Below are 57,671 nucleotides of genomic sequence, written 5' to 3' on the forward strand. Positions count from 1 at the left end.
CCGTGCCAATCATGCGTCGTCGAGAGTTCGGAGATGCGCGGGTAGAACGGGGTCTCCTGCAACGGCTTGCGGAAATGGTCGCGAGGAAAGGATTTGTGCATCTGATCAGCGCTTGTCATCACGCGGCCCTCTGTTTGAGGATTCGCTTTGCTGCATTGAGGCCGGCGAGGCCCCTGATCCCGCCGCCGGGATGGCTGCCGGCGCCGCAGAGCCACAGGCCCTTCAGCGGAGTCTCGTATTGCGCCGTCTCGGGTACCGGCCGGAGCATGAACATCTGGTCCACCGCGAGTTCGCCGTGATGCCAGTGACCGCCCGGCAGGCAGTAGCGAGCCTCGAGATCCGCCGGGGTAAGGACTTCGGTGCTGACGATCTGCCGGCGCAGGCCGGCGGAAACGGTATCCAGCGTCGCGAGAACGCTTTCCAGGAAGCCAGCACGCTGCTCCTCATTCCATCCGCCCTTCAAGGCATAGGGCGCATAGATGGCGTTGATGGACAGGACGTGATGCCCCGCCGGAGCAAAGCTCTGATCGGTCACGGTCGGGACGACGATCTCCAGCGCCGGATTGGGCGAGAAGCGGCCGTATTTGGAGGCATCGAAAGCCTTTTCGAGCGCGTTGATGCCCGGAGCGACAAGAAACCGGCCGGCCATGCCCTTGCCGTCCACGCCGTTGAAGCGCGGCATGCCGTTCAGCGCGATGTGGACGCGCGCCACATTGCCTCTCGCGCGGAAATTCCGGACGCGGCGGACGAACTCGGTGTCGAGATGTCTCGGACCGACGAGGTCGAGCAGGGTCTGACGGGGATCGGTGCCTGATACTACGAGTTTCGCGGCGATCTTCTCGCCGGAGCCCGTCAGCACGCCGGCGACACGGTGGTCCTCGATCAGGATCTTGTGGACCTTGACATTGGTCTCAACCGTGACGCCGGCGGCTGTGGCGGCCGCATGAAAAGCCTTGGCGACCGCTCCCATTCCACCCTTGGGAAGCGCGACGGCGCCCTGGACGCCCCCTACCTGGCCGGCGAGACGATAGAGCAGCGTCAGGAGCGTGTTCGGCGAGCGGGGCCCGAAATGGTTGCCCAGCACCGCGTCGAAGGCGAGCGCGCCTTTCAAGCGATCGTCCTCGATCTCTTCTTCGAGCACGTCGGCGATATTCATCAAGATCATGCGCAGCAGTTCGCGCATGCTCTCGCGACCCAGCCGTCGGATCGAAAGCCCCAGTTTTCCGAGCGTAATCCAGTCCGCGAGTTCACCGTTCTTCAGGCGTGGCGGCGTTTCGGACAGCATGCGTCCGAGCGTGTCGGCCAGCTTGAGAAGCTTGGCGCGCAGCTTCCGCCATGCGGCGAGATCGGCCTTCGACAAGTCGCCGTCAATCGTATCGCCGAAGCCGCCCCGCATCACCAGATTGCGGCCGTCCGGCGAGAGGAGTGTGGTCGGCAGTATGGCCGGGGAAAGCTCCAGGCCATGACGTCCTAGATCGAGCGCGGCGATGACGGCGGGGTCGATCTGGTTGACGATATGCGCGACCGGGGAGACCTTGTAGCCCGGCGCGAACTCCGCCGTTCGCGCCGCGCCGCCGATCTCGGGGCCGGCCTCGAGCACCAGGACCCGGTGCTTCGACTTGGCCAGCAGGGCGGCGCATGCGAGGCTGTTGTGGCCGGCGCCGATTACGATGATATCAAAGGATCGCATAGGCATCGCTCACCACAGTTGTGTTCCGCTTCAGGTCGATGAGAATTTCTTTCGCCGCATTGCGGCCGGGGGCGCCCATGACGCCGCCGCCGGGATGGGTCGACGATCCGCACATATAGAGGCCGGAGATCGGCGCCCTGTACTGGGCATAGCCGGGGATCGGGCGATTGAAGAGAATCTGGTCGAAGGTCAGTTCGCCCTGGAAGATGTTGCCTTCGGTCAGGCCGACCTCGGCCTCGATCTCGCGCGGGGTGCGAACCTCCATATGCAGGATCTTCGAGCGGAAATCGTCGGAATAGTCGGCAATCTGGCTGACCACGGTCTCGGCGAAGGCGTCGCGATCGGCGTCGGTCCAGTCCCGGCCCTCGACCTTGGGCGGGCAATATTGCACGAAGCAGCTCATGAAATGCTTTCCCGGCGGCGCCATTGTCGGATCGACGGTGGTGGGAATCACCAGGTCGATGAAGGGATCGGCCGACCATTTGCCGGCCTTCCAGTCGTCACAGGCCTGCTCCATGCGTTCGACCGTATCGGTGAAATGCAGGTCGCCCTTGATGCAGGGCGATCCCTTCGGCAGGGCGCGGAATGTCGGCAGGCCGTCAAGCGCGATGTTGAGCTTGCCCGACGAGCCGCGGATCTTGTAGTTGCGCACCTTCTTCAGGAACGTGTCCGGCAGTTCCTTCTCGTCGACATGCTTGAGGAAGGTCCGCTTGGCGTCCATGTTCGAGACGACGATCCGGGACCGGACCTCCTCGCCGTTTTCCAGAACCACGCCGACCGCGCGGCCGCCGCGCACCAGGAACTTGTCGAGGCCGGCGTTCAGCCGGATCTCGCCGCCATAGGACTGGAGCGATTGCGCCAGCGCCCGCGTGATCGCGCCCATGCCGCCCCGGGCATAGCCCCAGGCACCGATCGTGCCGTCGACTTCGCCCATGTAGTGATGGAGCAGGACATAGGCCGTTCCAGGTGACATCGGCCCCAGCGCCGTGCCGATGATGCCTGAAATCGACAGCTTCGCCTTCAGCACTTCCGTCTCGAAATATTCGTCGAGGAAATCCGAGATCGACATGGTCCAGAAACGCATCATGTCGCACATTTCGCGTTCGGTCAGGTCGTGCAACTTCTTGCCGATATAGAGCAGTTCGGAAACGTCGCGCGGGCGGAACGAAGTCGGGTCTGGCGGCGTGCGCATCAGCATCGGCTGGATGAAACGGCACTGGCGGATCAAGTCGGCCGCATAGCGTTCGTAGGCCTCGGCGTCCTTCAGCGAAAAGCGTTCGAGTTCGCGCCGATGCGCGTCGTGGTTCCGGTAGCTCGCGAGCGCGTCGCCGTCCTGGGTCAGGACCGCACCGCCTTCGAAAGGAAGGATCTGCAGGCCGTGACGCGGCAGGTTGAGGTCGCGAATGATTTCCGGGCGTAGCAGGCTGCACACATAGGAGCAGTTGGAATAGACAAACCCCGGATAATGCGAACGGCTTGTAGCCGCGCCCCCGACCCAGTCGTTCTTCTCGATGACGAGAACCGATAACCCCGCCTTGGCGAGATAACACGCGTTAACGAGGCCGTTGTGACCGGCTCCCACGATGATTGCATCATAACTCTTGCTCATATTGCCCTCACTCCCAGAGCGGCCTGTGTCTTTTCGAATCCGTGCAGCAGACGGATCAGATTTGCTCCCAGCGAGGGGTAGACATAGCCTCCCTCCTGGACGAGCACGGTGGGCAGGCCGGCCCTGCCGACCATCTCGCCGATCCGGGAAAATCCGCCGCCGGTAACCTTCAGCCCGCCGAACGGGTCTTCTTCCGACGCATCGAGGCCCATGGCCAAAATCAGGGCGGATGCCGAGAAGCGATCGATTACGCCTATCGCGATCTCGAGCGCGCGCAGGAATGCGTCGTCGCCCGAGCCGCGTTCGAGCGGAATATTGATGTTGGCGCCTTCTCCCTCGCCATGGCCGACTTCGGACGCATAGCCCGAAAAGAAAGGATAGAAGCGCTGCGGATCGGCATGGATGGAGATCGTCATAACATCGCCGCGCTCATAGAAGATCTCCTGCGTGCCGTCCCCGTGATGCAGGTCGATATCTAGGATGGCGACGCGATCGTATCGGCTTCGAAGGATCGCGGCTGCAATCGCCGAATTGTTAAGGTAGCAGAATCCAGATGCGGTATTGCTCGATGCGTGGTGCCCCGGCGGCCGGCAAAGGGCATAGACATACCGCTCGCCTTCGAGAACGAGATGGGCCGCAGTGGCTGCGACATTGGCGCTCTCGCCGGCCGCCTCGAATGTATGCGCCGAGATCGGGCAGGCGGCATTGGTCAGGTGAAAGCCCGCTTGGCCTTCAACCGCCTGCGGATAGGCGCCGCGCCCGCGCCCGACCGCATGCACATTCGGGATGATCTCGACCGCGTTGGGATCCACATATTGCCACCTGTCCCAACTGGTCTCGAGAAATTTTAAATAGTCGGCGTCGTGGACAGCCTCCCGCGCGCCGGGGCCGTAATCCTTCGGCGGGACGACTTCACAACCCGCAGCTCTGGCCGCCTTGAGCAGGATATCGGCGCGTTCGGGCACTTCCGGATTCGGGACATCGAAGCGGCTGTTCAGAAAGTGGCGCGGCTGGTGCAGCCGATGTTTGTCGGAATAGACGGTCTTCATGAAATTGCCTGTGAGGCCTTGCGGTTGAGCGCGAGGCAATAGACGGCATCGCCGTCCTTGAATTCTCCCGTCGCGACGAAACCGAGCGAATGATAGAGGCGTGTGGCCATTTCGTTTCCCGGCGTGACCGCCAGCATGATCTCGCGGCAGGCGGTCGTCTCGACGAGAAGAGCGATCGCAGCTTCGACGGCGGCTCGTCCATAGCCGTGGCCCTGGTGCTCCGCCCCGATGATGACACGGTGGATCCAGCTCGATTTGTCGTCCGGCTTGAGGACGATATGGCCGACTACGCGCTGGTCGACCTCGACGGCGAAGGGCAGGAGCTCCGGCACGTAGGCGCATTGGGCGAGCGAGAAGGCGGCCGTGAACACGAAAGCCGTCTGGCGCTCCTGAACCTTGAGCCAGGCACAGGCTTCCCAGTTGTGGGCGTCGACCTCAACCAGGGCCAGAGTCGATGAAGTCATGGCGCTATTCCTCCGGCACGAGACAACATGCGGATGCATGCAATCCAAAGCGGGGATCTCGGGGCCGGCGCTGGGCCAGATCCAGAATGAATAGGCCAGGACGAAGGCCAGTAGGCACACGAGCAGCGCGACCACTACGGCGAAGGCTGGGAACGGCAGTGCGGGCGCTGCCGTCGATGGCGCGTTTCATGACCATTGCGAGGTCTCGCGATCGAAGGTGGCCGGATTCGTCGACAAGATGACCTGCTGCAAGCGGGGCTTGTCGACCTTATCGCCATTCGCTGTCATCGGAAGCGTTGGCAGGTAGGTGATGAAGCGCGGCACCTTGAAGGGGGCCAGCGCGGTGACGCAGTGCGCGGCGATCGTCGCGGGCGGCAGCGCGTCGGGGGCGGCTTCGTCGCCGAGGACGATGCAGGCCCTGACTTCTTCTCCGCGCCGGTCGTCGGCAACGCTGACGACTGCGACCTGGCGTACCGCTTCGAGCTTCGAAATCACATGCTCGACCTCATAGGCCGAAATGAACTCGCTGCTTCGGCGAATGACGTCGTTGAGACGACCCTCGAACCTGTACCAGCCCTCCTGGTCCATGGTGAAGAGGTCGCCGGTCCGGAACCAGCCATCGACATGCGCGCGTTTGGTTGCGTCCGGCCGGTTGTTGTAGCCGAGCGAGATGCCAGGTCCGCGAACCCAGAGCTCGCCGAGTTCGCCGGCGGCAGCCGGCTGGTTGTCGGGACGCAGGATCTTCACTTCGCGAAACGGAGCGGGAATGCCGCAGGTGGCACTCTTCGCCTTTTCGGTCGCGGCACGCGGCACATAAAGCACGGCGCCCAGCTCCGTCGTGCCATAGGCCTCCCGCGCGATGGTGCCGAACCGGTCCTCGATTTCCTGGCGGCGGGCGGGATTGATGCCGAAGCCGTGGACGAGTCTAAGCTCGTTCTCGCGATCGTCGGCCTTTTGCGGCTGCCGCAGCACGAGTTCCGGGAAATTGCAGTAGTTGATGCCGAGGGTCTTGATCCAGTCGAGCAGCCGTGTCGAGCTGATGCGCCGGGCGCAGCAGAAGGTTGCGCGGTTGAACATGGACATGATTAGGACGTACAAAGGCTCCATGTAGAAAAGCGGTTGTGGAACCAGGAGCTTGTCGAGCGAGGTCTCGATTTCCTCGGCGACAACCCAGCCGAGCTTCAGCCAATATTCATGCGTCAGCAGGCAGCCCTTCGGAAAGCCTGTCGTCCCCGACGTGTACTGGATATTGGCGAGATCGCCTGTCTGCACGGGTTCGTCGGCAATTCCGGTAGCGGTGTCCGATACCAGTAGTTCGGACCAGCTCACTCCGCCGGGCAGGGCGCCTGCGCCGATCGTCACCGTAGCCCGGAGTTTCGGCATGGATTCGCACGCCAGCAGCTTCTCGTGCAGGTCCTCGACCGTGATCAGGATATCGGCACCTGAATCGCCCAGCATGAAATCGATTTCGCGCGTAGTGGAGTTGGGGTTGATCGGCACGGTGACGGCACCGAGCTTGAGCAAGGCGAACCAGGCGACGAGGTTTTCGAGGATATTGGGCGTCATCAGTGCGACCCTGCTCGCCTTGCGGACCCCTAGCCCCTTCAGTCCCTGCGCCGCCTTACTCGCATCCGCCGCAAAGTCGCCATAGGTGATCTGCCGACCGTCTTCGAAGAAATCCATCGCGATCCTGTCGGCGGAATCCGACGCGCAGGTCTCGAGCAGCTCAAAGAGGTTGTTCGGCAATAGAGCCGCTTCCACGCGGCGGCGCAGAGCCTCCGGCCCGGCATTCGGCTGTGGGATGCTTACTCGAAACATGGCGTTAAGATCGTCCTTAGGAATTGACGTTGAATTCATTTTCAATTATTCGTCTTTGCCAGCAGCTGTCAAGGGGCCCGCGAAGCAACGGTTCCTGCGGTCCAACCACAAGAGGTGCCTTTTGCGTTTTAGAGATCATGTCGCCAAACTCGTCGAGGAGGCAGCCAGCGCTCCCAAAGGCGACAGGACACGCCTCCGGCTAAAGCTCGGTGCGATCGACGTCCTGGAGCAGATCGGCTATTTGGACGCCCGCATTCCCGACATCGCGCGCGGCGCGGATGTGGCGGTCGGGACCTTCTACACGTACTTCCTGGACAAGAAGGCCATCACGGTCGAACTAATGACCGAGCTGGTTACGTTCCTTGACGACCAGAACCGACTGGCCATCGGCGGTTCCGATCCGTTCTCCACGGTGCTGGCCAAGATCACGCAATATGTGCGGGTCTACAGCTCCAATGCAGGACTGCTCCGCTGCCTGCAGCAGCTCTGCGATATCGACAGCGACTTCCAGGCGCTGTGGAACGACACCAACCACCGGTTCTCCCGAATATTCGCCGACGGCATGACGCGTCGCCAGAACAAGAAGATCGAACGCGAGCTTCTGCAACTGGTCGGCTACGGGCTGGCCGCCATGGTCGATGAACTGTTGCGGTTGATCTACGTGGTCAAGGATCCCCGGCTCGTGGCCTTGGTCGCCTCGAACGATCACGCGGCCGAAGTCCTGTCGGTGCTCTGGTATCGCGCCGTCTACGCGCAGGATCCGCCAGCGGAACGGCTTCGTTTCGCAGACAATCTCCTCGCCGCCAACCACATGTTCAATGTCGAGGAACTCGCGGGGGTCGACGAAAACCGGGCACATCAGAAACGCGGAGAACAGAAATGACCGTTCACCAGGAGACCGTGCCTTTCTCATTCGAGAGCGCCGATTCTTTCGTCGGCAAGAGCATCGGCGCATCGAAATGGCTCGAGATCGATCAGAAGCAGGTCGATACATTCGCGAAGGCGACCCTCGATGACGACTGGATGCACATCGATCCCAAGCGCGCGAGCGAGACGGTCTACAAGGGCACGATCGTCCAGGGTTTCCTCGTCCTGTCGCTACTCACTCAGTTCTGGCACAAGATGGGTGTCGCCGATCCGAGCCTCGACCTAGCCCTGAATTACGGTCTCGACCGGGTGCGGTTCACCCAGCCGGTGCCCGTCGGCTCGCGCATTCGCCTGCTGACCAGCCTGTTGTCGGTCGAGCCGCGAGGGGACGGCAGCAAACTGCTCACCACGCGAAATACTGTGGAACTCGAAGGCTCGGAAAAGCCGGCGATGGTCTGCGACTGGAGGACGTTGTGGTTCAAGAAGATCTGATGCCGCCGCGCGTCAAGGAAGTTCGCGCTGCATCCGTCATGCCGGGCGTCGGCTTGCTGCTGATCGAAGCTCCTCCGTTGAATGTCCTTGCCACGCCCGTCATAGCGCGCCTGGCGGCCGAACTCGACCGGTTGGAACGAGATCCGAAGGTGCATTCTATTGTCATTGTCGGCGTCGGCAAGCACTTCAGCGCCGGCGCGGATATTGAGATGCTCGATGTGGATAAGGTGCCGCCGGGGCTTTCCGTCCGTGCCTTCGTTGAACGGGTTGGCCGGTGCGGCAAATTCGTCATCGCAGCAATCGAGGGGATATGTCTGGGCGGCGGCCTGGAGATCGCTATGGCCTGCGACCTCCGGGTCGTGGCGCAATCGGCTACGCTGGGATTGCCGGAGATCAAGCTCGGCCTGATCCCGGGCGCCGGAGGCACCCAGCGGCTTTCCCGATTGATCGGCATCGACAATGCATGCGCCCTGATAACCTCGGGCGAATCCATCACCGGCCTGCAGGCTGCGCAACTCGGGCTCGCCGATATAGTCGATGAGTCCCCCCTGGAGCGGGCACTGTTTATCGCCGGGGAAACTACGGCTCGGCCCAAAGCGCGCACGAGCGATAGAAGCGTGGCGACTCCTGTCGGCAATTTCGTTCCATCCAGACGCGTCCAGCCCGGCTTCGCGGTGAATAAGGCGACCGATGCGATAGAGGCCGCCCGATCCCTCGATTTCGATCGGGGTCTCCAGCGGGAGGCGCATAATTTTGCGCTTTGCCTGCAGTCACCGGCGGCGCAAGGCCTCATCTACCTGTTTAAGGCTGAGCGGCAGGGAAGGTCCGCGGAGGCGGCCAAGCCTACTATTCCGTCCCAGGTCGCCGTCATTGGCGGCGGCGCCATGGGCCGGGGCATAACCCTTGCATTCCTGGATGCAGGCCTGAGGGTCACTGTCGTCGAGCAGGATGCGGAGCGTTTGGCGCATTCCAAGCAGCTCCTCGACGAGCATTTCGAGACATCCGTCCGACGGGGCCGCCTCAGTGCGCAAGCTCGTCAACAATTCGACGAGCGGCTGGCCTTCTCCCACCAGTTGGAAGCCGCGGCGGCGGCCGATTTCGTCGTCGAAGCCATCGTTGAGAACATGGCCGCGAAATGCGCGCTGTTTACAAACCTCTGCAGGATCTGCAGCAGCGACGTTATCCTCGCCAGCAACACGTCGAGCCTCGACATCGACCTGATAGCCGACAACGTTCCCAATCCCGAGCGGGTTGTCGGTTTGCACTTCTTCAGCCCGGCGAATGTGATGCGATTGGTAGAAATCGTCGTCGGCCGACGCACCGACGATGCGGTTGTCGCCACCTGCATGGCGATCGCCAAGCTTCTGCGCAAGGTGGCCGTTACGGTCAAGGTCGGTCCAGGGTTCGCCGCCAACCGCATGCTCGCCGCCTACTTGCGCCAGGCGACGCTGCTTTTGGAGGAAGGCGCCGAGCCTCAGGATGTCGACTCTGCGCTGCATCAATTCGGTTTCGCGATGGGACCCTTCGCCGTCTACGACCTTTCGGGAAACGATGTGGCGCTGAAAATGGCGCAGGAAAATCCTACCCTGGCACGGGAGGCGGGCCGCCAAACGCCGTTGCTGGAGCGCGTCGTCGCGCTGGGCCGGCTGGGACAGAAATCCAGCCTCGGCTGGTATCGCTACGAAAACGGCAGCCGCGAGCCACTTCCCGACACGCAGATCTCGGAACTGCTCGCGCGGCGGGCTGACGAAATGGGGATCGCAAGGCGGGCGATTTCGCAGAGGGAGATCCGGGCGCGATGCCTCCACGCCATTGTCAACGAAGCCTGCCTCATCATGGAAGAGGGGTTGGTCGAGCGCGGCAGTGACATCGACGTCATCTGGACGTCGGGCTTCGGTTTCCCGAAGGAGCTTGGCGGACCCCTTTTCTGGGCCGACCGCTTCGGGCTCGCCGACCTGGTTTCCGAGATGGAGCGCCTTTTCGACAGGTCAGGCGTCGTGCCGGCCACATTGCTTCGCCGGGCGATGAACGAGCGCATCGCGCTCAGCACATGGAGATGTCAGAAATGAGGGAAGCGGTCATCGTTTCTACCGCGCGCACGCCGATCGGCAAGGCGTTTCGCGGTGCCTTTAACGCTACGCATGGCGCAACCCTTGCTGGGCACGCGATCCGTGCCAGCGTCGAACGCGCTGGTGTGGCACCCGAGGACATCGACGATGTGATCCTCGGTTGTGGCATGCCGGAGGGCGCGACGGGCCGCAATATCGCGCGGCTTGCAGCGATACGTGCAGGCCTTCCTATCAGCGTTTCAGGCGCGACGGTCAACCGGCTCTGCAGCTCGGGCCTGCAGGCAATCGCCTTCGCGTCGCACCGGGTCATGCTGGGCGAGGCGGATATCATGGTCGCCGGCGGTGTCGAATCGATCAGCCTGGTCGAACCGTTTATGAATACTGCAAGCGAACGGGAGGAATGGCTTTCCATCCACAAGCCCGATATCTGGATGCGGATGATCGACACGGCGGAGAATGTCGCGGTCCGCTACGGCGTTTCGCGCGAAACCCAGGACCTCTATGCATTAGAGAGCCAGAAGCGCACCGCGGATGCGCAGGCTGGCGGACGCTTCTCTGAGGAAATCGTGCCGATCGAAGTCACGATGAAGACCAGGGACACAACCCGCGCCGAGACCGCAGAGGTCAACATCACGCTTGATAGAGACGAGGGCAACAGGCCCACGACCACCCTCGACCAGCTGGCCGCATTGAAATCCGTCTCGAATCCGGACGGCAGCATAACCGCAGGCAACGCCAGCCAGCTGTCGGACGGCGCGTCGGCCTGCGTGGTGATGGACGGCAGGGCGGCGGAACGAAGGGGACTTGAGCCGCTCGGGTTCTTCCGGGGCATGGCCGTTGCCGGCTGCGAACCCGCCGAAATGGGGATCGGACCGGTTTTTGCGGTGCCGAAGCTATTGAGCCGTCACGGGCTCACGGTCGATGACATTGATCTCTGGGAGCTCAATGAAGCCTTTGCAGTGCAGACGGTCTATTGCCGCGACAGGCTCGGCCTGCCGTCGGAGCGGCTCAACGTCAACGGTGGCGCCATCTCGATTGGTCATCCCTATGGAATGTCGGGCGCACGCATGGCAGGACATGCCTTGCTCGAGGCGAAGCGGAGGAACTTCAGACATGTGGTGGTTACCATGTGCGTGGGCGGCGGCATGGGTGCGGCGGCGCTGTTTGAGGCTGCGTAGCGCCCTCTAGAACATCGGCGCACTTCGATTTCCCCAACTCACCCCCGTTGCCTCACCTAAGCGCGTTATGGGAGTCTGTCGATGCGAACGTACACAGGTGTTGTCTATCCATTCCAATGTGACGCAATGGGCCACATGAATGTTCAGCATTATGTGGCAGCATTCGACCAAGCGATGTGGCACCTGGTTCGGTCGCTGGGTTATTCCATCGAAGCACGAGTAACCAGAAACGAGGGCTGGGCGGATGTACGTCACGACATGAACTTTCTGCGGGAGCTCAGGTCAGGGGACCTCTTCTGCGTTGTGAGTAGCGTTGTCGAATGCGGCACCAGATCTTTGACTACGTGCCATAGGATGCTGGACTCGAACGACGATCTGGCAGCGACGGACGAGATAAAATCCGTCTATTTCGATCTGGCAGAGCGTAAGGCAATTTCGCTGCCAGATCACATCAGAAATGCGGCGCATGAGGTGTCGGCCAAAAGAATGCTCGATCGAGAGCTTACGTCATTCGCATGACAGGCAGCGCTCAGCCCGCTGGGCATTCCTCGGTGTCCACACGGACGCGAGCAATACCAGTCACATGCGTCCTTCCTGCTTCAAAGCCGAGTTGCCGCGTAAGGTGGGTCCTTGGAAATTTCTCGAGCGAGCAGTAATGGACAAATGGACAACCAACCAGAAGCTAAAGATCTTCGTCGCTGAGGGATTTCCCACCCTCGCATATTCGGCGATCGTAGCTGGTCTCAGTGCGGTCAACAAAGTCCTCGATTCGGAAGCCTACACCTGGGATGTCGTTTCAAGTGAAGGCGGTGTAATTACCTCTGATGCTTTGCAACACGTAATGACCAACAGGGCCACGACGAGCGAGGGCCGGCGCAGCGATGCCCGCCCTGCGAATTTCATCGTTCTGGTTTCCGAAATCACCCAGCCTGATGTTCGACAGTGGTTGACGGCTTGGATTCGGGAAGGGCTCGCGCGCGGAACGAAAGTCATCGCGGTGGGTCGCGCCACGATGCTCCTTGCGGAAGCGGGCTTTTTGTGTGGCCGCCGGTGCGCCGTCCACTGGAGGGATTTCGGGGTTGCAGTCGAGCGCTTCCCAAGGGTGCTGTTTGCCCGGACTCTTTACGAGATCGACGGTCCCTTTCACACTTGCGCGGGTGAAATGTCTGCTCTCGATCTCATCTTGCGAATCGTCGAGTCCAACTTCGGTCGTACGACGGCGGAGTGGGTGGCGGGCGAGACGCTCTACGGATCGTTGCGGTGTAGCACTGATCGCCAGAAACCTCCGATGCACATTAAGCTCGAGCGGCTCGGTTCGCCTATCCTGAAGGTCGTCGATCTCATGGAAAGTAATCTGGCGAATCCTATTGGTATCAACGAATTGGTTGAAACTTCTCCCATCTCGAGACGCCAGGTGGAGCGGCTATTTGAAAGAGAAATGGGTATGTCGCCCCAGAAGTTCTACCTGAGGCTCCGTTTGGAAAGGGCGCTAGAACTTCTAAGGTATTCAGCCATGCCGATTATCGACGTTGCCGTGGCCACCGGATTTATTTCTCCATCACACTTTTCGAAGGCCTTCAGAACCGCATTTGGCATTTCTCCGACTGATTGCCGCAGAGTTGACCACCCCAGCGGAACATCGACTGACGCACAATGCGCCTTCAGACGCCTGATAGAACGCTGAAGTTTTAGCTTGGCGCCCAGAGGTATCGTCCGAAAAGACCCAATTGTGCACAACGGAACTGTCGTCGAGCGAGGCGCAAACTAAATGTCATTAGTTCGGTTCCCTTCAGCGTCTTCACGCTTTTTCACCTTGCGCTGCGGGTTCATTTTCATCTTCATCTTCAGAAGTGTGGTACCCCAATGCATTATAAGACTGCTGACATCATTCCCGTTGCGCCGGCGCCTTTCAATAATGCCGATCTGATCCTGTGTCATCGTCAAGAGCATATGCTTTTGTCTCTCTTTCACAGATTTTCATGATCGTCCGATAGTTTCAGCCAATAATGAAAGCTCGACTGCGATGGCGTAGTCGGCAGCCTCATCAAGAGTCGTTCGGCCCGTTCGCCTTCGCGAGAGACAGGAATGTCGTGGATGTTGCGCAGACTGCCAACGCGACTTCGTGTCCAGCTCCCGCCATGCCCGGTCCGCTTTCCGAAGCGATTCAGCATCGCTGCGATCGACAAATCCGGCGACTGCCTCGCAGTCCGATCTTGTTCTTCTTCACCATCATCCGAGTGTGGTCGCCACCCTGCCAATGAATGACGAGCGCCAATGTGTCGTCGACAATCTCAACGACGATTTCCGTGATCAGCAGCCGAATGACCTTTTTGCGTGGGTCGATGGATGCATCGGGACTGTCCCATGCTTTGCCCAAGTCCCTATCAATCAGACGTCGAAGTGCCTTTAGCGCGTCCTTGATCGCAGCGACCTTCAGCGAGACCATAGCGCCGGCAGGCCTTCTTCGATCTCGCTCACGCGTTTTGCCTCAAGCCGAGCGAAGTCCTTGATGCTCCGACCTTCCGCCAGCCAGCGCAGGCATCATTATTTCATAGGTGAAAGCATGTCGTGTCCCTTTCGTCTCGGCGCCAGAAATCATCAATTTTGCTCGGATGCCCACGCGGCTATTTCTGCGAAAAATAGGGCACCAGCGGATAGGACTTACGCGCTCCGCCGGTCGGCCGTTCGACCAGAATCCTCGTTCGAGGAGGCTTGCTCTCCTCGCTCAGGTTCAGAATTTGGTTGTCCAATTCCTTATCCGCCGCGGTCAGGCGGTGATGAAGACGGTGATAGTCCGTCCAGGTCGGCGTCCGGAATGTTTCCAACCAGCGTGACGGCTCCTGAACATCCCGGGTAAGCGTCCATTGCCGTGCCCCGACACGGCTTTGGGCGTATCGCCGCTTCTGCATGATCTCCAGAAACCGATCTACGTGCTCGTCAGAGATCACATACTCGGTCGTGATGAGGATAGGGCCGCTTCTCGGTTTCAGATCGAGTGCCACCGCAGGTGCGCTGAAACCACCAGAGGGTTCGAGTTCCGATTCAGAACGATTGCTGATCGGCAGTTTGAGCCCAAGCACCGCGACCAGAAGGGTTGCGACACCGGACCAGCCGAGCGCCAAGGCAAGCGAGTGGTTTTGGACGATGATGCCCCAAAACCAGCTTCCGGCAGCGATGCCGCCATAGGTAAAGGCGCTGTGGATCGATATCGTGCGCCCAACGATCCAGCGGGGGCTTGCCAGCTGCACGTTCACGCCGAGCCCGGACCATGCCGTCACCCACCCGGCGCCTCCAAGAGCGAGGGAGATCGCTGCAACCACGAGCGAAGAAGTCAGCGCAAGCCATACCTGGCAAATGGCGCAAGCGATGCAGGCAAGCACCACCAGCCATTCCTGCGTGAGCACCCGCCGGAGCGTCGGATTCATCAGTCCGGCCAGAAGTGCGCCGGCGCCGAAACCGCCCATCATGATGCCGTAGCCGATTGGTCCGCCCTTGACGCCATCGCGTGCAACGAGTGGCAACAGTGCCAACGTTGAGGTGCCTGCGAACCCGAACAGCGTTCCGCGGACGATCGTTGACTTAATTTCCGAGGATATGGCGGTGAAGCGCAGACCATCGTAAATGGCGGTCATCAGCGCCTCGCGCGGAAGGGACGATATTTCAACCTTCCAGTTATTGCGCCACAAGGCGGTAAGAGGGGCGATAAAACCGAGCGTGGTCAGCGCGAATGTGACGAGCGGTCCAAAAGCGGCAACGATGATCCCGCCAAGCGCCGGACCGACGCTGCGCACCGTGTTGAACCCGACATTGAGGAGGGTGACGGCAGCCGGCAGCTGACGGCGTTCCAATATGTCGCCGAGCGAGGCGCGCCAGGCGGGATCGCTGAGCGCTATGCCGCAGCCGTCCAGAAAGCTGAACGCGAGGATCAGCCAAGGATCGGTAATGCCAAACGCCATGAGGATCGTCAGCATCGCGGCTGCGGCCATCATCAGGCTTCGACCGACGATCATGACCATGCGACGGCTATAGTTATCGGCAATCGCGCCGACGAAGACCGCCAGAAAGAAGGCTGGCAACGTCGACGAGGCTTGGACGAGCGCAACCATCACGTCCGAGGTTGAAACCGTGGCCATCAGCCAGCTGAGCGCCACCGTCTGCATCAGCCAGCCGAGACTTGAGAGCTGAGACGCGAGAAAGACCGAACGGAAAATCGGGTTCTTCAGCGGCGCCAGCAAGCCTGTGGATGCGATTTCTGCGTTTGACGACATGTCGTTTATTCTCTTGTGGAGAGGTAGCGCCGCCCGCCGTCGCAGACAGCTTCCGGCTACCGTAGAAAGGGTGCCGCGCGATCGAATGAATCGCGGGTGACCAGCAGGGAGATCAGCGTGAACAACCGACGGGCGGTCTCCTGATCCATGACGAGCTTGGATCTGAGCCGTTCCAGCAGGAGTGCAGCAGCTTCATTGTGGACGGCGCGGCGGCCCATGTCGATCGCTTCAAGCTTATCTAGCGACGGCGGCGCCTTGGCATCGGCGTAGACGTTGCAAACGAGAGCATAGTCCTTCAGGATGTGGCGGAACGGCGTGAGCGATTGATAATGGCAAAGAACATGCCCGGCTCTTTCGGTGGTGACAGAGACCATCAGGCCTTTCCACCAACGCAAGAGAGAGCGGCAGGGGCCGCCGATGTGATCGACGGGCGCAACACTGTTGCTGTCAATCAGATCGAAAATCGCGACAGCCTGTTCGTGTTTCCGCTCTGAATTGGTCGGGCGCCCGGACGAATTGTCCAATGATACCGCGGAAAGGCGGAAGGCGCTCGAAGTGATCGTTACGGAGGTCATCGAGCGCCCCGTTCTGTTTCGGTGGTTATATGTCGGCACGGACGAAGCCCCTCGGCGTTCCGAAAAATGTGGCTGCCGCCGAAACATGTCCAGCGACAGCCACGCGCCTTGGGAGGCAGGGGGAACTTGTTAGAGACCGTCTCGCTGTTCCGCGTTGCCACGGTCGCATCGTCATCGCCGAACAACGAAGAAAAAGCGGCTGTCGTCGAGACAGGGGCAACGACAGCCGAGTGGCCCGACGAGACCGGAGACATAGCCGTGCGCAGGTCGGGAACCTGCCCTCGAAGTATGTGCGGACAGCATGCTGCGGCTGATTGACTGCTTTCCTCATCGCCAGTTTCACCTCAAGGCCGCGAAATGCGCGTTATGGGCTGGCTGCGGCTGCGAGCCGGACCGGTTCCGCGCTCTATCGACAGCGCTGGCTCAGGCGGAAGGTCGCCGTCATGCAGAGCGGCCAGACGCACGCCGATTTCCTTGTCGCCGACGGTCAGCCGATGATTCAGGCGCAGGTAGTCCATCCAAGTCGGCGTCCAGTAGGTCTCGGTCCAAAGCGTGGGCGTGTGCAAGCTTCGCTGCAGCGACCAGTTCCGCGCACCGGCCCGGCTCTGAACACGTCGCCGTTCGCGCATGCAGTCCAGGAAGGCGTCGACGTTGTGCTCGGGTATCAGGTAATCGGCCTTGACGATAATCGGCCCGCTTCTGGGCTTCAGATCCAGTGCTAGCGACGGTGCGACGAACTCTGACGACCCCTGTTCGGATTCCTCCCAAAGCTCGATCGGCAACGCGAAAGCACCGGCCGCAACGAGCAACAGGACCGCCGCCGCGCCTTCGAAGGCGATGGTCAGGGAGTAGTTCTGGGCAATGGTACCCCAGATCCAACTGCCTGCCGCCAAGCCGCCGTACGACAAGGCATAGTAGATAGATAGTGTGCGGCCGACGACCCATCGCGGGCTCGACAATTGTATCGCGACGTCAATTCCGGTCCAGGTAAGAAGCCAGCCTGCACCGCCAATTGCCAAACCCACGGCCGCCAAAGGAAGCGACGATGTGAGAGCCAGCGTCAGGCAGCAAACGGCGCAGGCGGTGGACGCGGCTGCGAGCAGTTGATCTCGAGACATCGTCCGCCTCAGGTGGCTGCTGCAAAGGCCAGCGGAAAATGCGCCAATGCCGAATGCGGCCAGTAGTGCGCCATAAACAATCGGCCCGCTCGCCAAGCGATCTCGTACGATGAGTGGCAGCAGCGCCAGGATGGATATGCTCGCCAGTCCGAACAAGGTTCCGCGGAGAATGGCCGCTCGGATCTCCGAAGATATCGCGGTGAAGCGTAGGCCATCATGGATGGCTGTGGTAATGCGCTCGCGCGGCAGCGGAGAAGCGCGAACATGCCATTTTGAACGGGCCACCGCGGTTAGCGGCACCAGATCGCTCAGCGCAGCCAGGACGAAGGCGGCAAGTGGTCCGAGGAAAGCGAGAATAAGGCCACCGAGAGCCGGACCAATGCTGCGGATGATATTGTACCCGACTGACATCAGCGTCACCGCTGCCGGGATATCGCGCTTTTCGAGAATGTCGCCAACGGAGGCGTGCCAGGCCGGATCGTTCAGCGCAAATCCGCATCCCGCCAGAAAGCCGAGGCAGAGGATTAACCAGGGGCTGGAAAAGCCCAGTGCCACAGAGATTGCCAGCGTTGCGGATGCCAGTGCAATCAGGCAGTGGCCGGCGAGCATCACACCGCGTCGGCTGAAACTGTCTGCGATAGCGCCTGCCAGGATGGACAGAAAGAATGCCGGCAGCGTCGACGAAGCCTGAACGAGCGCGACCATCACATCGGACGCTGAAATCGTCGCCATGAGCCAACTGATCGCCGTGGTCTGCACCAGCCAGCCGAGGCTAGAAATTTGCGTAGCCGACCAGATCGCGCGGAACGCACGGTTCTGAAGAGGGGCTAGTACCGCCGAGACGGCCGAATGGGAATCCTCACGCTGCATGATGGATGTCTCTCACAACTCGGTTGTCACCTTTCGACAGAGGGCTTTAGTGGCCGCCTCTTTCCTGGCGCCTTTTCGTTCCCCTTGAACCACATAAGTCAGATCCCAATTGCCTCATATGCCTCGGCAATCTGCCGGATGGAGGCGACATAAGCCGCTGTGCGATAGTCACCGAGTTCCGGTTGCTTCTCCAGTAGATCCCCGATCCGGGCCCAGGTGCTGCGCATAACATCTTCGAGACCTGAGCGGACGAGGTCGATCTCGGCGCCGCCTTCGAGAAACTCGTCTCGAATGTCGGCCGGGAACTCCTTGCCGGTCATCCGTTCGAGTGCAGCAGCTATCGTCTGGTTGCGCCGCTCGCGCCGCCGCCGCTCCATCAGCCCGAACGGAATATGGGTCAGGTTCTTGACCCACTCGAAGTAGCTGACAACGACCCCGCCGGCGTTGACATAGAGGTCCGGAAGGATGGTCACACCGCGGGAGCGGAGGATCTTGTCAGCATCGAAGGTAACTGGCCCATTGGCGGCCTCGACGACGAGGTGCGCCTTGATGCGCTCCGCGTTCTCGGCATGGATGGCGTTCTCCATCGCCGCAGGGATGAGAACGTCGCAAGGTTGTTCGATGCCAGTCATACTGTCGGCGAAGGACTTGGCGCCTTCGAAGCCCAGAATACTGCCGGTGCGGATTTGATGCTGCTTCAGCGCCTCAACCGACAAGCCCTCGGGATTGGCCACATAGCCATCGCGTTCAGCAACGACGGTGACGCGCGCACCGTCCTCTTCCGACAAGAACTTGGCAGCGTGGAAGCCGACATTGCCGAAGCCCTGGACGACGACGGAGGCTCCTTTGAGATCTCGCCGGCCGTCGAGACCGGGCGTGCGGGTGTCGCGCAGGAAGCTCTGAATGGCGAATTGCACACCCCTGCCGGTTGCCTCCGTCCGCCCGGCAATGCCGCCCTTAGACAAGGGTTTTCCGGTGACGCAGGCGCGTGCGTTGACGACGTCGGTCGGATTGGCTCGGCGGAACTCGTCCATCATCCAGGCCATTTCACGTTCGCCGGTGCCGATGTCGGGAGCCGGAACGTTGACGCCCGGACCGATCAAGCCGCGCTTGTTGAGTTCCTGGGTAAAGCGGCGGGTTATGCGCTCGAGTTCCTGCGCTGTCCACTCGCGCGGATCGATCTTAAGTGCACCCTTGGAACCACCGAAGGGAACGTCGACGAGCGAGCACTTCAGCGTCATCAAAGCAGCAAGCGCCTCGACCTCCTCGGCATCGGCATTGGAGGCGTAACGGATGCCGCCCTTGACCGGTTCGCAGTGCTCACTGTGGACCGAACGCCAGCCAATGAAGCTGTACATGCGGCCGCGCAGCCGAACACCAAACCGGACCGTATAGGTCGAGTTGCACTGGATGATCCGTTCTGCGAGACCCTCCGGCAGATCCAGGAAAGACATGGCATGTCGGAAGTTCTGGTCGACGCTTTCGAGAAAGCCTGCGGAACCAACCTGCATCATGCACCTCTCTCAGCTTGAGAAGAAGTATGTCGAGACTGACTTTTGCCGATCCGCATCGGTAGCTGAGACGTTGCATACACTTCGTGTTTTCTCCTGGGAATATTGATTGGGAGCCGACATCCGTCCATCCAATGAGGCCCAGAACTGGCTTACTGAAATTCAAAATAGCAAAGTTTGACCACAATGCAACATGTGTTTCACGACACCCATTCATGAATCGATCGACGCACGATGGAGCCGATCTTAGGTGCCCAGGAAATTTCTTCGACTGAAACCGGAGAGGCGAGGGAACACGAGTATGAATGGATCTGCGACGCAACATCTGTTGCATGACGCAGCTTGCTAAGCTATCAACGGTATATGGCTCACGGACCCTTATCTGACCGACTAATCAAAGACTTCGATACAATGTCGGAGCAATTCAAGCTGGCGGCACGATACATCATCGACCAGCCTCATGACGTCGCACTTCTGTCCATGCGCGATCAAGCGAGAATAGCCGGCGTTCAGCCATCGACAATGACCCGGCTGGCAAAGCATCTTGGCCTCGCAGGCTATGATGAATTTCGCGCGCTTTATGCTGACGCCCTGCGCGGCGGGGAATCCGGGTTTGCCGGCAAGGCCAGCGCTCAAGCTATTGCACAGCGACGGAAGGGTGACCATGGGCTTGCTCGCGAAATCCTCCGTGCCCAAGCCGCTGAGATTGCTCAATTGGCCGATTCCACGCAGCTTGATGCGATTGTATCAACCGCAAGGCGCATTGCGGCTTCGCGCCTGACCTTTTGCATTGGTTTAAGGTCGAGTCATTCGATTGCGTGGCATTTCAGCTATATACTATCGATGATAGGAGACAAATCGGTTTTACTCGACGCCGTCGGAGGAACAGGATCTGATGCCTTATCCCGCGCAGCTGAACAGGATGTGCTTTTGGCAGTAAGTGTTGCTCCATACACCCGCGTTACTTTAGAAATTGCAGAATACGCGCGCCGCCACCGTATTCCCGTTGTTGCTGTCACCGATAGTGAAGTGTCTCCACTTGCGCGCATCGCAGACGATGTAGTTATTGTACAAACTAAGAGTCCATCATTTTTCCATACAATGACTCCGGCATTCGCTGTAGCCGAGGTTCTCGGCGCTCTTATTGCTGGGCGGAGTTCGGATGTCGCGCGTGAGAACCTCCTTCAATTTGACGCTCACCTTTCAGATATCAATGCCCACGCACAATCGGGTCCTTCGTCTCGAAACATCCGATTGCCTCTTCAAGGAAATGAAAATAGTGACTCGAGACGCGAGTAATCACTCCTAATTCGCGATCAAGTCTGTGACAAAATGAGCTTCTGATTAATCCCGAGCGAAGATGGCGTGTTAGGGGATGCTTATCACAACAAGAAAATCGGGACACGACAACTTGAGCTGTCTTATGCGCATTGCGCCACATCGGGCTGCGCTTCACCCAATTCGCGAGCGCCAGTTGCGGCACCATCCGCCACAAACTGTTCAAGATCGGCGCCCTCGTCGGTGCCACTGCGTTTGGGCCGATAGCCATAGGCATTATCCTCGAAGTCGACCTCGATATCGGTTCCAGGACCAGCTTGGCAGCTTGGCAGCTTGGTAGCTTGGCGGCCGTAGGACCACCCGATCCCGAATAGTCGGGATGCCGAGCGGGCGTTCACCGCCCCCGCGCACCGGCTACGGCCAGACCCTCCAGCTACCCTCTACACCTTCAGCCTCGATCCGGGCAAAGGTCAGACCGTCCACGCCGGGCGAACCCGCATTGGCGCGGGCTGACCCAATCCTCCAGCGCAAAATAAGGCCAACTCGTGAGTGATAGTAACCCGGCGGCAAACTTCCTCAGACCCTTCGTATGATGTAGCCCCAACACAAGAGCCCGAGGCCGCGGCCGGGGGATCCTGCTACGCACTCTATGAAATCGTCTTGGCTGAAAACGTGGCCCTAAAATAAGTCCTCGACGACCTTTCACTGTCAGGGCCCCTGCGAAACGCACGGATCATACGTGTCAGTGGCAAAACACTTGTTGCATGTCTCCTGACCTAGTGTTATTGCTCTCGTGACGGTCCCGTGCCGCGTGACTTGGTGAGCCAGCGCTGACCACGTAATCGATCAACCAAGGATGTCAAAACTAGAAAAAGGGGAGTAGGAACATGACAATATCTAGACGCGAAGTTATCAAGGCTGGGATAGCGGCCGGTACCGCTTTGTCTTTCCCGTCGATCCTTCGGGCGCAGACGTCGCCCGCCGACGCTCGGACAGTCCGCATGGTGACGGAGGCCCTTCGTGGTTACGATCCCATCGTATCGACGCTGGACATTGTCTATAGTCATGGTCTGGCAGTCTACGACACCTTGTTCTCGTTCGATTCCAAACTTGTGCCGCAGCCGCAAATGGTTGGGAAGTGGGGCACTTCCGACGACAAGAGGACTTACACATTTGAGCTCCGGGATGGCCTAAGTTTCCACGACGGTACTCCCGTCACGGCGGCCGATTGTGTCGCTTCGATCCGCCGCTGGGGCCAAGCCGATGCAGGTGGACAACTGATTATGGAGAGGGCCAAGGATGTCTCGAAAATCGACGAGAAGACCTTCAGGATCGCTTTAAAGGAGCCGCTGGGGTTACTGCGCGAATTGATGGCAGGCGGACTTTATCTCGCTGTCATGCGCGCGAAGGACGCGGATCGTCCGGCAACCGAGCAGGTGACCTCAAACATCGGCTCTGGGCCGTTTAAGTTCAACGAGGCTCTTGCGAAGCCAGGCGCGAGCATCACCTACGACCGCAATGATAAATACGTACCGCGCAGCGAGCCGGCCGACGGACTGGCCGGCGGCAAGATTGTCAATGTCGATCGGGTCGTTTGGGAGCATCTTAACGATAGCCAGACGGCTCTCGCCGCCTTACAGGCAGGAGAAGTAGATCTCCTGACCCCGCCCCAAGATTTTTACAGCGTAATCGAGGCCGATCCCAATCTTGCTCTTGACGTCATCCTAAAGTCTGGCCAACTATTTTTCATGCGCATGAATTTCCTGCAGCCGCCGTTCGACAACGTGAAGGCGCGTCAAGCAATGCTTCACCTGATCGACCAGGAGGCCTTTTTGCATGTCGTAAATTCGGATCCAAAATACGGCCACACTGCCACTTCGATATTTGGAAATACCAGCCCCTACACAAATGACGAAAATACGGGATGGTATAAGAAGGGGGGCAACCCGGAAAAGGCCAAGCAACTTTTCGATGAGGCTGGGTATGCGGGCGAGAAGGTCGTCATTCTGCAACCTACGGATTGGGGTGACGGCAACAATACCTCCTTGCTGCTAGTGGACTCATTGCGGAAGATTGGGATCAAAGCTGAGCTTCAGTCAATGGCCTTTGCAGAACTTGCCTCGCGACGAACGAATAAGGGCCCGGTCGAGAATGGCGGCTGGAACATCTTCATTACGACCTATCCCGATTTCAGCCTCGGCAACCCCATCAGCACTGCTCCCTTGCTCGCGAACGGCGACAAGGCCTGGTTTGGTTGGCCGAAGAACGATGAATACGAGGCTCTCAGGGCCAAATGGGCGGACGTCGAAACATTCGAAGAGCGCAAAGCTTTAGCCCGCAAGATGCAACACATATGGTGGGACTTCGTCGGCCACGTTCAACTGGGTCAAAGTGTCTCGCCGATTGCGCGCCGCAAGGTTCTAACCGGGCTCCTCGACGTCACGAGCGGATACGGCATGCCGATGTGGAACATGCAGAAGGCCGGGGCGTAATGCCTGCCTATATCCTTCGCAGGATGTTCTCGACCATCGCCGTCATGGCGATGGTCGGGATCTTTGTCTTCTTGTTGCTGAGGCTAGCACCGGGTGACCCGGCGGCCATGATCGCCGGCAGGTCGGCCACGGCCGATCAGATTGCTGGCATCCGCGAGCAGTTGGGACTCAATGATCCGCTGCCGGTCCAGTTCGTGAATTGGGCCCTCAGCATCCTCGGCGGCGACCTCGGGCACTCGATTTTCACGGGGGGATCCGTTCTCGGGCTGATCTCGCAGCGGCTGGAACCGACAATTTCGATTTCGATCCTGACGATGCTCCTTTCGGTGACGATTGGGGTCTCCTTCGGCATCCTTGCCGCGTGGCGAGCGAGCGGTCTTGTTGATCGCATCCTGACGGCATTCGCGACACTTGGTTTTTCTGTCCCGGTGTTTGTCGTCGGCTTCTTTCTCATATACGTGTTCTCTATCAGAGCACATTGGCTGCCCGTCCAAGGATACCAGCCTATCGACCATGGCTTAGGGCCCTGGCTTGTGCATCTGATCCTGCCGACTGTGACTTTGAGCGTTCCCTACATTGCTTTTATTGCTCGGATCGCGCGGGCGAGCATGCTCGAAGTGCTGTCGGAAGACTATATGCGAACAGCCGCTGCCAAGGGCGCGTCATCCTATTCTATGCTTTTCCACCACGCACTGAAGAATGCAGGTGTCCCGATCCTCACCGTGATCGGCTTAAGTTTCGCAGGTCTGATTGGCGGTGTTGTCATCACGGAAACGGTTTTCAACATACCTGGTGTCGGTCGTTTGGTGGTCGATGCGATCAACAACCGCGATTATCCCATCATTCAAGGCGTGCTCATCCTCGTTTCCGGGCTGTACGTCATTATCAATCTTGCGATCGACCTCTCTTATACGCTCGTCGACCCTCGGATCCGGTACTGATATGACGATACTCTCCGCGCCAGTTGAAACAGTTCCGACGGGACGCTGGCGACTATCTGACCTTCCCCGTCTGGCGAGGCGGAATCCGCTAGTCGTGATAGGCGGCGGCCTGTTAGCTCTGTTGATCGTTGTAGCTATCGCTGCCCCGCTTTACGCCGGGGATCCATTGAACTTGGATCCATTCAAACGGCTTCAGGCGCCTTCCTCGGAGGCGTGGTTTGGCACTGACAATCTCGGCCGTGACGTCTTTGCACGAACAGTGTTCGGCGCCCGGATCTCACTTTTGGTGGGATTGACGTCGGCGGTGGGCGCGGCTCTAGGCGGGCTTCTTATCGGAGTCATTGCCGGCTATGTCCGCAGCTTCGACAATATCGTAATGCGGGTCATGGACGGCCTGATGTCGATCCCGACCATTCTGCTCGCCATCGCCCTTATTTCTCTGACGGGTCCCGGGATAGGCATTCTCATCGTCGCCATCACGATCCCCCAGCTGCCAAGCGTCACGCGGCTAGTCCGTTCGGTGGTTTTGGGCGTTCGCGAGCGTCCTTATGTGGAAGCCGCCCTCTGCGGCGGCGCGCGCCTGCCGAAAGTGCTATGGCGGCATATTCTGCCGAGCACCATTCCACCGCTTATGGTGCAGGGCGCCATAGTCTGCGCAGATGCGATTCTGACAGAGGCGGGGCTGAGCTTCCTCGGCGTGGGCGTGCCGCCCGAGACGCCCAGCTGGGGCAACATGATCTCAAGCTCTCGACTGTATCTCGCTATCGCCCCATCGACGATCTTCGCCCCTGGTATCTGCCTTGCCGTCACGGTGCTTGCAGTCAACCTGCTCGGGGATGGCCTGCGCGACCTGTTCGACCCCCGCGCGAAGCGGAGGCGCTGACATGCAGATGCATCAAACCGCAGGGAATGACGTGCTTCTCGACGTCCAAGACCTTGAGACGCACTTTTACGGCGAAGAGAGCGTCACTCGCGCGCTGGGCGGCATCAGCTTCCAGGTAAAGAAAGGCGAAACGCTCGGCGTCGTCGGTGAATCCGGCTGCGGCAAGAGCGTTACAGCTCTTTCCATCCTTCGCCTGCTGCCGAAGCTGACCGCCAGGACTGTCGGCGGCGAGGTCCGCTTTCACGGACGCGACATCCTTGAACTGTCCGATCGGGAGATGCGGAAGATCCGCGGCGACCAGATCGCCATGATCTTTCAGGAGCCGATGACGAGTCTGAACCCGGTCTATACTGTCGGCCACCAGATCGCCGAGGCGGTGCAGATCCACACCAAGGCTTCCCGCCCGGCGGCCATGAAGAAAGCCGAAGAGATGCTCCGTCTCGTCCGCATCGCTGATCCGGAACGGCGCGTCAACAACTATCCCCACGAAATGTCGGGCGGCATGCGCCAGCGGGCCATGATCGCAATGGCTCTCGCCTGCTCACCAGAACTATTGATCGCCGACGAGCCAACCACGGCCCTCGACGTCACCATCCAGGCGCAGATCCTGCGGCTGATCGTCGATCTGAAAGAACGCACGGGAACGGCCGTGATGTTCATCACGCACGACCTCGGCGTCGTCGCCGAGACATGCCAACGCGTAATTGTGATGTATGCCGGCCGGATCGTCGAGCAAGCAAACGTCATAGATTTGTTTGCGCATCCGGCGCACCCCTACACGCAGGGCCTCTTGCGATCGGTGCCGGATCCGCGGCGCGGCCGACAGCGCCGCCTCCCGGAGATTCGCGGCATCGTGCCAAGCCTGCGCGAGCCCATCGTCGGCTGCAGCTTTGCACCACGCTGCCCGTTTGCGATCGACATTTGCCGCGAGAAGACACCTGCCCTGCGAGATGTCGGGTCGGGCCACGGCGCGGCTTGCTGGCGCGCCGAAGAGGTGATGGGCGCATGAACGGTCCTTTGCTGAAGGTCGAAAATCTGACCAAGCATTATCCGCTTGGTGCAGGAATCTTCAAGAAAAGCGTGTCAGTGATCCGGGCGGTGGAAGATATATCCTTTTCCGTCGAGGCGGGCGAGACGCTTTGCATCGTCGGCGAATCCGGCTGCGGCAAGTCGACTGTCGCTCGGCTCCTGATGCGGCTCGTCGAGCCGACGGGCGGCCGCGTGCTGATCGACGGGACGGATATTGCGGGTCTCAAGAAGGACGCGCTTCACGCGTGGCGCCGTCGGATGCAGATGGTCTTTCAGGATCCTTACTCGTCGCTGAATCCGCGCCTCACGGCCGGGCAAATTATCACCGAACCCGTCGAGAATTTTGAGCGCCTCAGCCGCAAGCAGCGCAACGCGCTCGCCGCGGACCTTCTCCAAAAAGTCGGAATGTCGCCCGAGATGATGCACAGGCTCCCGTCCGAATTGTCGGGCGGTCAGCGCCAGCGGCTCGGCATTGCACGCGCCCTGTCGCTCAACCCCTCTCTCATCATCGCCGACGAGGCGGTGTCAGCCCTTGACGTCTCCGTGCAGGCGCAGATCCTGAACCTGCTTCTGGATCTCCAGCAGCAGATGGGCATCGCCTTCGTCTTCATCTCGCATGACCTCGGCGTCGTGGAGCATATCGCGCATCGCGTTGCCGTCATGTACCTGGGGCGGATCGTGGAACTCGCCCCGAGCGAGGCGCTGTTCGCGAAGCCGGTCCATCCCTACACCGAGGCGCTGATCGCGGCGGCACCAGTGCCGGATCCGACGCGGGTTCGGCTGGAGGCGCCCGTCGAGGGCGAGGTTCCAAGCCCGATCAATCCGCCAAAGGGATGCGCGTTCCATCCCCGCTGCCCGCTTGCAATCGAGCGGTGCCGCATCGAAGTGCCGCCTTTGGTGCCAATGCCAGATGGGCGCGTCGTGGCCTGTCATGTACGCGCTCCGGCCACAGACATCACAACCCAGCCCGCTGCGGCAGCTAGTTCTGCTCAGTCCCGTGGCAGGCCACAGACGCCTTCATCCGATCGGACATCTCCAGCGTACGGCTGACACGAACACGGAACATCGTGTCAAGTTAGGCAGGAAGAAGAAAAAGGAGAAGTCCGTGGGGAAACATGCGCACGAGAAAGGTTGTCAGCCAGCCCAAGGGCAGGAGGCTGTGAGACGACCCGTACGTTTAACCTTGATAGCTCTACCATCCGCCGGCACTGGCAATAATATACCAGAAGGCCGGCTTCCAGGTCGTCGTAGATGTTCCGGACACAATACGGCTTTTGACGCGGCGATCCTTCTTCGCTGATCAGGTCGGACCCCAGCGGATCGCACGGCCCGGTGCAATCATCAACTAATAAGCGAGGAGATGTAAAAAATGTCCAAGAATCCCATCCAACGCGTCCGCGCGAAGGGAGATGCCTTCTCGATCGGCGTAGCGATCGGTCAGGCTACCGCCTCCACCTTCTTCGAGCACGGCTTTCGAACTGAGTACTACCAGGCCCTGGACGCTTGCTGGCGCGGATCGGACTATGTGAAGAATCTTGAAGCGGCGGCCCGCGCGGCCTATCCTCAATATGTGCGCGAGATCGAGGGAATTGCCGCAGGCTCCGGGCAGGACTTCGAAACCATCTTTCTCAAGATCTGCGACGCCGACCTGCCCCTTCCCGAAAATGTTTCCCTGGAGACGAGAAACGCCGCGACCACAGGTTGCACTTCGCTCCTGATCCCATCCGACGGTGATGGCCCGGCGATCATTGCCCATAACGAAGACGGCCCGGCGGTATTTCTCGGCACCTGTCTCTGGGTCGAGGTTGAACCCGACGAGGGCCCGGCTTGGAGCGGTTTCATGACGCCCGGCGTGCTGCCGACATACTTCGGATTGAACGAAGCCGGGCTCGTCCAAGCCAATAACAACGTCACGCCCGATGATTTCAAAGCTGGCGTGCCGCGGGAAATCATCTGCCGCGCGATCCTAAGCGCGAGAGGGTTGGACGACGCGATCGAAATTCTGAAACGCAGGGACCGCGCCAGCGGCTATCATCACAATCTTGGTGAGGCGAAGACGGGCCGGCTCGTCTCTGTCGAGGCGCCGGCCTCAGGTTGCGTCTTTCGGGAAGCTGTCTCGCCGCTTGCCCACGCAAACCATTTACTTTCGCGGGAATTCGACGGTCTGGGGCAGACGATCTCCCCTTCGTCGCGCGATCGACAGGAAGCGGCCGACCGGATGATTGCGGAACACGCGCACACTCCGGGCGCAGAGGTGGTGCTGTTTGACGAGACCGTCCCGATCTATAAGAACGGTTCAGGTACTTCCCAGACTCTTGCCACCGGCATCTTTTCGCTTTTCCCCGATCGCATTGAATGGCGCGTTCATGCCGGTCCTGACGAGCGCGATGCGCTAGGCGGGACAATGCCCGTCGTCTAACTTGCGGACGTTGAGCTGACGAAAACGCGACAGGTGTTTCGGCTTTATTCCGCGTCTTATTGTCGTGGATGAGTCAGCCGCCGTCGCGCGAAAGCCCGACGAAGATGTGCCGAAAAAGCTGTAAGCGGTCTTGGCTACGTTCCCGCCGCACGTACTATCGTTCGTCTGATGACCCTCGAACGGAACAACTTGACCAAGGCTCAAAAATGATGTCGCCTCCATCGAGGAGAGGCTACCGGACCTTGTCGAGGCCTCCTGCTTAATCATAGCCAGCTTCTGCATCGCCGCCTAAGGATCCCTCATCCTGCTTGCCAACAACGAGGAGTTCTTCTGGGTTCGGCCTTCAGGATCTTGGCCGCCGCAAGCGGCCCCGGCACATCGTAGCGTTGGTTCGTGACTGTCTTGAGCTAGTGGACGAATACCGGCGCGCGGTGAGCGCGGCCAAGAGGTCACCCCAGTGCTACATGGTAAGCGGCGACGCCGAACCTGATCCAGGGACGTCGAGACCTTTGGCGCCTTCGTCGAGAAAGCTTACGCCGACCCGATGATTGCGCTTGACCGAATAAGTTCGGTATTCATACGATGAAGGCCGCCTACTGACGCGTACCTTGAGGCGTTAGTGTCCGCTTAGATTAAGTGGACACTTGGCGAATGAAGTATCTGGCTATGGAGCAGCCGTCGACGGTGGAAGCGAGCACGCCCGCGGCTGTGCCGCTGCCGCCGGGTGCGGAACGACAGCGGACGCGCCGCTCCTGGACGGTCGAGCAGAAGCTGGCGGTCGTGCGTGAGGTGCAGGAGTCCGGCGATCCGGTGTCGGTTGTGGCGCGGCGTCACGACATGAACGCGAACCACTTGTTCATCTGGATGAAGCAAGCCCAGCAAGGGCGATTGGGCCGGTCCAACCCGCTGCCCGAGCCCCCACCGATCGCCTTCATCGACATGGGTGTTGTCGGTCCCAGCCTGCACGATGTAGAGCTGGAAGAGCCGGCTCCTGAGCGATCGCACTCTGAAGTACCAGCTACGACCAGCCAAGCGGTGTCTACCGGTGGCCGGATGGAAATCGTCGGGGCCAACGGCCGGCGTGTGATCATTGACCACTGTTGACGTAGGTGTCCTGATGCGGATCTTGCAGGGGCTGGAAATGCTGCGATGATCCCGACAGAAGGCGTGCGTGTGTGGTTAGCCACAGGCTACACCGACATGAGATGTGGCTTTCCATCATTGGCGCTACGGGTGCAGGAGGTCCTCAAACATAATCCCCTTGGGGGCAACCTGTTTTGCTTCAGGGGGAAACGCGGAAATTTGTTGAAGGTCATCTGGCATGATGGCCAAGGAGCATGCCTGTTCACAAAAAGACTCGAGCTCGGCCGCTTCATATGGCCAACAGTTGAGGGTGGAGCTGTGACAGTATCTTCTGCACAGCTGAGTTATCTCTTGTCTGGCATAGACTGGCGGAACCCTCAGGAAACCTGGCGCCCAGCTCGGGTTGGGTAGCATTTTTTAGTTGAAAATACAATGGAATGTGATTCAATCGGCATATGACTTCGAAGCCGGTTGAGCTCCCCTCGGATCTTGCCAGCGCCTACGTGGCGCTGCTGGCTGAACGTGAGGCGTTGCAGGCTGAACGCGATGTGGCGGTCGCGGATGCTGCCAACTGGCAGGCTGAAGCCGCCAACGCGCAGGCCATGCTGTCCGACACCGCGGCGCGGATTGCGCATCTCGAGCTGCGCATCGAGAAGCTGAAACGCGAATTGTACGGGCAGCGCTCCGAGCGCACGGCGCGGCTGATCGAGCAGTTGGAATTGGAACTCGAAGACCTCGTCACCTCGGCGACCGAGGACGAGCTTGCCGCGCAGGCCGCGGCGGCGAAGACGCAGACGGTGCGCCCCTTCACGCGCAAGCGACCGGTGCGCAAGCCATGGCCGGATGACATCGAACACGAGCGCGTCGTCATCGACCCTCCAACTGCCTGCGCCTGCTGCGGCGGATCGCGGCTGTCGAAACTGGGTGAGGACGTGACCGAGACGCTGGAGGAGATCCCGCGCCGCTTCAAGCTGATCGCGACGGTGCGCGAAAAGTTCACCTGCCGCGACTGCGAGAAGATCACCCAGCCGCCGGCGCCGTTCCATGCCACGCCGCGCGGCTTCATCGGTCCCCGACTGCTGGCGACAATCCTGTTTGACAAGTTCGGCATGCATGCTCCACTCAACCGCCAGAGCGCGCGCTTCAAGGCCGAGGGGATCGACCTGCCGCTGTCGACGCTGGCCGATCAGGTCGGCCACGGAACCTCCGCCGTCATGCCGCTCTTCCAGCTGATCGAGCGCCATGTGCTCGCGGCCGAGCGCCTTCATGGCGACGACACCACCATTCGCATCCTGGCGAAGGGCAAGTGCGCGACCGGGCGCATATGGACCTATACGCGCGATGACCGTCCCTTCGCCGGGCCTGCGCCGCCGGCGGCGATCTATTACGCCTCGAGCGACCGACGTGGCGAGCGTCCTCAGAAGCATCTGGCCGGGTTCGCCGGCATTCTTCAGTGCGACTGTTACAGTGGCTTCGAGCCGCTGTTCGACCCGCAGCGGAAGGAGCAGCCGATCACGCCCGCCTTTTGCTACGCCCATGCGCGGCGAGGATTCTTCGAACTGGCCGACATCGCGAAAAAGGCCCGAGATGGCAAGAAGGGCAAACCGATCGCGCTGGAGGCGGTCAGGCGCCTCGACGCGCTGTTCGAGATCGAGCGCGCCATCAACGGCCGCAGCGCGGACGAGCGGTATGCCGTGCGGCAGGAGAAAAGCAAACCACTTCTCGACGACATGCACGTCTGGTTGCTCCGCGAGCGCGATACCCTCTCGCGCTCTTCCGAGGTCCTGAAGCCGATCAACTACATGCTCAGGCGCTGGGCCGACTTCGCCCGCTTCATCGACGACGGCAGGATCTGCCTCAGCAACAACGCGGCCGAAAGAGCGCTGCGCGGCATTGCTCTGGGAAGGCGCAACTGGACCTTCGCCGGTTCCCAGCGCGGCGCCGACCGCGCCGCCGTCATGCTTACCCTCATCACCACGGCACGCCTCAACGACGTCGACCCGAAAGCCTGGCTCGCCGATGTCCTGGCCCGCATTGCCGATCTTCCCACCTCACGTCTGCACGAACTACTGCCCTGGCACTGGAAGCGCCTGCGCGAAGCCGACAAGCCCGCCAATCAGCAGGCCGCCTGACCTTCACGCATCGCCATCATAGAGCCCGCCGCACGCACGCGCGCGTGCCAATCATGCGGCCTTCGTCGTATGCGTACTAAGTTCGAGCCGTGGAACACAATGTAGGTTGGCCGCAACTATGCGCGGCGCGCCCTGCCGGTGACCTCCCCACCGGCAGGGCACTTTTTTGAGACGCTAAATGATTTACTGCCGTCGGCCAGTGAATAGTTGAGGGCCTCCCGCTGCGGCCCGATCTCGCAAGCGGCTTGAGGGATTGAGAACCGGCGCCGGCCGCGCGCTGCCTGAGCTCGGGCGACAATGCATGGTGGATAGGTTGAAGGTGCTGCGCTTCGAGCTGATGGTTAAGCGTGGTCTGCATGCCCGCAGCCACAGGCATCAGAAGGAGAAGCGCAGCATGAAACATTATGTCGGATTGGACGTCGCGGTAAAAGAGACAGAGGCAGCCCCAAACGAAACAAGGTCATGCGGCTCCGACCCGCGGATGAGAGATTGTCGACCGACGTTCAAGTCCCGCCTCTTGCACCCCTCTTGCACCCCAAATCCGCCGTACAAGTGCCTCGACCGCCGATCGGGTCGGCGGGCAAATTTCTACGCCAAAGGCCGTTGTCAGCAATCATGAGAGTGGCATCTCAGGCATTCTTTCGTCACTGAGCCTCCGATCGATTTGCCGTGTTCTATTTTCCTCCGGTCGGTCAGACCGCTTTTTTTTCGTTGGTAAACGGGTAATCGTGATTGATGCGGCGCGCATCCGTATGTTTCGCGGTACGCTTTTGAGAAATGCGATGCAGAGACAAAGCCGCAAGCCATCGCGATTTCAACGACCGGCAGTCGTGAGTTGATGAGTAGCAGGTGCGCACATCTAGACGAAGATCCAAATAATAGCGGCTCGGAGAACATCCCAGTTCCCGCCTAAACAGCCGCTCGATTTGACGGCGGGAAAGGCCTGCTGACCCCACTAAGTCGTATGCGGCGTCTCCGCCCCATTGATTTTTTGGTCGCAACGGTCAGGTCTGGCGCTTGCAGATGTTCCCATGAGCACGTCGGGGAGTCCCGGACGTGCTCATTGTGAGGCGCTGATCCCCTGCGCATAGGCCCAAGGCATGAGGGCTTCGATGTCTTTGGCGAGGTGGCCATTGGCGAGGCTGATGAAGAGATCGCGCAGGTAGGCGTATGGTTCAACGCGGTTCATCTTGCATGTGCCGATCAGGCTGGCGAAACGGGCCCAATTACGGCCGCCTTCATCATGGCCGGCAAAGAGAGCATTGCGGCGGTTCATGGCTGGACTTCTGATCGCGTTTTCGACGAGGTTGGAGTCGATGTCGACGCGGCCGTCGTCCAGGAACAGCTGGAAGCCGGCCTGGCGTTTCAGCATATAAACCATGGCCTCGCCGAGATCGGACTTGCGCGAGACGCGTGCGGCCTGAGCTGTCAGCCAGGTGAAGAACTCGTCCACCAGCGGGCGGGACAGGTTCTGGCGGGCAGCCCGGCGATGATCGGGATCACAACCTCGGATGCTGTCCTCGATCTTGTAGAGGGCGGCGATGCGCAACAACGCCTCGTCGACGATGGGCGAACCCTTCTTCGGCTGGGACTTGATCAGTTTTCTGCGGCCATGTGCCCAGCAGAAGGCCAGCCTCAACGGATCGCCGCCCGTGCGTTTTGGCGTGGCGAGGTGGGAATAGCCGCCATAGGCATCTACCTGGATCGTGCCGTTGAAGCCGTCGAGGATTTCTGCGGCATATTCGCCTTTACGCCCAGGCCGATAATGGAACACCACGCCCGGCGGCGCAGATCCGCTCCAGCCGCGGTCGTCGCGCAGAATAGCCCAGAGATAGCCAGTTTTCGTCTTGCCGCGCCCGGGATCCAACACCGGAGCCGTGGTCTCGTCGACATATAGTCGTGAGCTACCCTGTTTCAGGACCATGGCCATATGGTCTACCACCGGCGCGATCACAGCGCCCGTCCGGCCCAGCCAGTCGGCCAGGACAGTGCGGTCGATCGGCACTCCGTGTCGGGCCATGACCGTAGCCTGCCGGTTCAGCGGCATGTGTTCGGAATGCTTGGACACGGCGATCTGCGCCAATAGGGCTTCGGTCGGCCAGCTACCTTCCAGCAAATGCGCCGGCGCCCTGGCCTGAACCACGCCCGTGCGCCCCTTGGGGCAAGCGTATTTCGGGCGGATCGTGACGATCACCTGATAGCGCGCCGGGATAAGATCGAGCCGCTCCGTCCGGTCTTCGCCAATCCGTACCATGTTCCCGCAACCACAGGGGCAGGCAATGCTATCAGGCTCGATCACCTGTTCGACGCGCGGCAGGCTCTTGGGTAGCGCACGCGCCTTGCGTTGCCTGCGTGAAGCAGTCTTTTCGCAATTGGCTGTGCTGGCCGCGATCTTTTCCTCGACGAAGGCAATCTGGGCCTGTGTTTCGGCAATTGCCGTCTCCAGATCCTCCAGCGCCAGTTCCATCTGCGTCGGATCGAGCTTTTCCGACTTCGGCCCGAACTTCGTGCGGCGGTAGTCCTGAACCTGGCTCTCCAGCTTCTCGATCAGTTCCTTCAACTCGGTGATGAAGGCGTCCTTTTCAGCCACCACCGCCTGCTCATGCTGACGGGCCGCACGCTCGACCGACAGCTCGAACTGTACGGCCGCAAAGGCGTTCACCACCTCTGAAGGCAGGTCCGGGAATCGGCTGAGATCAATGGGCGCAGACATGCGCCTTCATAGCAAATCGAAGCAAAAAGCCCAATAAAACAACGCCAAAACCGAACAGGTGAGTCACCCTGCCGCAGTCGGCGGCGCTACCCGCTGCGCCACCACGCGTCGCCAGTCAAGACCTTCGAACGAAGGCCTACAGGAATATCCCTGTTGGTGAGTCCGACGAATCATCGGGCGAGCTGGTCCAGGTTCTCGACCCACATCATCCGCTTTACGGGCGATCCTTCCGCCTGATCCGCCGAGTGGCGCATGGAGGTGGAAACTTTCCACCGTCATATGAAGTCGAGCATCGTGATGGATCAACATTTCTGATCGCGGTGGCAGCAACGCAGAAGTATGTAGATCACGCGAATCAGACTAAATGAGCGTCGAGGCGGTTCGGGATCTTGTCGCAGTGGCGGAATGTCTCGAAGGTCATGACCATAGACCCCAAGAGCCTGTGGGCGACGCTGTCACCAGCTTTGCGGCGTCAAATCCTCGACGACGTCGCCGCGGTTCTGGCGGAGGTGTCCCGTGAGGTCAGAACTGGTCAAGCCAACCCATCTGGCGCGCAGAGCGGTTGTTTACGTCCGGCAGTCGACGCCGCACCAGGTGGTCAGCAATCAAGAGAGCCTGCGGTTGCAGTACGCGCTTCGTCAGCGCGCCCGAGAACTCGGCTGGCATGATGCCGACGTCGATGTCATCGATGCCGATCTCGGCTTGAGCGCAGCGTCTGCTGCAAAACGGAATGGCTTCAAGGAACTCGTCGGACGGGTTGGCCTCAGCGAGATCGGGTTGATCCTATCGATCGATGTGACGCGGTTGGCGCGCAACTGTTCAGATTGGTACCCGCTCCTGGATATCTGCGGCCTGCGCGGCTGCCTTATTGCCGATCGCGATGGCGTTTATGATCCCGGCAGCGCCAATGGCCGCCTGCTTCTCGGCCTGAAGGGAACGATCTCAGAGCTCGAGCTGCATACGATCCGCAGCCGTCTGACAGCTGGTCTGCTTGCCAAGGCCGAGCGCGGCGAGCTTGCCCTCATGCTGCCAGTAGGCTTGACGCGCGATCCGAGCGGGGTGGTTGTCAAAGATCCGGATCTTGCCGTTCAGGAACGGCTTGAGCTTGTGTTCCAGACATTCCTGAAGTTCCGCACCGTTGCCAAAGTTATGCGTGTGCTGAACGATCGGAGCCTGGCTTTGCCGCGCCGCGACCGGCACGGCGAGCTGCGCTGGGCGCGAGCGACGGTCTCGGCGGTGGCGGCAATCCTGAAGAATCCCGCTTATGCCGGTGCCTTCGTCTATGGACGAACCAGGTCCAGTGCCACCGCGTGCGAAGGCGGTTCGCCGGCAAAGGTGGCGCGGCCGATCGATGAATGGCGGATCGTCGTGAAGGACCGGTATCCGCCTTACATCGACTGGCCAACCTATGAGAATATCCGTGACGTCGTGCGAGACAACCGAGCCGAATACATGCGCATCAAGACGAGAGGTGCTCCCCGCAACGGCGAGCTTCTGCTGCATGGCATCGTCTGGTGCGGGCGGTGCGGCCACAAGATGTACGTTCGCTACAAAGGTGGCGGAGAGTATGTGTGCGATCATCTGCGCTCCCACACTGGCTTGCCGGCCTGCCAGCACATCCGCGCTTCACGCGTGGATGCCGCTGTGGCCGACGCATTCTTGGCGGCGCTGGCGCCTGCCGAGATTGATGCGCTGTCGCGAGCCCGCCGGGCGCAACAGCAGGTCGAAAAGGCCCTGCGCAGCAGCGCGGAACGTGAGCTTGAGCGCAAGCGCTATACTGCAGCGTTGGCCGAGCGCCAGTTCAACCGCGTCGACCCGGACAATCGTCTTGTCGCCGGCGAACTCGAGCGTCGATGGGAAGCGGCGTTGAGCGAGGTTCGCGCTGCCGAAGAAGCCCTTGCCCGGCAAGCTTCGGCCGAGCCCGTCATGCAAATGGCGCTGGGCAAAACCCTCAACAGCAAGGTCGTCACCCTTTCCGGTCGCCTGCCGCAAATCTGGGCGGACGACGCCACGACGGACGCGCATCGCAAGGCGCTGTTGCGGTGTCTGGTCGAAAAAGTCGTTCTCGATCGCGGCGAGCACGATGTTGCTGTGGCCAGAATTGTCTGGCGAGGCGGCGCGGTCACGGAACTTGAGGTCAAGATGAAGGTCAATTCCGTCGCCAAGCTCACGCGCGGTGAAGAAATGCGTGCGCGTCTGCTCGATCTCGCAATAGCCGGCATGCCTGATGATGAGATTGCCGCCGTCCTCACCCAGGAGGGGCACCGCTCGCCCAATTGCGCCGAAAAGGTCCTGCCGATCACCGTGCAGCGGATCCGGCTCGGCGCCGGGATCAGGATAACGACACAGCGCAACCGATGGACCCACAAGGCCACTTCGCTGAGCGCCACACAATTGGCCGCACGGCTGAACATCCCCGTCAATTGGATCTATGTGCAAATCAGACAGAAGCGCCTCCTGATCGACCGTCAGCCGACCGGAGCCTATCTGTTCCAAAACTCCCCTTCCGTAATCAATGCTGTCCGCGACCTCCGCAACCACACCATCCGCCACCTTGATCTGAGAATCATTCAGCCTCAACAGGAGGGGTATCAACATGTGTGATCGAACAAGGCTTCGAACTGCCCCCGCGACAGCCGCATCGTTCCATCTTGCACTTTGGGCCAGGCAAAGCTGCCCTGTTCCAGGATTTTGTAGGTCAGCACCATTCCGGTGCCATCCCATACCAGGATTTTTAGACGATCCCCGCGCTTCGATCGGAAGATCACAGTGATCCCGGAGTGCGGATCAAGCTTTAACTCGGTCTGCACCATCAATGCCAGCGCCTGATGGCCACAGCGGAAGTCCACCGGCCGCGTAGCGATCAGGATCGGTAATCGTTGGCCCGCGACGATCATGCCGTCCCGCGCATCGCGCGCACCAAGGCCGCGACCCGATCAACCGGTACATCGCCGGGAACCCTCACCACCAGGTCTGCGCCTATTTCCACCGTCACGATCCCGGAAATGATCTCAACCGGCTCCGGAACCGGCAAAGCATCGGTAGCCATCTTCGGCTCCGCCGTAATCGCAAGTGGCACAAAGGCGGGTTCGACAGGCCCGTTCTCAAAGGGCGGCACGGCCGTCATCAGTTCAGCAGGCAGCGTCAGAAGACCTTGACGCGCCTGCCGTCGCCAGTCCGAAAGCTGATGCGCAGCGAGATCATAAAGTCGCGCAACATCAACAACCCGCGCACCGGGCTGAAGGCTCTCCGCTACAATCCGCGCCTTCCGATCATTCGGCCATCGCCGGTTTCCACGACGAGGCTCGACAACTTCGCATCGCCCAACAAATCCCTCACCATCTGCCATGCCAAACTCCAGCTCTTGCCGAAAATCTTCTGGCAGAAACCTCAATGTTCACAAACACGCCGAAATCAATGGGATGTAGGCGGCGCATACACTAAGTCATCCAGTAGCAATGGCTCCGTAAGATTTGCCTCCATCTCTCCAATTACCTTGATGACCGCCTGATGGTTGAGTTGCACTCGAGAATGAAGAGGCAGACGTTAGCGGTCACCCGCGGAACGGGTCCTACACGCAATAGCTTTTTCGCACATACGATTGACTATTGTCGTCCCATGATGGTGGTCAACCAAATCCAGAAACATGTCGAAGGGGGCGTCTCCCCCGGCGCAAGTGTATAGGTCTCCGTCCTGCTCGAAGGCGGTTTGAGTGGCTACCACACCCAGGAACCGCTCAGAGAATATAGGAAATTGCTCCCAGTGAACCGCGCAACGCCGCCCTTCTGCAAGCCCCGCCCGAGCAAGCACGATCGTACCGCTACCTATCCCCACGAGGCTGCTGCGGCGGTTGCGACATTCTCGTAACCAGGCATCAAGCTGTTTGTGCGGAGCAGGAGCATTGCGGCCGCGGACGATCACGATAGCCGGTGCTGAGATCGATCTACGCATTCTTTCACGTGCGAAGGACAACGAAGAATCCGCGCAAACCAACAATCCGCAAGTCGAGGTCGCAGGTTGCCCGTCGTCCGAAATGACTTGCCAGCTATACACGTCCCGCCCAACACCTCGTTGGCGAGCCTCAGCGCTTCTACCGCCGACGAGAAGGCCTGGAGCGAAAAGGCCGGCAGGAGGTAAAAGCAAAAACTTCGGCATGTGGACTGTGAGTCTAGCATCCCTGGGTTTCCTCTCTCCTACCTGATCTCTCGTGCATCCAGCGGCCATGCCAAAACCGCGCGACCGACGTCATGGAGACCAGCGCAGCTCCGGATTTGCGACGGAACCGAACGGGACGGCAAAAGCGATGAACCGGTTTACGGAATTGCGCGGGTCGTGGCTGAACGTCGGAGACGTTCCGCGCGTGCAAATCATCTCGACCGGTGGCCTGACAGGGCAACGCATTTTTCCAGGATAATCTGCACCTCCTTGCAACGCGGCGTACTCGCGAGACCGGGTCGCCTTCGTCGCTCGCCAGCCTGAGGGTGTCCACAACAGGGCAAATGGCGAGAGCGTGAATGACTTCGCAAGGACGAACCCCATCTGTGTTGTTTTCATGGGAGTCATGGGAAAAATTGTCGCCAAGGGCCACGATTTCAATTTGTGCCCCAAGCTGTCGGCCGAAGGGCGCCGGACAGGCCTGCAGGGCCGTCGTTCTGTCGTTTCCAAAGCACCGGATGTCTGTCATTCTCCATGAACTCGCGGTCGGAAGGACGAGCTAAGTTTCCTTCGGAGATGGCTGTGTGGTGGGTACCGGGTCATTTCACCCTAACTCCATGCGCATTAGCGGATGCTGTTCGCCGTGACACGTGATCAAAGCGCACTTCCTGAGGTCGACGGGTCGGCTCCGCTCTTATATAAGCGGCCGTCGAGACGCTCCACGAGATTCACCAGCCCCAAGCTGGAGTCGGATTCGTATCCAGTCGGCGCGATCTCAAAGCCTCGGGCCTGAAGGTGTGCGCGCGCATCGGGCCAGAAGTCTGTATGCATGCGGAGCTTGCCGTCCTTCGGAAAGACACGGGGCTTCGCAAGCAAATCCGCCATATCTTCGCCCATGCCCAGGCCGAACCTTAGGAAAAGCAGGTATGTGAGCGAACCCAGAATGCGTTCGCTTCCTGCGGAACCGACGGCAAGCATAGGCCTGCCGGCAACCTCCAAAATGAGTGGCGACATCTCTGTGACATCGTGCGTTTGGCGTTCAAAGAACGAGCCTGATTTCATTGCGTAGCTGTAGCAGAGCGGTGCGCCCCACCAGGAGACCTTCGAAGCCCACCAGGAACCGAGCGAAGTTGTGAAAGATAAGAAATCGTCGCCTGAAGCCATTGAGAAGTGATTAGTGTTGCTGTGAGGGACGCAATTGACCGGTCCGAGGAAGTAGGTCGAAAGCAAGTCCTTCCACAGCGCCTCGTTGGATGCATTCAGCAATCGGATTACGCGTTCAGCCATTGCAATGGCCTCTGACGAAATATCGATGTCGACTGAAGGGTGCCCAACTTTGGGAACGAGGGTGTCGACTGCGAAAGGTATCCGATCAAGGAGGAGGATAGAGGACAAGACGTAGGCCTCCATGGCGCGCGGGAAATCGCTCAGCACGCCGCTTCGACGCAGTTCGACGGCCACCGCTGCGCCGACCAAGGTCCACGTCCCCCACGTCTCAATTGCTGCGGTCGTAAGGAGGCGCTGATGCTGCCCACCGAGGTTGAGATCGAGGGCGCGCAGAGCCGGCTGGCGGACGGGATTGTCAAGAGTTTCTTCTGGACACCACTGGCCCGGGTCTGCGCCCCGTAGCTTGCGCCAGAAATCACACTCGCTTTCGGAATTGGCCAGGACCTGAAGAAGCTTTGCGAGCTCCGGATTTCGAACGTGTTTGCGAGGCGCACCAGTTTCATCCAGATAAATTGCTTTAAGCTGTTCACTCAAAGCAGCGGAGTGTTCGCTTTGGAGAGCAATTTTCAAGTCCGCGCTGGGCGCAAAACCCTCTTGGGCGAGCGCAACGGCGGGCGCAAGCAGAGTACTGGCTGGAAGCCGCAAGCAGCCGCTACGCCGAAAATAAAACCAAGCCGCTATGTTACCCGGGACGGGCACAGTCGATCCCGGTACGCGTCGGATCGCTGTCGCGGCATTTAGACAACCGACCTCGCCAGCCACGGAAAAGACCCCCTGCATGCGGCCGAAAGGGCCGCAGTTGGCAGGATCTGTGACCCAAGCGCAAGCGAGGGCGGTGAGATACATGTCGAAGACGCTGCCGCCCTGTTTCCTGATAGCATTTGCCGCGGCGGTCGCCGACGGCACGGGCGTTGCAATCCCGAAGCCCATGCTGCTGTGGACATGAATTGGCGCTTCAGAGCCCATATAATTCTCCTGTGTCTAAGGATTCCCACGTGGCAGTCCTGGCAATGCGCCAAGGCACCAAGGCAGATTAAACCCGACGATTGGCCCTGATCGGCGGGTAACTATGGTTTTCTTGTTTCCCTCACTTATCCTCAATTCTTGGCCCCGTGGATGACACGGCGGACGGCGCCTGTGCCCGAATTATGGAGGGGTCGATAAAGCCGTTCCGACGCGCATGTCTGCCTTCCCAAATGTGCCGCTAGAATTCGTCGTCCCCATTCTTCTTTTGTGTTGATTCAATCGTTGCACAATGCAAAATATGATTCAGACGTTGCACAATGTTAGATGTGAGTCAACTGTTCCTTAGTCGCCGGAGAGATGCCACAGACCCGGATGCCGCAATGCGGCTCGCCGCGAGGTGTATTTCCGCCGACTAACGCGTGGGTGCTGTTGCGGCGCAGGCCGCTGTCGCCCGGGATCTCAGGCTCGGCGAAAATCTTGCCGAATGCCTCGCCGCATTGAACGGTGACGGTGGGCATAAATTTGCCGTCATTGGCCGCGGCATCCATACGCTCCAGCGTCTGGCGCGCTGGTCAGCTTGAGGTAGAAAATTCCACCTTAGCGCAGTGGCTGCACTTGCAAGCGCACGCGTTGAATTCTCACGGGTTCGGCGAATAGGCACTATGAATTAAATGTTGCATTTGCCAGGAAATGATCTAAATGTCTCTCTGAGAGGATACCGGTGCTCACCTGTCGTCGTGGAGATTCGCATGAGCCTTCGTCACCACACCTTCAAATCAATGTTTGCCTTTGATCTCGGTGGCGCTGCGACCACCCGACACAAGCTTGGCCATGTGGAATCGACGTACCTGCCCGTGCGCGACGGCACCAGAGTCGCATTGGATGTCGTCCGCCCGATGGGGGACAGCGCCGAAACCAAGCGCAACACTATTCTGGTGATGACCCGCTACTGGCGGGGCGTTAAAGGAGAACTGTCCAATAGGTGGGCGGACCTGTTTGTGCCGCATGGCTATAGTGTCGTTGTCGGAGATGTTCGTGGCACAGGCGCATCGTTCGGTGTGTGGCCCCATCCACGTACACGCTCTGAAACCCTGGATTTCAGCGAAGTGCTAGATTGGATCGTGGCGCAGCCCTGGTCCACGGGCCAGGTGGTCGGCTGTGGTGTGTCCTACACCGCCAATACGTCGGACTGGATGGCGGAGCGAAATCATCCGGCCCTGAAGGGCATCATCCCGCGGTATGCCGACTACGATCCCTATGAAGATGAATTCTTCCCCGGCGGTGTCCCAAACGCGTCTTTCGGGCAAGGATGGAGCGACGCCAACAAAGCTCTCGACCATAACGTACGGAGCGTGGATTCCACGTACGTCACCATGGGCTTCGTCTACGATGCCGAGCGCGCACCGGGCGTGCGTCCGGTCGGCCTGGACGGCGAGGCGGACCTTAACGCGGCCGTCCGTCAACACGAAACAGTGCCATCCCTGTGGGAGGGTTTCAAGCACATGACATTCAAGGACGATCGTCCCGAAAGTTGGGCGGGAGACTCCATGCTCGACTGGAGTATTATGGAGGTAGCCGACCGAGTCTCTCGTTCGGGCACGCCGATCCAAAACTGGGCGAGCTGGTTCGACGGCGGTACGGCGCAGGGGGCCATTCGCCGGTTCATGCAACAGTCCAATCCAATGAACGTGATCATCGGCCCTTGGAGCCATGGTTCGGCCATGGCCCGGGACCCTCTACGGGAAGTGGGTGCGGCGACGGCGCAGCCGACGCTGGAGGCAATTGACGTTCATTTCGCGGAATTATGCTTCAACGGCGAGGCTGCCCGCGAGCATGGGAAGCTCCTCCACTACTACACCCTCGGCGAGGGCGCTTGGAAATCGACACGCTCCTGGCCGCCCCCCGCAGCCCGTCATCGCTGGTATTTGGGGAGTGGGTCCCGCCTGAGCTCATCACCCGACGAGATCGGGTTCGACCCGCTTCAGGTCGACCCTGAGGCGGGGGATCCAACCCCAACGCGGTGGGATTTCGCACCGACCGTGAATCTTGCGCGAGATCATCGAGGGTTGGATGCCGCTAGCCTCGCCTACACCAGCGAGCCGCTCACACGCGACCTCGAGATCACCGGCCATCCTGTTGTCCACCTGAACATTATCTCGACTCGCGAGGACGGGAGCTTTTTTGTCTACCTGGAAGCCGTAAGGCCGGACGGGGTGTCTTGTTATCTCACGGAAGGCCAGCTGCGCGCCCTGCACCGGAAGGTGTGGACCGAGTCACCATTCAGCGAGCTTGGGCCGCAGCATAGCTACCTAAAGCGCGACGCCGAACCGCTCACGCCGGGCAAGGCCACGGTCCTGGCGTTCACCTTGCACCCGATCTCCGCACGTCTCCCGGCAGGTTACCGCCTGAGGGTGGTTCTCTCCGGCAGCGACCACCCCACATTCACCAATGTGCCCACGGACGGGCCGCCGCCCTTCCTCAAATTTCATCGCGGTACGACCGGCTGCTATATCGACCTGCCGATCATCGGCTCGTGAGCATAGGAGATAATCGGTTTGGTACCTATGCTTCCGCGGTTTGGAAATGCTGCGCTTCGAGTTGATGATAGAATGCGGTCCGAGTGATCAGCCAAAAGCATCAGTAACGAAGCGCAGCACAAACCATTATGCCGGTCGCGATCGTTCGATGAATTAGACGTCCGTTTGTATTATCGACGAGAACGGAAGAGGCTGCCGTGGGTGCAGGGTGGTCAGTCATCCGGACGATCGGACCATTGCCGACTGCGGCGTCATGGCCCGCTGCCGCTTCATCCTCCACAAGCCAATGAACAGCCGCATCTTCAGAATCTTGATCGACACTCACCACCGACAATTTGCGACAGGCCCGCGAGAATTACATCCCAGCAGTCCGTCGGCATCTCTTCTCGCTTGCCGCCGCCCTGCGTACGAATTCTGATCAGATAGTTCCCTGCACACATGCAAGGAAACCCATGCCGAGGAGAGCGCTCAACGCCCCGCGGAAAAGTTCGACTGCGACCAAAGACCAATGACCTTAAGCGGCTTGATCACGCCACGGCGCCACCGATCCGCCTGGGACCGTGCCAAGAGGCTCGTCCGGGTTAATTGCCGAGAGCTGGCTGGCTAAAGCGTTTAATTCGGCCTCGCATTATCGGTCGCTCCCTTTGTGGGACAAATGTAGCATCATTTGCGAACAGAAACATGTGTTGCAATTCGCGGCAAACTCTGCAAATAATCGCGAGAGGATGCCAAAGTCAGGTTGTCCTAAGATAGCCGAGATCAAAATGACCAAAATTCTCCACCGTTCGATCGGTGCAAAATTACCCTGCGCCGTAGCCGGAGACGGTATCTACATCACGGACAGCGAAGGCCGCAGATACATCGACGGATCGGGTGGGGCAGCTGTCAGTTGTCTTGGCCACAATCACCCAGAAGTGCTGGATGCGATGAGGGCGCAGATGGGACGTATCAGTTATGCTCATACATCGTTCTTCACGACCGATGTTGCTGAGCAGCTTGCCGAGCAACTCATCAAGCTAGCACCGGCTGGCCTCGATTACGTCTACTTGGTTTCGGGCGGCTCTGAAGCCGTCGAAGCGGCCCTCAAAATGGCCCGTCAGTATTTCGTGGAAATAGGTGAACCTCAACGGCGCCATATCATCGCACGCCGACAGAGTTATCACGGAAACACAATTGGTGCGCTAGCGACTGGAGGTAACGAATGGCGTCGCGCGCAGTTCAAGCCAATACTGCCTGAAACCCATCATGTTTCGCCTTGCTATGCTTATCGTGGCATGCAACTGGACGAAACACCAGAGTCTTACGCTGAGCGGCTCGCCAACGAACTTGAGGCGAAGGTTCTCGAACTGGGGGCTGATACGGTCATGGCGTTCGTTGCTGAGCCGTTGGTCGGCGCCACGCTCGGAGCTGTACCGCCCGTGGCAGATTACTTCAAGCGAGTGCGTCATGTTTGTAACAAATACGGACTTTTGCTTATACTCGACGAGGTGATGTGCGGAATGGGCCGCACTGGAACGATATTCGCAACGGACCAGGAAGGAATCGTTCCCGATCTGCTGACGCTCGCGAAGGGGTTGGGTGGCGGTTTTCAGCCAATCGGGGCAGTTCTCCTTTCTGAAAAAATCTACCGAGCCTTTGCCGAAGGTTCAGGTCTTTTCCAGCACGGTCACACCTACATTGGTCATCCAATTGCTGCGGCGGCTGCCAGCAAGGTGGTCGAAATTCTCACGCGCCCCGAGATGATGGACAACGTCATCGAGATGGGCGATCGCCTCCGGGCCGGACTTGATGCGGCACTTGGGCAATCCGCGTACATCGGCGATGTTCGGGGTCGCGGCCTGTTTCGCGGGGTGGAAATTGTGGTGAACAAAGACACCAAACAGCCTTTCGATCCAGCTCTAAAAATTCACTCCAAGATCAAGAAGGAAGCCATGCAACGTGGGCTGTTATGCTATCCGATGGGAGGCACCATCGATGGCGTGCACGGTGACCACGTCTTGCTAGCTCCTCCTTACATCATTCAGCCCGAACAGATCGACATGATTGTCGAACGGCTCGCGGCGGCTATTAAGGCCGCTGTCGTCAGCTGAGGGGTGTAGGAATGACTTTAGCATCGAATCCGACCCCTCCATGCCCGCCCATAAAGGACGAGCACTGGCCCGCGGAGATTGCGGATCTCAGGACCGGCTTCGCCGGTGCGCTAAACGTCTATCGTACCATGGCGCACCATCCGTCACTGCTAAGGGCATGGGTTCCTTTACGCCAGCATGTTGTCAATTGCAGCGCTCTAGGCGCCGTCCGGTCGGAACTCGTAATCCTGCGGGCGGCCCATCGAATGGGTTCCGCCTATGAATGGACCCATCATGTGAGCCGAGCCCGTGGCCTCGGAATTTCCGAGGCGCGAATTCAGGCCATGAGAACCCTGCCGGATGGGGAAGATGCGCTAATCGTGCGAGCAGTGGATGAGCTTTTCGACGAGAAATGCCTCAGTCTTGAGATCGAAAGCGCCCTATCCTCCGAAATGGGGACGCAGGCAATCTTCGATCTGATGGCAACAGTTGGGTTCTACTCAGTGCTGGGCTTTATCCTAAAGACCTATGACACTCCTATCGACGAAGCGGTCGCGCAAGAATTGTCAGCGCGGCCAATCTAGCTTAACTGTCTCGCGTAGATTGATGCTCCGCGGTGGCCAGCAGGTGTCCCCGGCAAAGCTGGGCTTCAAAGATGTGAGCCGGTGAAAGCCGTTGAGTGGCGACGTACGATCCGCCTGCCAAGCACCGTTCAATGTACGGCCGAACTGCCCGCGGTACTCTTGTTCCGAGTTGCTGTTTCATTGCAGATGGCTTCCTTGTCTCGGCACACCGCCTTAAAGTAGCCGAGCGCCCAAAAGAGCTCTCCGGTAACAACTTCCTTCTTCTCGCCCTAAAGATGGATGGCGCCCCCCGAGCCGCCGATCACCTGGAGATTCTGTCGGGCTGCCACCATCGCCCCGAAGTGAGCGCACACAGACGTCACTTCCTGCCGAACAGGTTTACCACTGTAGGCGCCGCACTAAAAAAACTATCGTTTTTTTTGCGCAACCCAGTAGACCTGATTTTCACGGCGAAGATCTTCGTAAGACTTGATCCGCGCTTTGGCCGTTTCACCTCCCCGAGCAACGAGCAAAGAAATGAGAATGTCGAGCACCGCTGTTGCGCCAGCGTAGCAGCCGAAATGGTGGGTCGACAAAACAGAAACTATGATTGTCTCGTCGGCTTTGAAATCTGGGGACACCAGTTCGCTGTCAGAAAGCAGAATTAATTTCATGCCCTTGCGTCTCGCAAATTTGCAAGCGTCGATTGTTTCTCGAGAGTAGGGGTTAAAGGTGATCGCCATCATAACATCGCCTGGACTGGCGGAATGTAATTCATCGATCGCGCTATTCATATGACGCGGCACCAATTGCAAAGTCGGCAAAGCCATGCGGCCAACGTAGTGGAAGTAGTAGGCCATGGCGTAGCTCGCTCTGACGGCAGTCAGGTAGACCACCCTCGCATCCAGAAGCATTGTGACCACTCGTTGCAATTGGTCGGGTGCCTGAAGTTCGAGAGACCGCTGAACAATTGCCAGGACGTTTGTCGAGGCGTTGGCTTGAACCTGTCCCAGTTCCCCGCCATCCCTCAAACGTTTAATCCACTCAGGATGATCGAGCACGGCGGAGGCTGAGACTAGCGCGTGCCTAAATGGCTCGCGCAACTCGTCATAGCCCTCGAACCCGAGCCGTTGAGCCAATCGCACGAGTGTATACGTGCTGACGCCAACTTTTCGTGCGGTTTCCCGAATCGGATCGAGACCAAAATCCGACGGATGATCGACGATGTACTTCGCAACAGTTCGTAACCTACCTGGGAAGCTCCCAAGCCTCTCCTTGAGATCGGCTATGACACGGTTTTTTTGGGTCGGGTCCAAATCCCCATCCAACGTCAAAACATTTGTTATTTTTTGGGCATGTTTACCAAATCCGTTTTTTTGTGCAAGGTCATGCCACCGAAATTGTGCGCTCACGCTCAACTGCATTCAGCATCAGGATAAGACATTGGCCAATCCGCTGCCTTCTCACGCTTCTGTCATCGTCATTGGTGGTGGGATCATGGGCTGCTCAACTCTGTATCACCTTGCAAAGATGGGCGTTACAGACGCAGTCCTGCTCGAGCGCAACGCGTTGACATCTGGCACGACGTGGCATTCTGCAGCACAAGTCAGGGCTTTGCGGCATTCTCGGAATTTGACACGAATGATTCAATATTCGGTCGAACTCTATTCGCAGCTGGAGAAGGAGACGGGCCAGTCCGTAGGTTGGATACAGAAAGGATCTTTGTCTATCGCGACAAGCCCCGACCGACTAACCCATATTCGTCGGCAAGAAGCACTGGCACATGCTTATGGAATCAATGCGCGGTCAATCTCTGCTGAGGAGGCGAAGGAGCGGTGGCCGCTCATGAATGCTAACGATGTTCTTGGTGCCGTTTGGTCGCCTGAAGATGGGCGCGTGTCTCCGTCGGATGTATGTGCCGCTTTGGCGAAGGCAGCAAAACGTCTTGGTGCCAAGCTCTTCGAACGTACCGGCGTCAACGGTATTTTGACGGAAAATGGTCGCGTGCGTGGTGTCGAAACCGCCCAAGGTACGATCATGTGTGACGCGATCGCCCTTTGTACTGGTCTCTGGTCCCGTGAAGTGGCGGCTATGGCAGGCGCCGAGGTGCCCGCTCTTGCTTGCGAACATTTCTACTTACTGACCAAGCCAATCGACGGGATTGTAGGAAACACGCCGACACTCTCCGATCACGACAGTCACCTGTACATCCGTGATGATTCGGGTGGGCTATTGGTCGGATGCTTCGAGCCCAGGGGCAAGCCAATTGCGCCGGGCGTACTGAATGAAAGCTTTGAATTCGGACTCTTGCCTGAGGACTGGGATCACTTCGAGCCGATGATGATGAATGCTCTGCACCGCTTACCTGCGCTAGAAAGCGCAGAGGTAAAGATGCTGTTGAATGGACCGGAGAGTTTCACTCCAGACGGCACTTTTATGCTCGGCGAAACGGCGGAGACCCGAGGGCTCTTTCTTGGATGCGGCATGAACTCCGTGGGCATCGCTTCCGGCGGCGGCGCAGGAATGAACCTTGCTCACTGCATTGTGCATGGGCATACAGCATATGACCTAACCGAAGCCGACGCTAAGCGCTTCGCACCGGTTTTCAACAACATTGAACACTTGATGGCACGGGCGCCAGAAATCCTCGGAACGCATTATGACATTGCCTATCCTGGGAAGCAGTTGAAAACCGCTCGGGATCTGCGAACGCTCCCTCTAGACAGGGAATACCGCGAGTCCAAGGCGCACATGGGCCAATTCTTTGGCTGGGAGCGGCCCCTTTACTTTGGCAAGCGGGAAGAACCCGTTCTGCGTTTCGATCGACCGGACTGGTTTGAAAACGTCCGTGCAGAAGTCATGGCTGCACATGAGCGGGCTGCGGTTTTTGACGCTTCGCCATTCGGCAAAATTGACGTCCAGGGCCCAGATGCCGAGAGTTTCCTTTTGCACGTCTGTGCGGGTCACCTCGCTCGCGCTCCAGGGTCGGTGATCTATACGGCCATGCTTAACGAGCGCGGTACCTTTGAGTCAGACCTTACCGCCCAGCGCCTCGCTGAGGATCATTATCGATTAGTCGTCGGCACAACCGCAATCAAACGCGATCTCGCATGGCTTCACCGGCACTCTCATGGCTATGATGTCACATTGACAGATGTCACCGAGGCCTATGCGGTGCTTGGACTGATGGGACCGGACTCGGCCAGGATTGTCAGCGAATGCGGTGCCCAAGCACTCAACGAAGTCGCTTATTTTAAGCATGGTACTGCGCAACTAATTGGAAAGCCCGTGCGAGGCGCGCGCATCTCTTATGTAGGAGAGGCGGGATGGGAAATGACGTGCCGACGAGAAGATGCGCCCGAAATCTATGCGGCGTTGGTGGCGGCAGGTGCTCGACCAGCCGGAATGTTTGCCCAAACGTCGATGCGTATCGAGAAGGGTTTTTGTGCGATGGGTCACGAACTGGATGGCGACGTCAGCCCGATCGCTGCTGGTCTCGACTTCGCGGTCAGAAAAAGCGGTGGGTTTATCGGAGCAGAAGCATTGGAAGCTGGGCGCACGCGTCGAGACCTTTCGCACATCATCTCCCTTTCGCTTGATGACGAAACTGCTGTTCCTTTGGGGCATGAGCCGATCTACTTCAATGGCCGTATTGTAGGGCAAACCTCCTCTTGCGCTTTCGGTTTCCGCGTTGGCAAACCCGTAGGTCTTGGACACACTCGTGAGCAGCTAGGGAATGGCGAACGCGTTCAAATTGATATAGCCCGGCAAATGCACGATGCCACAGTTACGATCGGCCCGCTCTTCGATCCTCAGAGCTTGCGGATGAAACACTGACGGCTGCAAAGCCATGCCCATGAGCGAAACGGCAAATTGGGGGCACGAACCACAGCAAAACTTGGCTGCAACATTCGACCCCAGCTGCTCCTCATCCAAAGGAAAAACTTTCCATGAAAGTTCTGGTTCCCGTTAAACGGGTGGTTGACTACAACGTGAAGATCCGGGTTAAACCGGATGGAACTGGCGTTGAGCTCGCCAACGTCAAGATGTCGATGAACCCTTTCGACGAAATCTCGGTCGAAGAGGCGCTGCGCCTGAAGGAGGCCGGCAAGGCCGAAGAAGTGGTGGTCGTGTCGATCGGACCTGCCAAGGCCGAGGAGACCCTGCGGACCGCGCTCGCCATGGGGGCCGACCGGGCGATCCTAGTCGAGACCGACGATGCCGTCGAGCCACTGGCGGTTGCCAAGATCCTCAAGGGCGTGGCGCAAGCCGAACAGCCGGGTCTCATCATCGTCGGCAAGCAGGCGATCGACGACGACTCGAACCAGACTGGCCAGATGCTGGCGGCATTGCTGGGAACAGCGCAGGCGACCTTTGCCTCTAAGATCGAAATCGGCGACGGCAAGGCGCAGGTGACCCGCGAGGTTGACGGCGGCCTGCAGACGATCGACGTCAAGCTGCCGGCCGTGGTGACGACCGATCTTCGCCTCAACCAGCCGCGCTATGCCTCGCTGCCCAACATCATGAAGGCGAAGAAGAAGCCGCTTGACAAGAAGAACCCGGCCGATTTCGTCGTTTCGACCGAGCCGCGGCTGAAGGTCCTGATGACGGAAGAGCCATCCGGCCGCAAGGCGGGCGTCAAGGTGGGCTCGGTCGCCGAGCTCGTCGGAAAGCTCAAGACCGAAGCCGGCATCCCTGTAACCCAGTCCGAATGAGGAGTTAGACATCATGGCCATTCTTCTTCTGGCTGATCATGACAATGCCCACCTCTCCGACCAGACTGCCAAGGCGCTGACGGCAGCAACCAAGATCGGCGGCGACGTTCATGTGCTGGTCGCCGGCGCTGGCGTCAAGGCTGCAGCACAGCAAGCAGCAAAACTGGCCGGCGTCTCGAAGGTGCTGGTTGCCGAGGATTCAAGCCTTGCCAACAATCTGGCAGAACCGCTGGCGGCACTGATCGTTTCGCTGGCCGGTTCCTACGACACCATTATCGGAGCTGCCACCTCGGTCGGCAAGAACGTCATGCCGCGTGTGGCCGCGCTTCTCGATGTCGCCCAGGTTTCGGAAATCATCGAGGTGGTTTCACCAGACACCTTCAAGCGGCCGATCTATGCCGGCAATGCCATCCAGACAGTACAGGCGACCGACGCCAAGAAGGTCATCACCGTACGCACCGCCTCTTTTTCCCAAGCCTCCCAAGGCCCACTTGCTGCCGTCGAATTGATCTCGACGGCAGCTCTTTCTTCTAACCTTTCCGTTTTTGTTTCCGACGCGCTGTCGGCTTCCGACCGTCCGGAATTGACCTCGGCTAAGATCATCATCTCGGGCGGGCGTGCACTCGGTTCGGCGGAGAAGTTCAAGGAAGTCATCCTGCCGGTTGCCGACAAACTCGGCGCTGCCGTTGGCGCAAGCCGTGCGGCCGTCGATGCCGGTTATGCGCCGAACGACTGGCAGGTCGGTCAGACGGGCAAGGTGGTCGCCCCGCAGCTCTATATCGCCTGCGGTATCTCGGGTGCGATCCAGCACCTCGCCGGGATGAAGGATAGCAAGCTTATCGTCGCCATCAACAAGGACGAAGAGGCGCCGATCTTCCAGGTCGCCGACTATGGCCTTGTCGCCGATCTCTTCGAGGCACTACCGGAACTTGAAAAGGCGCTGTGACCGCACAGCGGTAATCCGTGGATTTGTTATGACAACATATGTTCTTACAGTGACGTGCAAGTCGACGCGCGGGATTGTGGCGGCGGTATCGAACTATCTCGCCGAACAGGGCTGCAACATCGTCGATTCCAGCCAGTTCGACGATCTCGATACCGGCATGTTCTTCATGCGTATCTCTTTCATGTCCGAAGAGCGCGTGGTCGAGGCGGCACTTGTGGAGGGCTTCAAGCCGGTCGCCGGCAAATTTGCGATGGTTGTCGAGATCCACGACAGCAAGAAGCGCATGAAGGTGCTTTTGATGGTCTCGCGCTTCGGCCATTGTCTCAACGACCTGCTCTACCGCTGGAAGATCGGCGCACTGCCGATCGATATCGTCGGCGTCGTCTCCAACCATTTCGAATACCAGAAGGTCGTGGTGAACCACGACATTCCCTTCCACCACATCAAGGTGAGCAAGGAGAACAAGCTGCAGGCTGAAGCCCAGATCCTCGACCTCGTCGAGCAGACCGGCACCGAATTGGTCGTGCTTGCCCGCTACATGCAGGTTCTTTCCGATGCCATGTGCAAGAAGATGTCGGGCCGCATCATCAACATCCACCACTCGTTCCTACCCTCGTTCAAGGGCGCCAACCCGTACAAGCAGGCCTATGAGCGCGGCGTGAAGCTGATCGGGGCGACGGCGCACTACGTCACCGCCGACCTCGACGAAGGTCCGATCATCGAGCAGGAGACCGCCCGCATCACGCATGCACAGTCGGCCGAAGACTATGTCTCGATCGGCCGCGATGTTGAGAGCCAGGTGCTGGCGCGGGCCATCCACGCCCATATCCACTGCCGCACCTTCCTCAACGGCAACCGTACCATCGTCTTCCCGGCAAGCCCCGGGAGCTACGCCTCGGAGAGAATGGGGTGAGACAGCGATCCTTGATCGAGCGGATATCGACCCGCCGTCCGTACTGCTGTGAAAAGCATAGTCGTCTCCTCTTGTAAGAGACGAACGCAAGAAACCGGCAGGGCGCACGGTCATGTCGCTGATAACTGGACAAGCCACTCACCTGGCACGTTAAACGCAAATGTACCAAGTCAGACTTGCCACGGTGCGATCGAAGCAGAGCTATCGGCAAAAAGATCACGGGAGATGCGTGTTGTGTTGGACCGTCACCAGACCTGAACCATGAGGAGACGATGAATAAGATTTACGAAAACGCGAATGCGGCGCTTGAGGGCGTATTATTCGACGGCATGTTCATCGCCGCGGGAGGCTTTGGCTTGTGCGGCATACCGCAGCTGTTGATTGAAGCGATTCGTGCGGCCGGCACCCGGGACCTGACTATCGCATCGAACAATTGTGGAGTTGATGACTTCGGCCTTGGCGTGCTCCTACAGACGAGACAGATCAGAAAGATGATTTCGTCTTACGTCGGCGAGAATGCAGAATTTACGCGGCAGTATCTCAGCGGGGAATTGGAGCTTGAATTCAATCCGCAGGGCACGCTCGCCGAGCGCATGCGGGCAGGGGGCGCGGGGATCGCCGGTTTCTACACCAAAACCGGCGTAGGCACTGTTATTGCAAGTGGCAAAGAACTGAAGGTCTTTGACGACCAAGTATATGTGCTCGAGACCGGCATCGTGGCGGATCTTTCCATCGTGAAGGCCTGGAAGGCGGACACATCGGGCAATCTCGTCTTCCGCAAGACTGCCCGCAACTTCAATCCGCCGGCCGCCACCTGCGGCAAGATCTGCGTGGCAGAGGTCGAGGAAATCCTGCCTGCCGGCAGCCTCGATCCCGATCAAATCCATCTGCCGGGGATCTATGTGCACCGGCTCATTCAGGGTCAGCACGAAAAACGCATCGAACAGCGCACGACGCGCGCGGCGGCTTGAGGGCAGGGGGAGACAAGATGGCCTGGGACAGGAACCAGATGGCAGCACGGGCTGCCCGCGAACTTCAAGACGGCACCTACGTCAATCTCGGCATCGGTATTCCAACACTGGTGGCCAATTACATTCCCGATGGTTTGCACGTGACGCTGCAGTCGGAAAACGGCCTGCTCGGCATTGGCCCGTTTCCGACCGAAGACAAGATTGACGCCGACCTGATCAACGCCGGCAAGCAGACGGTGACGGCGCTGCCGCACTCGGCCTTCTTCGATTCTGCTCAAAGCTTTGCGATGATCCGCGGCGGCAAAATCGCTATGGCAATCCTTGGCGCGATGGAAGTCGCCGAGAACGGTGACCTCGCCAACTGGATGATCCCCGGCAAGCTGGTCAAGGGTATGGGTGGGGCAATGGACCTGGTCGCCGGCGTCAAACGCCTCGTCATCGTCATGGACCACACCAACAAGGCAGGCGAGTCGAAAGTGCTGAAGGCCTGCACGCTGCCGCTGACCGGAAAGGGAGTCGTCAACCGGATCATCACAAACCTTGGTGTTCTCGACGTCGTCGACGGGGGGCTCAAGCTTGTGGAACTTGCCGATGGCGTGACTGACAGCGTGCTGCGCTCAGCAACCGAAGCCACGATCGTCAACTGACCCGGCCCATTTTTTGAGTCGAGGTAGAAACCTTGTCGGATCCAACCATCAACGGAGCAGCCGTCATGAGTACATCATCCATCGTCGTCGCCAGCGCCGCGCGCACGGCCGTCGGCTCCTTCAACGGCGCGTTTGCCGCAACGCCGGCGCATGAGCTCGGCGCCGCCGTCATCAAGGAACTTTTGTCGCGAGCAGGTGTCGAAGCCGCAGAGGTCGACGAGGTCATCCTCGGCCAGGTACTGACCGCGGCCCAGGGACAGAACCCGGCCCGCCAGGCCTCGATCAATGCCGGCCTGCCCAAGGAGACCACCGCCTGGGGCCTCAATCAGGTTTGCGGCTCGGGCCTGCGCGCCATTGCGCTCGGCATGCAGCAGATCGCCGCCGGCGACGCCAAGGTGATCATCGCCGGCGGCCAGGAATCGATGTCGCTTTCGACGCATGCCCAGCACCTGCGCGCCGGCGTCAAGATGGGCGACTTCAAGCTGATCGACACCATGATCAAGGACGGACTGTGGGATGCCTTCAACGGTTATCACATGGGCAACACGGCCGAGAACGTCGCGCGTCAGTTCCAGATCACCCGCGAAGACCAGGACCAATTCGCGCTTGCCTCGCAGAACAAGGCCGAGGCCGCGCAGAAGGCCGGCAAGTTCAAGGACGAGATCGTCGCCGTCACCCTCAAGGGCAGGAAGGGCGATACCATCGTCGACCAGGACGAATACATCCGCCACGGCGCCACGCTCGACTCCATGACCAAGCTGAAGCCGGCTTTCGACAAGGATGGCACGGTGACCGCCGCCAACGCCTCCGGCATCAATGACGGCGCCGCCGGCGCGTTGCTGATGAGCGAAGCGGAAGCCGCAAGGCGCGGCATCACCCCGCTGGCGCGCATCGTCTCCTGGGCAACCGCCGGCGTCGATCCGCAGATCATGGGCACCGGACCTATTCCCGCCTCGCGCAAGGCCTTGGAAAAGGCCGGCTGGTCGGTCGGCGATCTCGACCTGATCGAGGCCAACGAAGCCTTTGCAGCGCAAGCCTGCGCCGTCAACAAGGACATGGGCTGGGATCCTTCGATCGTCAACGTCAATGGCGGCGCCATCGCCATCGGCCATCCGATCGGCGCGTCCGGCGCCCGCGTCTTCAACACGCTGGTCTTCGAGATGCGCCGCGGAAGTGCGAAGAAAGGTCTTGCCACCCTATGCATCGGCGGCGGCATGGGCGTCGCCATGTGCGTGGAGGCGATGTGAGGGATGCCTACGGCCGCGTTCCGCCTATACGATGTCTCGCCAGGCTGTACTTGGGCGGCGCGGATGCTCAGATTGTGCGTGACCAAGCCTTGGTCGGATGCTGTTCTTTGCCAACTCAAGGAAACGCTATTCGCCTCCAACGTTCATTTGCAGCATCCGTCGCTCAATCAGATGCGGGTCGGGGCGTGCCGCGCACCTGACCAACACAATTCGGCAACAGTGAAGCATGTATGCGCTGTTAAATGCCGTCGACAAAGTTTATGTCGAAACTACTATCTATAAATGTGCAAACGTTCAATTTGTCCAAGTAAAAGGCTAAATGTAGTTGCATAAAAGCAACATCTAATTTATATATGTCTGAAAGAGCAACTTTGCACTTGCACAAATGCGCGCCACGGATAGCGTCGCGCTGAGCACTGCGATGTGGGTCCGTTTCGGTCGTCGGGGAAAAGATGGTCGTCAATCGACGTTTTTCCCGTTTGTGTTGAGAGGCACCAGGTTGAGGCCGCGAGACGGCTGCTAGTTCGCTTGCGAAAAGCAGCACATCGCCGTCCCTCCAAATCCATGTCTTCTTGCGCATCCCGGGTGGTCGAACGATCTGTTCAACTACTGCGAGGGGCTGGCGCAGAAAGGCCATTGGGTGGACCTTTGGGAACCGAGCCATTTGGAGGCGCGGCTCAGAGCTCGACCATACATCGCCGAAAGATTCGCTGATCTAGTTCGACGAGCAGAATGAGCTTTGCAGGCCGTCAGCCGGGACACTCGTGGATAGTCGGCGTGTACCAGCGATGCCTGACACCCCCTTTGGTCAGGCTGCTCCTAGGTCAACTGCTCACTTATGACAGATGACACAACCTGCCGCGGCCTCGTCGATTCCGTAGACGTCGTCGATCGTAGGCACAACATTGCCGGCGAGCGGGTTCACACGGCGCCGGGCTATAAGTCTGGCCCGGCGTTGTTCGAACTCGCGCTCTATCTCGTCCACCCGTGCCGGGGCGCTGAGCTCGTCTAGCCCCTCTCCCTGGCTCCAGGTGAAGGGTGAGCCGTGATCGCGGGCGGTCTTCTCATATCCCTTGGCCTCGTCAAACGCTTCCGGGTGCTCCCGCATCAAGCGCACCCACTCGATCTTTTGCTGGAAAAAGCAGAATGTGCAGCCCGAACGGGTCCGCCACCGATAGTACTCGGGTTCACCCAAGCCTGCGCTCTCGAGCGTTTCAATCACGCCGGCGCGACTGATGCCGTCCTCTCGCAGAGGGAAGTGCACCTGCATGTTGCCATGGGTCGCCTGATAGCCTTCGCGACTGGGTTCATCGGCCCGAATTGCCACGTAGGAATGCACGACAACCCCGGCATCTAGGTCCCCACGCAGCCAGTGCTCGAGCGGACGGAGCTTTAGCTGCCGTGTGCACCATCGGGTTTTCGGTGAGGGCAGGAAGTGATTGTATTCTTTGAGCCAGAAGTCGAAATCCCGATCTGGATTGAGCCGTGTAATGGGCTTGCCTAAGAACCCCTCGAGTTTGTCGAGGAATGAGTAGACCTCGGCCAGCTCCTTTCCGGTGTCGGTGAAGAAGTATTCGAGATCGAGCTCTGGCCGGGTCTGCCGCATATGGACGGCAAGGGCCGCGCTATCGCGACCCCCCGATATCCCAAGGATATGACGCTCACGCACCGCAGTCGTCATGCTGGTTCCAATCCCTTGCCTTCGGAAAGGCGTTCTACGATGCGCGCGAGAGCGGCAAGCTCCACGGCCGGCCTCATGCCCCTTTGGCGAAGCTGCGCCATCAGGTCGTCTGCCGCCATGTCTGCAGCCGCAAGCTCCTGCTCTGACACCTGGAAAGCGTGAAAGAGAGGCTTTTCCTTCGGGTCCAACCCGACCATGACCGAAATAGCCTGGGAGGTTGGCGAGCGGTCGCGAACAGCGGCAAATGTCTCTGCCTCGCGAAAGCGCAGGCAGAGTTTGGCCATTTCGAACATGGCCTGTTCTTGCTCGCGGTCGGACCAGTTACGCGGCGGCTTATGAACGAGCAGACTGGCCAATCCTTCAATGTCGCCGCCATTTCCCTCGAAAGCGCCGGCACGCATGATGAAGGCATCGACGCGCAACTCGGCCGACACGCCCGAGGCGGTAGAAGACCGTGGCCCTATTCCCTCAAATGTCTTCGGGTCG

47 protein-coding genes and 2 pseudogenes (2 of these 49 only partly in view) are annotated in these 57,671 nt (G+C 59.5%); 27 read left to right on the forward strand and 22 right to left on the reverse strand.

The window, feature by feature from the left end:
* The 6 genes from RQ479_RS23665 to RQ479_RS23690 all read right to left on the reverse strand — a co-directional run.
* Positions 1-119: the beginning of an aminomethyltransferase family protein gene (locus RQ479_RS23665; protein WP_245486644.1), read on the reverse strand. 1,108 nt of this gene lie to the left of the window's left edge; 119 of the gene's 1,227 nt are visible here — the first part of the coding sequence; it begins with the start codon at positions 117-119; its stop codon lies off the left edge, out of view.
* Positions 119-1,690 (reverse strand): NAD(P)/FAD-dependent oxidoreductase, encoded by a 1,572-nt coding sequence (locus RQ479_RS23670; RefSeq protein ID WP_128288740.1) that lies wholly within the window; start codon positions 1,688-1,690, stop codon positions 119-121. Before RQ479_RS23670 ends, RQ479_RS23665 begins: the two co-directional genes overlap by 1 nt.
* Positions 1,677-3,299 (reverse strand): phytoene desaturase family protein, encoded by a 1,623-nt coding sequence (locus RQ479_RS23675; protein ID WP_376702822.1) that lies wholly within the window; start codon positions 3,297-3,299, stop codon positions 1,677-1,679. Before RQ479_RS23675 ends, RQ479_RS23670 begins: the two co-directional genes overlap by 14 nt.
* On the reverse strand, positions 3,296-4,348 hold the full coding sequence (locus RQ479_RS23680; RefSeq protein WP_128288738.1) for a histone deacetylase family protein: 1,053 nt from the start codon (positions 4,346-4,348) through the stop codon (positions 3,296-3,298). The genes RQ479_RS23675 and RQ479_RS23680 overlap by 4 nt, the downstream gene beginning before the upstream one ends.
* A complete protein-coding gene (locus tag RQ479_RS23685; protein WP_164895662.1) occupies positions 4,345-4,812 on the reverse strand; it encodes a GNAT family N-acetyltransferase in 468 nt (155 codons plus the stop codon). The genes RQ479_RS23680 and RQ479_RS23685 overlap by 4 nt, the downstream gene beginning before the upstream one ends.
* Before the next feature lie 186 nt (positions 4,813-4,998).
* The gene (locus RQ479_RS23690; protein WP_164895661.1) at positions 4,999-6,630 is read right to left on the reverse strand and encodes a class I adenylate-forming enzyme family protein; all 1,632 of its coding nucleotides are present in this window, start codon (positions 6,628-6,630) and stop codon (positions 4,999-5,001) included.
* Positions 6,631-6,751: 121 nt separating this feature from the next.
* On the opposite strand from RQ479_RS23690, the gene RQ479_RS23695 reads away from it, so the two are divergent.
* The 6 genes from RQ479_RS23695 to RQ479_RS23720 all read left to right on the forward strand — a co-directional run bounded on the left by RQ479_RS23695 (position 6,752) and on the right by RQ479_RS23720 (position 12,920).
* On the forward strand, positions 6,752-7,513 hold the full coding sequence (locus RQ479_RS23695) for a TetR/AcrR family transcriptional regulator (protein WP_164895660.1): 762 nt from the start codon (positions 6,752-6,754) through the stop codon (positions 7,511-7,513).
* Positions 7,510-7,989, forward strand: coding sequence for a MaoC family dehydratase (locus tag RQ479_RS23700; protein WP_128288734.1), 480 nt, complete (start codon positions 7,510-7,512; stop codon positions 7,987-7,989). The genes RQ479_RS23695 and RQ479_RS23700 overlap by 4 nt, the downstream gene beginning before the upstream one ends.
* On the forward strand, positions 7,971-10,058 hold the full coding sequence (locus tag RQ479_RS23705) for a 3-hydroxyacyl-CoA dehydrogenase NAD-binding domain-containing protein (RefSeq protein ID WP_376702823.1): 2,088 nt from the start codon (positions 7,971-7,973) through the stop codon (positions 10,056-10,058). The genes RQ479_RS23700 and RQ479_RS23705 overlap by 19 nt, the downstream gene beginning before the upstream one ends.
* A complete protein-coding gene (locus RQ479_RS23710) occupies positions 10,055-11,236 on the forward strand; it encodes an acetyl-CoA C-acyltransferase (protein ID WP_128288732.1) in 1,182 nt (393 codons plus the stop codon). The genes RQ479_RS23705 and RQ479_RS23710 overlap by 4 nt, the downstream gene beginning before the upstream one ends.
* 174 nt (positions 11,237-11,410) lie before the next feature.
* Positions 11,411-11,755, forward strand: a complete 345-nt coding sequence (locus tag RQ479_RS23715) for an acyl-CoA thioesterase (RefSeq protein WP_376706009.1) — start codon at positions 11,411-11,413, stop codon at positions 11,753-11,755.
* Positions 11,756-11,891: 136 nt separating this feature from the next.
* A complete protein-coding gene (locus RQ479_RS23720; RefSeq protein WP_164895659.1) occupies positions 11,892-12,920 on the forward strand; it encodes a GlxA family transcriptional regulator in 1,029 nt (342 codons plus the stop codon).
* A gap of 480 nt (positions 12,921-13,400) precedes the next feature.
* Here RQ479_RS23720 and RQ479_RS23725 read toward each other — a convergent pair whose 3' ends face one another.
* The 5 genes from RQ479_RS23725 to RQ479_RS23745 all read right to left on the reverse strand — a co-directional run bounded on the left by RQ479_RS23725 (position 13,401) and on the right by RQ479_RS23745 (position 19,521).
* Positions 13,401-13,682: a hypothetical protein gene (locus tag RQ479_RS23725; protein WP_206622050.1), complete on the reverse strand. Its 282-nt coding sequence runs from the start codon at positions 13,680-13,682 to the stop codon at positions 13,401-13,403.
* A gap of 178 nt (positions 13,683-13,860) precedes the next feature.
* Complete coding sequence (locus tag RQ479_RS23730; RefSeq protein WP_128288730.1) at positions 13,861-15,504, reverse strand: MFS transporter; 1,644 nt, start codon at positions 15,502-15,504, stop codon at positions 13,861-13,863.
* Positions 15,505-15,560: 56 nt separating this feature from the next.
* Positions 15,561-16,079, reverse strand: a complete 519-nt coding sequence (locus RQ479_RS23735; RefSeq protein WP_245486643.1) for a UPF0262 family protein — start codon at positions 16,077-16,079, stop codon at positions 15,561-15,563.
* Between the two features lie 344 nt (positions 16,080-16,423).
* The gene (locus RQ479_RS23740; protein WP_128288729.1) at positions 16,424-18,067 is read right to left on the reverse strand and encodes an MFS transporter; all 1,644 of its coding nucleotides are present in this window, start codon (positions 18,065-18,067) and stop codon (positions 16,424-16,426) included.
* 98 nt (positions 18,068-18,165) lie between these two features.
* Positions 18,166-19,521 (reverse strand): Glu/Leu/Phe/Val dehydrogenase, encoded by a 1,356-nt coding sequence (locus tag RQ479_RS23745; RefSeq protein WP_128288753.1) that lies wholly within the window; start codon positions 19,519-19,521, stop codon positions 18,166-18,168.
* Positions 19,522-19,941: 420 nt separating this feature from the next.
* Here RQ479_RS23745 and RQ479_RS23750 point away from each other — a divergent pair, with 420 nt between their 5' ends.
* The 10 genes from RQ479_RS23750 to RQ479_RS23795 all read left to right on the forward strand — a co-directional run bounded on the left by RQ479_RS23750 (position 19,942) and on the right by RQ479_RS23795 (position 31,835).
* Positions 19,942-20,877 (forward strand): MurR/RpiR family transcriptional regulator, encoded by a 936-nt coding sequence (locus tag RQ479_RS23750; protein WP_128288728.1) that lies wholly within the window; start codon positions 19,942-19,944, stop codon positions 20,875-20,877.
* An 866-nt stretch (positions 20,878-21,743) separates the two neighbouring features.
* Complete coding sequence (locus tag RQ479_RS23755; protein ID WP_128288727.1) at positions 21,744-23,348, forward strand: ABC transporter substrate-binding protein; 1,605 nt, start codon at positions 21,744-21,746, stop codon at positions 23,346-23,348.
* Complete coding sequence (locus RQ479_RS23760) at positions 23,348-24,289, forward strand: ABC transporter permease (protein WP_128288726.1); 942 nt, start codon at positions 23,348-23,350, stop codon at positions 24,287-24,289. Before RQ479_RS23755 ends, RQ479_RS23760 begins: the two co-directional genes overlap by 1 nt.
* Position 24,290: 1 nt before the next feature.
* A complete protein-coding gene (locus tag RQ479_RS23765; protein WP_128288725.1) occupies positions 24,291-25,172 on the forward strand; it encodes an ABC transporter permease in 882 nt (293 codons plus the stop codon).
* 1 nt (position 25,173) lies between these two features.
* Complete coding sequence (locus RQ479_RS23770; protein ID WP_128288752.1) at positions 25,174-26,181, forward strand: ABC transporter ATP-binding protein; 1,008 nt, start codon at positions 25,174-25,176, stop codon at positions 26,179-26,181.
* A complete protein-coding gene (locus RQ479_RS23775; RefSeq protein ID WP_128288724.1) occupies positions 26,178-27,251 on the forward strand; it encodes an ABC transporter ATP-binding protein in 1,074 nt (357 codons plus the stop codon). The genes RQ479_RS23770 and RQ479_RS23775 overlap by 4 nt, the downstream gene beginning before the upstream one ends.
* Before the next feature lie 319 nt (positions 27,252-27,570).
* Entirely contained in the window at positions 27,571-28,620 is a 1,050-nt protein-coding gene (locus RQ479_RS23780) for a C45 family peptidase (RefSeq protein ID WP_128288723.1), read from the forward strand.
* A 651-nt stretch (positions 28,621-29,271) separates the two neighbouring features.
* Positions 29,272-29,724 (forward strand): transposase, encoded by a 453-nt coding sequence (locus RQ479_RS23785; protein ID WP_128288722.1) that lies wholly within the window; start codon positions 29,272-29,274, stop codon positions 29,722-29,724.
* Between the two features lie 96 nt (positions 29,725-29,820).
* Positions 29,821-30,114 carry an IS66 family insertion sequence element accessory protein TnpB gene (tnpB, locus tag RQ479_RS23790; protein ID WP_376706010.1) on the forward strand — a complete coding sequence of 98 codons (294 nt, stop codon included), beginning with the start codon at positions 29,821-29,823 and terminating at the stop codon, positions 30,112-30,114.
* A 44-nt stretch (positions 30,115-30,158) separates the two neighbouring features.
* Positions 30,159-31,835, forward strand: a complete 1,677-nt coding sequence (locus RQ479_RS23795) for an IS66 family transposase (protein ID WP_128288748.1) — start codon at positions 30,159-30,161, stop codon at positions 31,833-31,835.
* Positions 31,836-32,441: 606 nt separating this feature from the next.
* Here the strand turns inward: RQ479_RS23795 and RQ479_RS23800 are convergent.
* Together RQ479_RS23800 and RQ479_RS23805 are read right to left on the reverse strand one after the other, a co-directional pair.
* Positions 32,442-32,782 (reverse strand): annotated as a pseudogene (locus tag RQ479_RS23800) (helix-turn-helix domain-containing protein); the annotation flags it as partial.
* A 113-nt stretch (positions 32,783-32,895) separates the two neighbouring features.
* Positions 32,896-34,548 carry an IS66 family transposase gene (locus RQ479_RS23805; protein WP_128289626.1) on the reverse strand — a complete coding sequence of 551 codons (1,653 nt, stop codon included), beginning with the start codon at positions 34,546-34,548 and terminating at the stop codon, positions 32,896-32,898.
* Positions 34,549-35,064: 516 nt separating this feature from the next.
* Between RQ479_RS23805 and RQ479_RS23810 the strand changes: the two genes are divergently transcribed.
* Positions 35,065-37,152: a recombinase family protein gene (locus RQ479_RS23810; protein WP_128289627.1), complete on the forward strand. Its 2,088-nt coding sequence runs from the start codon at positions 35,065-35,067 to the stop codon at positions 37,150-37,152.
* On the opposite strand, the gene tnpB (RQ479_RS23815) is transcribed toward RQ479_RS23810, so the two are convergent.
* The 6 genes and pseudogenes from tnpB (RQ479_RS23815) to RQ479_RS23840 all read right to left on the reverse strand — a co-directional run bounded on the left by tnpB (RQ479_RS23815) (position 37,140) and on the right by RQ479_RS23840 (position 41,444).
* Positions 37,140-37,445 (reverse strand): IS66 family insertion sequence element accessory protein TnpB, encoded by a 306-nt coding sequence (gene tnpB / locus RQ479_RS23815; RefSeq protein ID WP_128289628.1) that lies wholly within the window; start codon positions 37,443-37,445, stop codon positions 37,140-37,142. The two genes, RQ479_RS23810 and tnpB (RQ479_RS23815), sit on opposite strands and share 13 nt — an antisense overlap.
* A complete protein-coding gene (locus tag RQ479_RS23820; protein ID WP_128289629.1) occupies positions 37,442-37,897 on the reverse strand; it encodes a transposase in 456 nt (151 codons plus the stop codon). The genes tnpB (RQ479_RS23815) and RQ479_RS23820 overlap by 4 nt, the downstream gene beginning before the upstream one ends.
* 197 nt (positions 37,898-38,094) lie before the next feature.
* Positions 38,095-38,772, reverse strand: coding sequence for an AraC family transcriptional regulator (locus RQ479_RS23825; protein WP_348639540.1), 678 nt, complete (start codon positions 38,770-38,772; stop codon positions 38,095-38,097).
* A gap of 39 nt (positions 38,773-38,811) precedes the next feature.
* Positions 38,812-38,960, reverse strand: a pseudogene (locus RQ479_RS23830) (branched-chain amino acid transferase); the annotation flags it as partial.
* A 397-nt stretch (positions 38,961-39,357) separates the two neighbouring features.
* On the reverse strand, positions 39,358-40,896 hold the full coding sequence (locus RQ479_RS23835; protein WP_128289630.1) for a gamma-glutamyltransferase: 1,539 nt from the start codon (positions 40,894-40,896) through the stop codon (positions 39,358-39,360).
* Positions 40,897-41,216: 320 nt separating this feature from the next.
* Positions 41,217-41,444 (reverse strand): hypothetical protein, encoded by a 228-nt coding sequence (locus RQ479_RS23840; RefSeq protein WP_128289631.1) that lies wholly within the window; start codon positions 41,442-41,444, stop codon positions 41,217-41,219.
* A 201-nt stretch (positions 41,445-41,645) separates the two neighbouring features.
* Here RQ479_RS23840 and RQ479_RS23845 point away from each other — a divergent pair, with 201 nt between their 5' ends.
* The 3 genes from RQ479_RS23845 to RQ479_RS23855 all read left to right on the forward strand — a co-directional run bounded on the left by RQ479_RS23845 (position 41,646) and on the right by RQ479_RS23855 (position 46,086).
* The gene (locus RQ479_RS23845) at positions 41,646-43,433 is read left to right on the forward strand and encodes a CocE/NonD family hydrolase (RefSeq protein ID WP_128289632.1); all 1,788 of its coding nucleotides are present in this window, start codon (positions 41,646-41,648) and stop codon (positions 43,431-43,433) included.
* Between the two features lie 764 nt (positions 43,434-44,197).
* Entirely contained in the window at positions 44,198-45,523 is a 1,326-nt protein-coding gene (locus RQ479_RS23850; protein ID WP_128289633.1) for an aspartate aminotransferase family protein, read from the forward strand.
* 128 nt (positions 45,524-45,651) lie between these two features.
* Positions 45,652-46,086: a carboxymuconolactone decarboxylase family protein gene (locus tag RQ479_RS23855; protein ID WP_245486776.1), complete on the forward strand. Its 435-nt coding sequence runs from the start codon at positions 45,652-45,654 to the stop codon at positions 46,084-46,086.
* Positions 46,087-46,493: 407 nt separating this feature from the next.
* Here the strand turns inward: RQ479_RS23855 and RQ479_RS23860 are convergent, their stop codons facing one another.
* Positions 46,494-47,477, reverse strand: coding sequence for a MurR/RpiR family transcriptional regulator (locus tag RQ479_RS23860; RefSeq protein ID WP_206622073.1), 984 nt, complete (start codon positions 47,475-47,477; stop codon positions 46,494-46,496).
* Between the two features lie 31 nt (positions 47,478-47,508).
* On the opposite strand from RQ479_RS23860, the gene RQ479_RS23865 reads away from it, so the two are divergent.
* The 7 genes from RQ479_RS23865 (at position 47,509) to RQ479_RS23895 (ending at position 55,504) form a co-directional block, all read left to right on the forward strand.
* The gene (locus RQ479_RS23865) at positions 47,509-49,902 is read left to right on the forward strand and encodes an FAD-dependent oxidoreductase (RefSeq protein WP_128289635.1); all 2,394 of its coding nucleotides are present in this window, start codon (positions 47,509-47,511) and stop codon (positions 49,900-49,902) included.
* A gap of 113 nt (positions 49,903-50,015) precedes the next feature.
* A complete protein-coding gene (locus tag RQ479_RS23870) occupies positions 50,016-50,780 on the forward strand; it encodes an electron transfer flavoprotein subunit beta/FixA family protein (RefSeq protein WP_128289636.1) in 765 nt (254 codons plus the stop codon).
* 13 nt (positions 50,781-50,793) lie between these two features.
* The gene (locus tag RQ479_RS23875; protein ID WP_128289637.1) at positions 50,794-51,726 is read left to right on the forward strand and encodes an electron transfer flavoprotein subunit alpha/FixB family protein; all 933 of its coding nucleotides are present in this window, start codon (positions 50,794-50,796) and stop codon (positions 51,724-51,726) included.
* 28 nt (positions 51,727-51,754) lie between these two features.
* The gene (purU, locus tag RQ479_RS23880; protein WP_128289638.1) at positions 51,755-52,639 is read left to right on the forward strand and encodes a formyltetrahydrofolate deformylase; all 885 of its coding nucleotides are present in this window, start codon (positions 51,755-51,757) and stop codon (positions 52,637-52,639) included.
* 272 nt (positions 52,640-52,911) lie between these two features.
* The gene (locus RQ479_RS23885; protein ID WP_128289639.1) at positions 52,912-53,610 is read left to right on the forward strand and encodes a CoA transferase subunit A; all 699 of its coding nucleotides are present in this window, start codon (positions 52,912-52,914) and stop codon (positions 53,608-53,610) included.
* A gap of 17 nt (positions 53,611-53,627) precedes the next feature.
* A complete protein-coding gene (locus RQ479_RS23890; RefSeq protein ID WP_128289640.1) occupies positions 53,628-54,257 on the forward strand; it encodes a CoA transferase subunit B in 630 nt (209 codons plus the stop codon).
* Positions 54,258-54,322: 65 nt separating this feature from the next.
* Positions 54,323-55,504, forward strand: coding sequence for an acetyl-CoA C-acetyltransferase (locus RQ479_RS23895; RefSeq protein ID WP_376702824.1), 1,182 nt, complete (start codon positions 54,323-54,325; stop codon positions 55,502-55,504).
* 832 nt (positions 55,505-56,336) lie between these two features.
* Here RQ479_RS23895 and RQ479_RS23900 read toward each other — a convergent pair.
* Positions 56,337-57,185, reverse strand: a complete 849-nt coding sequence (locus RQ479_RS23900) for a phosphoadenosine phosphosulfate reductase family protein (RefSeq protein ID WP_206622028.1) — start codon at positions 57,183-57,185, stop codon at positions 56,337-56,339.
* Positions 57,182-57,671, reverse strand: the 3' end of a protein-coding gene (locus RQ479_RS23905; RefSeq protein WP_376702825.1) for a hypothetical protein. 2,957 nt of this gene lie beyond the right edge of the window; the window shows 490 of its 3,447 coding nt (coding positions 2,958-3,447); its start codon lies beyond the right edge, outside the window — the gene reads right to left on this strand; it ends in the stop codon at positions 57,182-57,184. Before RQ479_RS23905 ends, RQ479_RS23900 begins: the two co-directional genes overlap by 4 nt.

This window comes from Mesorhizobium sp. ISC25 (genome assembly GCF_042295465.1).
Taxonomy (GTDB): domain Bacteria; phylum Pseudomonadota; class Alphaproteobacteria; order Rhizobiales; family Rhizobiaceae; genus Mesorhizobium.

Excerpts from the sequence above, each read along its gene's own strand:
- RQ479_RS23720 (WP_164895659.1), top strand. The coding sequence starts at position 11,892 with ATGGACAAATGGACAACCAACCAGAAGCTAAAGATCTTCGTCGCTGAG.
- RQ479_RS23760 (WP_128288726.1), top strand. The coding sequence starts at position 23,348 with ATGCCTGCCTATATCCTTCGCAGGATGTTCTCGACCATCGCCGTCATG.
- RQ479_RS23890 (WP_128289640.1), top strand. The coding sequence starts at position 53,628 with ATGGCCTGGGACAGGAACCAGATGGCAGCACGGGCTGCCCGCGAACTT.
- RQ479_RS23845 (WP_128289632.1), top strand. The coding sequence starts at position 41,646 with ATGAGCCTTCGTCACCACACCTTCAAATCAATGTTTGCCTTTGATCTC.
- RQ479_RS23710 (WP_128288732.1), top strand. The coding sequence starts at position 10,055 with ATGAGGGAAGCGGTCATCGTTTCTACCGCGCGCACGCCGATCGGCAAG.
- RQ479_RS23690 (WP_164895661.1), bottom strand. The coding sequence starts at position 6,630 with ATGTTTCGAGTAAGCATCCCACAGCCGAATGCCGGGCCGGAGGCTCTG.
- RQ479_RS23715 (WP_376706009.1), top strand. The coding sequence starts at position 11,411 with ATGTGGCACCTGGTTCGGTCGCTGGGTTATTCCATCGAAGCACGAGTA.
- RQ479_RS23895 (WP_376702824.1), top strand. The coding sequence starts at position 54,323 with ATGAGTACATCATCCATCGTCGTCGCCAGCGCCGCGCGCACGGCCGTC.
- RQ479_RS23780 (WP_128288723.1), top strand. The coding sequence starts at position 27,571 with ATGTCCAAGAATCCCATCCAACGCGTCCGCGCGAAGGGAGATGCCTTC.
- RQ479_RS23840 (WP_128289631.1), bottom strand. The coding sequence starts at position 41,444 with ATGGATGCCGCGGCCAATGACGGCAAATTTATGCCCACCGTCACCGTT.
- purU (WP_128289638.1), top strand. The coding sequence starts at position 51,755 with ATGACAACATATGTTCTTACAGTGACGTGCAAGTCGACGCGCGGGATT.
- RQ479_RS23820 (WP_128289629.1), bottom strand. The coding sequence starts at position 37,897 with ATGGCAGATGGTGAGGGATTTGTTGGGCGATGCGAAGTTGTCGAGCCT.
- RQ479_RS23885 (WP_128289639.1), top strand. The coding sequence starts at position 52,912 with ATGAATAAGATTTACGAAAACGCGAATGCGGCGCTTGAGGGCGTATTA.
- RQ479_RS23785 (WP_128288722.1), top strand. The coding sequence starts at position 29,272 with ATGAAGTATCTGGCTATGGAGCAGCCGTCGACGGTGGAAGCGAGCACG.
- RQ479_RS23765 (WP_128288725.1), top strand. The coding sequence starts at position 24,291 with ATGACGATACTCTCCGCGCCAGTTGAAACAGTTCCGACGGGACGCTGG.
- RQ479_RS23740 (WP_128288729.1), bottom strand. The coding sequence starts at position 18,067 with ATGCAGCGTGAGGATTCCCATTCGGCCGTCTCGGCGGTACTAGCCCCT.
- RQ479_RS23825 (WP_348639540.1), bottom strand. The coding sequence starts at position 38,772 with ATGGCCGCTGGATGCACGAGAGATCAGGTAGGAGAGAGGAAACCCAGG.
- RQ479_RS23735 (WP_245486643.1), bottom strand. The coding sequence starts at position 16,079 with ATGACCTCCGTAACGATCACTTCGAGCGCCTTCCGCCTTTCCGCGGTA.
- RQ479_RS23795 (WP_128288748.1), top strand. The coding sequence starts at position 30,159 with ATGACTTCGAAGCCGGTTGAGCTCCCCTCGGATCTTGCCAGCGCCTAC.
- RQ479_RS23750 (WP_128288728.1), top strand. The coding sequence starts at position 19,942 with ATGGCTCACGGACCCTTATCTGACCGACTAATCAAAGACTTCGATACA.
- tnpB (WP_376706010.1), top strand. The coding sequence starts at position 29,821 with ATGAGATGTGGCTTTCCATCATTGGCGCTACGGGTGCAGGAGGTCCTC.
- RQ479_RS23730 (WP_128288730.1), bottom strand. The coding sequence starts at position 15,504 with ATGTCGTCAAACGCAGAAATCGCATCCACAGGCTTGCTGGCGCCGCTG.
- tnpB (WP_128289628.1), bottom strand. The coding sequence starts at position 37,445 with ATGATCGTCGCGGGCCAACGATTACCGATCCTGATCGCTACGCGGCCG.
- RQ479_RS23745 (WP_128288753.1), bottom strand. The coding sequence starts at position 19,521 with ATGTCTTTCCTGGATCTGCCGGAGGGTCTCGCAGAACGGATCATCCAG.
- RQ479_RS23670 (WP_128288740.1), bottom strand. The coding sequence starts at position 1,690 with ATGCGATCCTTTGATATCATCGTAATCGGCGCCGGCCACAACAGCCTC.
- RQ479_RS23770 (WP_128288752.1), top strand. The coding sequence starts at position 25,174 with ATGCAGATGCATCAAACCGCAGGGAATGACGTGCTTCTCGACGTCCAA.
- RQ479_RS23900 (WP_206622028.1), bottom strand. The coding sequence starts at position 57,185 with ATGACGACTGCGGTGCGTGAGCGTCATATCCTTGGGATATCGGGGGGT.
- RQ479_RS23675 (WP_376702822.1), bottom strand. The coding sequence starts at position 3,299 with ATGAGCAAGAGTTATGATGCAATCATCGTGGGAGCCGGTCACAACGGC.
- RQ479_RS23680 (WP_128288738.1), bottom strand. The coding sequence starts at position 4,348 with ATGAAGACCGTCTATTCCGACAAACATCGGCTGCACCAGCCGCGCCAC.
- RQ479_RS23775 (WP_128288724.1), top strand. The coding sequence starts at position 26,178 with ATGAACGGTCCTTTGCTGAAGGTCGAAAATCTGACCAAGCATTATCCG.
- RQ479_RS23700 (WP_128288734.1), top strand. The coding sequence starts at position 7,510 with ATGACCGTTCACCAGGAGACCGTGCCTTTCTCATTCGAGAGCGCCGAT.
- RQ479_RS23850 (WP_128289633.1), top strand. The coding sequence starts at position 44,198 with ATGACCAAAATTCTCCACCGTTCGATCGGTGCAAAATTACCCTGCGCC.
- RQ479_RS23870 (WP_128289636.1), top strand. The coding sequence starts at position 50,016 with ATGAAAGTTCTGGTTCCCGTTAAACGGGTGGTTGACTACAACGTGAAG.
- RQ479_RS23875 (WP_128289637.1), top strand. The coding sequence starts at position 50,794 with ATGGCCATTCTTCTTCTGGCTGATCATGACAATGCCCACCTCTCCGAC.
- RQ479_RS23805 (WP_128289626.1), bottom strand. The coding sequence starts at position 34,548 with ATGTCTGCGCCCATTGATCTCAGCCGATTCCCGGACCTGCCTTCAGAG.
- RQ479_RS23725 (WP_206622050.1), bottom strand. The coding sequence starts at position 13,682 with ATGGTCTCGCTGAAGGTCGCTGCGATCAAGGACGCGCTAAAGGCACTT.
- RQ479_RS23855 (WP_245486776.1), top strand. The coding sequence starts at position 45,652 with ATGGCGCACCATCCGTCACTGCTAAGGGCATGGGTTCCTTTACGCCAG.
- RQ479_RS23755 (WP_128288727.1), top strand. The coding sequence starts at position 21,744 with ATGACAATATCTAGACGCGAAGTTATCAAGGCTGGGATAGCGGCCGGT.
- RQ479_RS23835 (WP_128289630.1), bottom strand. The coding sequence starts at position 40,896 with ATGGGCTCTGAAGCGCCAATTCATGTCCACAGCAGCATGGGCTTCGGG.
- RQ479_RS23685 (WP_164895662.1), bottom strand. The coding sequence starts at position 4,812 with ATGACTTCATCGACTCTGGCCCTGGTTGAGGTCGACGCCCACAACTGG.